Origin of the sequence: Georgenia muralis (assembly GCF_003814705.1) — a bacterium.
Taxonomy (GTDB): Bacteria; Actinomycetota; Actinomycetes; order Actinomycetales; family Actinomycetaceae; genus Georgenia; species Georgenia muralis.
In genome coordinates this window covers 2,165,767-2,222,578 of sequence record NZ_RKRA01000001.1, presented here as the reverse complement: position 1 = coordinate 2,222,578, position 56,812 = coordinate 2,165,767, and the positions used below count along the sequence as shown (strand labels likewise).

49 protein-coding genes, 4 tRNA genes and 1 pseudogene (2 of these 54 running past the window's edge) are annotated in these 56,812 nt (G+C 72.0%); 10 read left to right on the top strand and 44 right to left on the bottom strand.

The annotated features are described in order from the left end of the window. The 14 genes from tuf to EDD32_RS09825 all read right to left on the bottom strand — a co-directional run. Nucleotides 1-887: the 5' portion of an elongation factor Tu gene (gene tuf, locus EDD32_RS09890; protein WP_123917077.1), read on the bottom strand. 307 nt of this gene lie to the left of the window's left edge; 887 of the gene's 1,194 nt are visible here — the first part of the coding sequence; its start codon is at nt 885-887; the stop codon falls past the left edge of the window. A 122-nt stretch (nt 888-1,009) separates the two neighbouring features. Continuing rightward, nucleotides 1,010-3,112: an elongation factor G gene (gene fusA, locus EDD32_RS09885; protein ID WP_123917075.1), complete on the bottom strand. Its 2,103-nt coding sequence runs from the start codon at nt 3,110-3,112 to the stop codon at nt 1,010-1,012. 78 nt (nt 3,113-3,190) lie between these two features. Next, entirely contained in the window at nt 3,191-3,661 is a 471-nt protein-coding gene (rpsG, locus tag EDD32_RS09880) for a 30S ribosomal protein S7 (protein WP_123917073.1), read from the bottom strand. Beyond that, on the bottom strand, nt 3,661-4,035 hold the full coding sequence (gene rpsL, locus EDD32_RS09875) for a 30S ribosomal protein S12 (RefSeq protein ID WP_043498211.1): 375 nt from the start codon (nt 4,033-4,035) through the stop codon (nt 3,661-3,663). The genes rpsG and rpsL overlap by 1 nt, the downstream gene beginning before the upstream one ends. Nucleotides 4,036-4,440: 405 nt before the next feature. Continuing rightward, complete coding sequence (locus tag EDD32_RS09870; RefSeq protein WP_123917071.1) at nt 4,441-8,331, bottom strand: DNA-directed RNA polymerase subunit beta'; 3,891 nt, start codon at nt 8,329-8,331, stop codon at nt 4,441-4,443. 128 nt (nt 8,332-8,459) lie between these two features. Beyond that, nucleotides 8,460-11,969, bottom strand: coding sequence for a DNA-directed RNA polymerase subunit beta (gene rpoB, locus EDD32_RS09865; protein ID WP_123917069.1), 3,510 nt, complete (start codon nt 11,967-11,969; stop codon nt 8,460-8,462). Between the two features lie 230 nt (nt 11,970-12,199). Next, entirely contained in the window at nt 12,200-12,589 is a 390-nt protein-coding gene (gene rplL, locus EDD32_RS09860) for a 50S ribosomal protein L7/L12 (RefSeq protein WP_123917067.1), read from the bottom strand. A gap of 63 nt (nt 12,590-12,652) precedes the next feature. Then, nucleotides 12,653-13,174, bottom strand: a complete 522-nt coding sequence (gene rplJ / locus EDD32_RS09855) for a 50S ribosomal protein L10 (protein WP_123917065.1) — start codon at nt 13,172-13,174, stop codon at nt 12,653-12,655. 827 nt (nt 13,175-14,001) lie between these two features. Further along, on the bottom strand, nt 14,002-15,015 hold the full coding sequence (locus EDD32_RS09850; RefSeq protein WP_123917063.1) for a hypothetical protein: 1,014 nt from the start codon (nt 15,013-15,015) through the stop codon (nt 14,002-14,004). Nucleotides 15,016-15,380: 365 nt separating this feature from the next. Then, entirely contained in the window at nt 15,381-16,097 is a 717-nt protein-coding gene (rplA, locus tag EDD32_RS09845; RefSeq protein WP_123917061.1) for a 50S ribosomal protein L1, read from the bottom strand. Between the two features lie 90 nt (nt 16,098-16,187). Continuing rightward, complete coding sequence (gene rplK / locus EDD32_RS09840; RefSeq protein WP_123917059.1) at nt 16,188-16,619, bottom strand: 50S ribosomal protein L11; 432 nt, start codon at nt 16,617-16,619, stop codon at nt 16,188-16,190. A gap of 68 nt (nt 16,620-16,687) precedes the next feature. After that, the gene (nusG, locus tag EDD32_RS09835; RefSeq protein ID WP_123917057.1) at nt 16,688-17,554 is read right to left on the bottom strand and encodes a transcription termination/antitermination protein NusG; all 867 of its coding nucleotides are present in this window, start codon (nt 17,552-17,554) and stop codon (nt 16,688-16,690) included. Nucleotides 17,555-17,631: 77 nt separating this feature from the next. Then, nucleotides 17,632-17,898, bottom strand: coding sequence for a preprotein translocase subunit SecE (secE, locus tag EDD32_RS09830; protein WP_123917055.1), 267 nt, complete (start codon nt 17,896-17,898; stop codon nt 17,632-17,634). A 112-nt stretch (nt 17,899-18,010) separates the two neighbouring features. Beyond that, nucleotides 18,011-18,086: transfer RNA gene (locus EDD32_RS09825), tRNA-Trp, on the bottom strand. A gap of 222 nt (nt 18,087-18,308) precedes the next feature. On the opposite strand from EDD32_RS09825, the gene EDD32_RS09820 reads away from it, so the two are divergent. From EDD32_RS09820 to EDD32_RS09805, 4 genes are all read left to right on the top strand, one after another. Continuing rightward, nucleotides 18,309-19,526, top strand: coding sequence for a pyridoxal phosphate-dependent aminotransferase (locus tag EDD32_RS09820; protein ID WP_170175264.1), 1,218 nt, complete (start codon nt 18,309-18,311; stop codon nt 19,524-19,526). A gap of 66 nt (nt 19,527-19,592) precedes the next feature. Further along, nucleotides 19,593-20,252 carry a hypothetical protein gene (locus EDD32_RS09815; RefSeq protein WP_123917051.1) on the top strand — a complete coding sequence of 220 codons (660 nt, stop codon included), beginning with the start codon at nt 19,593-19,595 and terminating at the stop codon, nt 20,250-20,252. Between the two features lie 12 nt (nt 20,253-20,264). After that, a complete protein-coding gene (locus EDD32_RS09810) occupies nt 20,265-21,821 on the top strand; it encodes a sensor histidine kinase (protein ID WP_123917049.1) in 1,557 nt (518 codons plus the stop codon). Nucleotides 21,822-21,899: 78 nt separating this feature from the next. Further along, nucleotides 21,900-22,571 carry a response regulator transcription factor gene (locus EDD32_RS09805; RefSeq protein ID WP_123917047.1) on the top strand — a complete coding sequence of 224 codons (672 nt, stop codon included), beginning with the start codon at nt 21,900-21,902 and terminating at the stop codon, nt 22,569-22,571. On the opposite strand, the gene EDD32_RS09800 is transcribed toward EDD32_RS09805, so the two are convergent. Both EDD32_RS09800 and EDD32_RS09795 read right to left on the bottom strand, forming a co-directional pair. Beyond that, nucleotides 22,544-23,407: a ketopantoate reductase family protein gene (locus tag EDD32_RS09800; protein ID WP_123917045.1), complete on the bottom strand. Its 864-nt coding sequence runs from the start codon at nt 23,405-23,407 to the stop codon at nt 22,544-22,546. The two genes, EDD32_RS09805 and EDD32_RS09800, sit on opposite strands and share 28 nt — an antisense overlap. 35 nt (nt 23,408-23,442) lie before the next feature. Beyond that, on the bottom strand, nt 23,443-24,708 hold the full coding sequence (locus EDD32_RS09795) for a phosphotransferase family protein (protein ID WP_123917043.1): 1,266 nt from the start codon (nt 24,706-24,708) through the stop codon (nt 23,443-23,445). A gap of 139 nt (nt 24,709-24,847) precedes the next feature. On the opposite strand from EDD32_RS09795, the gene EDD32_RS09790 reads away from it, so the two are divergent. Genes EDD32_RS09790 through EDD32_RS09780 form a run of 3 tightly spaced genes read left to right on the top strand, consistent with a single transcriptional unit; the run spans nt 24,848 to nt 27,527 of the window. After that, the gene (locus tag EDD32_RS09790) at nt 24,848-25,864 is read left to right on the top strand and encodes an adenosine deaminase (RefSeq protein ID WP_211338789.1); all 1,017 of its coding nucleotides are present in this window, start codon (nt 24,848-24,850) and stop codon (nt 25,862-25,864) included. Beyond that, on the top strand, nt 25,861-26,775 hold the full coding sequence (locus EDD32_RS09785) for an alpha/beta fold hydrolase (protein ID WP_123917039.1): 915 nt from the start codon (nt 25,861-25,863) through the stop codon (nt 26,773-26,775). Before EDD32_RS09790 ends, EDD32_RS09785 begins: the two co-directional genes overlap by 4 nt. Continuing rightward, nucleotides 26,772-27,527: an esterase/lipase family protein gene (locus EDD32_RS09780; RefSeq protein ID WP_123917037.1), complete on the top strand. Its 756-nt coding sequence runs from the start codon at nt 26,772-26,774 to the stop codon at nt 27,525-27,527. Before EDD32_RS09785 ends, EDD32_RS09780 begins: the two co-directional genes overlap by 4 nt. On the opposite strand, the gene EDD32_RS09775 is transcribed toward EDD32_RS09780, so the two are convergent. The 8 genes from EDD32_RS09775 to EDD32_RS09740 form a co-directional block, all read right to left on the bottom strand. Next, nucleotides 27,524-28,702: a UDP-N-acetylmuramate dehydrogenase gene (locus EDD32_RS09775; RefSeq protein ID WP_123917035.1), complete on the bottom strand. Its 1,179-nt coding sequence runs from the start codon at nt 28,700-28,702 to the stop codon at nt 27,524-27,526. The genes EDD32_RS09780 and EDD32_RS09775 overlap by 4 nt on opposite strands. 9 nt (nt 28,703-28,711) lie before the next feature. Beyond that, on the bottom strand, nt 28,712-29,962 hold the full coding sequence (locus EDD32_RS09770) for an MFS transporter (RefSeq protein WP_342771401.1): 1,251 nt from the start codon (nt 29,960-29,962) through the stop codon (nt 28,712-28,714). Continuing rightward, nucleotides 29,959-30,393 carry a MaoC/PaaZ C-terminal domain-containing protein gene (locus EDD32_RS09765; RefSeq protein WP_123917033.1) on the bottom strand — a complete coding sequence of 145 codons (435 nt, stop codon included), beginning with the start codon at nt 30,391-30,393 and terminating at the stop codon, nt 29,959-29,961. The genes EDD32_RS09770 and EDD32_RS09765 overlap by 4 nt, the downstream gene beginning before the upstream one ends. Beyond that, a complete protein-coding gene (locus EDD32_RS09760) occupies nt 30,390-30,863 on the bottom strand; it encodes an FAS1-like dehydratase domain-containing protein (RefSeq protein WP_123917031.1) in 474 nt (157 codons plus the stop codon). The genes EDD32_RS09765 and EDD32_RS09760 overlap by 4 nt, the downstream gene beginning before the upstream one ends. Before the next feature lie 33 nt (nt 30,864-30,896). Then, nucleotides 30,897-31,064, bottom strand: coding sequence for a 50S ribosomal protein L33 (gene rpmG, locus EDD32_RS09755; RefSeq protein WP_123917029.1), 168 nt, complete (start codon nt 31,062-31,064; stop codon nt 30,897-30,899). 60 nt (nt 31,065-31,124) lie between these two features. Next, nucleotides 31,125-31,198 (bottom strand) — tRNA-Met (locus EDD32_RS09750). Nucleotides 31,199-31,239: 41 nt separating this feature from the next. Continuing rightward, a tRNA-Thr gene (locus EDD32_RS09745) sits at nt 31,240-31,312 on the bottom strand. A gap of 261 nt (nt 31,313-31,573) precedes the next feature. Beyond that, nucleotides 31,574-31,655 (bottom strand) — tRNA-Tyr (locus EDD32_RS09740). Nucleotides 31,656-31,772: 117 nt separating this feature from the next. Between EDD32_RS09740 and EDD32_RS09735 the strand changes: the two genes are divergently transcribed. Beyond that, a complete protein-coding gene (locus EDD32_RS09735; RefSeq protein WP_123917027.1) occupies nt 31,773-32,270 on the top strand; it encodes a YajQ family cyclic di-GMP-binding protein in 498 nt (165 codons plus the stop codon). Here the strand turns inward: EDD32_RS09735 and EDD32_RS19150 are convergent. From EDD32_RS19150 to EDD32_RS09720, 4 genes are all read right to left on the bottom strand, one after another. Further along, nucleotides 32,257-32,751: a hypothetical protein gene (locus EDD32_RS19150; protein ID WP_211338788.1), complete on the bottom strand. Its 495-nt coding sequence runs from the start codon at nt 32,749-32,751 to the stop codon at nt 32,257-32,259. The two genes, EDD32_RS09735 and EDD32_RS19150, sit on opposite strands and share 14 nt — an antisense overlap. Before the next feature lie 198 nt (nt 32,752-32,949). After that, nucleotides 32,950-33,084 (bottom strand): hypothetical protein, encoded by a 135-nt coding sequence (locus tag EDD32_RS19795; protein WP_281274869.1) that lies wholly within the window; start codon nt 33,082-33,084, stop codon nt 32,950-32,952. 121 nt (nt 33,085-33,205) lie between these two features. Then, entirely contained in the window at nt 33,206-34,060 is an 855-nt protein-coding gene (gene htpX / locus EDD32_RS09725; protein ID WP_123917025.1) for a zinc metalloprotease HtpX, read from the bottom strand. A gap of 98 nt (nt 34,061-34,158) precedes the next feature. After that, complete coding sequence (locus EDD32_RS09720; protein WP_123917023.1) at nt 34,159-35,556, bottom strand: FAD-dependent oxidoreductase; 1,398 nt, start codon at nt 35,554-35,556, stop codon at nt 34,159-34,161. A gap of 140 nt (nt 35,557-35,696) precedes the next feature. On the opposite strand from EDD32_RS09720, the gene rarD reads away from it, so the two are divergent. Next, nucleotides 35,697-36,656: an EamA family transporter RarD gene (gene rarD / locus EDD32_RS09715; RefSeq protein ID WP_246006072.1), complete on the top strand. Its 960-nt coding sequence runs from the start codon at nt 35,697-35,699 to the stop codon at nt 36,654-36,656. Nucleotides 36,657-36,663: 7 nt separating this feature from the next. Here rarD and EDD32_RS09710 read toward each other — a convergent pair whose 3' ends face one another. From EDD32_RS09710 to EDD32_RS09640, 16 genes are all read right to left on the bottom strand, one after another. After that, nucleotides 36,664-37,608 (bottom strand): polyprenyl synthetase family protein, encoded by a 945-nt coding sequence (locus EDD32_RS09710; RefSeq protein ID WP_123920436.1) that lies wholly within the window; start codon nt 37,606-37,608, stop codon nt 36,664-36,666. A 71-nt stretch (nt 37,609-37,679) separates the two neighbouring features. Further along, complete coding sequence (nuoN, locus tag EDD32_RS19490) at nt 37,680-39,245, bottom strand: NADH-quinone oxidoreductase subunit NuoN (protein ID WP_246006071.1); 1,566 nt, start codon at nt 39,243-39,245, stop codon at nt 37,680-37,682. After that, nucleotides 39,242-40,816, bottom strand: a complete 1,575-nt coding sequence (locus EDD32_RS19485) for an NADH-quinone oxidoreductase subunit M (protein WP_246006070.1) — start codon at nt 40,814-40,816, stop codon at nt 39,242-39,244. Before EDD32_RS19485 ends, nuoN begins: the two co-directional genes overlap by 4 nt. Before the next feature lie 34 nt (nt 40,817-40,850). Then, nucleotides 40,851-42,827: an NADH-quinone oxidoreductase subunit L gene (gene nuoL / locus EDD32_RS09700; protein ID WP_123920432.1), complete on the bottom strand. Its 1,977-nt coding sequence runs from the start codon at nt 42,825-42,827 to the stop codon at nt 40,851-40,853. A 22-nt stretch (nt 42,828-42,849) separates the two neighbouring features. Then, nucleotides 42,850-43,149 (bottom strand): NADH-quinone oxidoreductase subunit NuoK, encoded by a 300-nt coding sequence (nuoK, locus tag EDD32_RS09695; protein WP_123917021.1) that lies wholly within the window; start codon nt 43,147-43,149, stop codon nt 42,850-42,852. After that, on the bottom strand, nt 43,146-44,087 hold the full coding sequence (locus EDD32_RS09690; protein WP_123917019.1) for an NADH-quinone oxidoreductase subunit J: 942 nt from the start codon (nt 44,085-44,087) through the stop codon (nt 43,146-43,148). Before EDD32_RS09690 ends, nuoK begins: the two co-directional genes overlap by 4 nt. Further along, entirely contained in the window at nt 44,084-44,791 is a 708-nt protein-coding gene (nuoI, locus tag EDD32_RS09685; RefSeq protein WP_123917017.1) for an NADH-quinone oxidoreductase subunit NuoI, read from the bottom strand. Before nuoI ends, EDD32_RS09690 begins: the two co-directional genes overlap by 4 nt. Then, complete coding sequence (gene nuoH, locus EDD32_RS09680) at nt 44,784-46,142, bottom strand: NADH-quinone oxidoreductase subunit NuoH (protein ID WP_123917015.1); 1,359 nt, start codon at nt 46,140-46,142, stop codon at nt 44,784-44,786. Before nuoH ends, nuoI begins: the two co-directional genes overlap by 8 nt. Beyond that, nucleotides 46,139-48,766 carry an NADH-quinone oxidoreductase subunit G gene (locus EDD32_RS09675; protein ID WP_123917013.1) on the bottom strand — a complete coding sequence of 876 codons (2,628 nt, stop codon included), beginning with the start codon at nt 48,764-48,766 and terminating at the stop codon, nt 46,139-46,141. Before EDD32_RS09675 ends, nuoH begins: the two co-directional genes overlap by 4 nt. Beyond that, nucleotides 48,763-50,088: an NADH-quinone oxidoreductase subunit NuoF gene (nuoF, locus tag EDD32_RS09670; protein ID WP_123917011.1), complete on the bottom strand. Its 1,326-nt coding sequence runs from the start codon at nt 50,086-50,088 to the stop codon at nt 48,763-48,765. Before nuoF ends, EDD32_RS09675 begins: the two co-directional genes overlap by 4 nt. Then, entirely contained in the window at nt 50,085-50,936 is an 852-nt protein-coding gene (nuoE, locus tag EDD32_RS09665; RefSeq protein WP_123917009.1) for an NADH-quinone oxidoreductase subunit NuoE, read from the bottom strand. The genes nuoF and nuoE overlap by 4 nt, the downstream gene beginning before the upstream one ends. Next, on the bottom strand, nt 50,936-52,282 hold the full coding sequence (locus EDD32_RS09660) for an NADH-quinone oxidoreductase subunit D (RefSeq protein WP_123917007.1): 1,347 nt from the start codon (nt 52,280-52,282) through the stop codon (nt 50,936-50,938). Before EDD32_RS09660 ends, nuoE begins: the two co-directional genes overlap by 1 nt. Continuing rightward, on the bottom strand, nt 52,282-53,091 hold the full coding sequence (locus EDD32_RS09655) for an NADH-quinone oxidoreductase subunit C (protein ID WP_123917005.1): 810 nt from the start codon (nt 53,089-53,091) through the stop codon (nt 52,282-52,284). The genes EDD32_RS09660 and EDD32_RS09655 overlap by 1 nt, the downstream gene beginning before the upstream one ends. Beyond that, nucleotides 53,088-53,642: an NADH-quinone oxidoreductase subunit B gene (locus EDD32_RS09650; RefSeq protein ID WP_123917003.1), complete on the bottom strand. Its 555-nt coding sequence runs from the start codon at nt 53,640-53,642 to the stop codon at nt 53,088-53,090. The genes EDD32_RS09655 and EDD32_RS09650 overlap by 4 nt, the downstream gene beginning before the upstream one ends. A 10-nt stretch (nt 53,643-53,652) precedes the next feature. Continuing rightward, the gene (locus EDD32_RS09645) at nt 53,653-54,015 is read right to left on the bottom strand and encodes an NADH-quinone oxidoreductase subunit A (RefSeq protein WP_123917001.1); all 363 of its coding nucleotides are present in this window, start codon (nt 54,013-54,015) and stop codon (nt 53,653-53,655) included. 115 nt (nt 54,016-54,130) lie between these two features. After that, nucleotides 54,131-55,417 carry a geranylgeranyl reductase family protein gene (locus tag EDD32_RS09640; RefSeq protein ID WP_123916999.1) on the bottom strand — a complete coding sequence of 429 codons (1,287 nt, stop codon included), beginning with the start codon at nt 55,415-55,417 and terminating at the stop codon, nt 54,131-54,133. Between the two features lie 350 nt (nt 55,418-55,767). Between EDD32_RS09640 and EDD32_RS09630 the strand changes: the two are divergent. Then, nucleotides 55,768-56,812 (top strand): annotated as a pseudogene (locus tag EDD32_RS09630) (IS30 family transposase) (its annotated part continues 109 nt past the right edge of the window); the annotation flags it as partial.

The window sequence follows — 56,812 nt, the reverse complement described above, 5'->3', positions numbered from 1 at the left end:
ACGACCTGCCCGCGCTCGACCTCCTCGCGCTTGGTGCCACGCAGCAGCAGGCCCACGTTCTCGCCCGCGTCGGCGGTGTCGAGGAGCTTCCGGAACATCTCGATGCCGGTGACGATGGTCTTCATCTTCTCGGGGTGGATCCCGACGATCTCGACCTCCTCGTTCACCTTGAGCTGGCCGCGCTCGACACGACCGGTGACGACGGTGCCGCGACCGGTGATGGTGAAGACGTCCTCGATCGGCATGAGGAACGGCTTGTCGATGTCGCGCACCGGGTCCGGCACGTTCTCGTCGACGGCCTCCATGAGCTCCTCGACGGACTTGACCCACTCCGGGTCGCCCTCGAGCGCCTTGAGCGCGGAGACGCGGACCACGGGGACGTCGTCGCCGGGGAAGCCCTGGGCGGTCAGCAGCTCGCGGACCTCCATCTCGACGAGCTCGAGGATCTCCTCGTCCTCGACCATGTCGGACTTGTTGAGCGCGACGAGCAGGTACGGCACGCCGACCTGACGGGCGAGCAGGACGTGCTCGCGGGTCTGGGCCATCGGGCCGTCGGTGGCGGCGACCACGAGGATGGCGCCGTCCATCTGCGCCGCACCGGTGATCATGTTCTTGATGTAGTCGGCGTGACCCGGGGCGTCGACGTGCGCGTAGTGGCGCTTCTCGGTCTGGTACTCCACGTGGGAGACGTTGATCGTGATGCCGCGCTGGCGCTCCTCAGGAGCGTTGTCGACCTGGTCGAACGGGGTGAACTTGTTCAGGTCCGGGTACTTGTCGGCCAGCACCTTCGTGATGGCCGCGGTCAGCGTCGTCTTGCCGTGGTCGACGTGACCGATCGTGCCGATGTTGACGTGCGGCTTGGTCCGCTCGAACTTGGCCTTCGCCACTGGGTCCTCCTGAGGACTCGGGTAGTTGTCTCACAGCTCTGGCAGGCGCGTCCTGGCCCTGCCGGGGCGGTAGGGATCCTACGGGTCGGTTATGGATTACTTGCAGGGTCGACCTGTGGGACTCACTCGCCCCGGGTCTTCTTGATGATCTCCTCGGCGACGTTCCGAGGAACCTCCGAGTAGCTGTCGAACTGCATGGAGTACACCGCGCGGCCCTGGGTCTTCGACCGCAGGTCGCCGACGTAGCCGAACATCTCCGACAGCGGCACGAGGGCACGGACCACCTTCACGCCCGAGGCATCCTCCATCGACTGGATCATGCCACGGCGCGAGTTCAGGTCGCCAATGACGTCGCCCATGTACTCCTCGGGCGTACGCACCTCGACGTCCATCATCGGCTCGAGCAGCGCGGGGTCGGCCTTGCGGACGCCCTCCTTGAGCACCATCGAGCCGGCGATCTTGAAGGCCATCTCCGAGGAGTCGACCTCGTGGTAGGCGCCGTCGAGCAGGATCGCCCGGACGCCCACGAGCGGGTAGCCGGCCAGGACGCCGTTCTGCAGCGCGTCCTGGATGCCCGCGTCCACGCTGGGGATGTACTCGCGCGGGATGCGCCCGCCGGTGACCTTGTTGACGAACTCGTACAGGTCGCCCTCGCCGGTGTCCATCGGCTCGAAGGACATCTGGACCTTGGCGAACTGGCCGGAGCCGCCGGTCTGCTTCTTGTGCGTGTAGTCGATCTTGTCGACCTTGCGGCGGATGGTCTCGCGGTAGGCCACCTGCGGGGCGCCGACGTTGGCCTCGACCTTGAACTCGCGACGCATGCGGTCGACGAGGATGTCGAGGTGGAGCTCGCCCATGCCGCCGATGACGGTCTGGCCGGTCTCCTCGTCCAGGCGCACGGAGAAGGTGGGGTCCTCCTCGGCGAGCTTCTGGATGGCGGTGGAGAGCTTCTCCTGGTCGCCCTTGGTCTTCGGCTCGATCGCGACGTGGATGACCGGCTCGGGGAAGGTCATCGACTCGAGGACGATCTGGGCGTCCTGGGCGCACAGGGTGTCACCGGTGGTGACGTCCTTGAGGCCGATGAACGCGTAGATGTGGCCGGCGTGGGCCTCGTCGATCGGGTTCTCCTTGTTGGAGTGCATCTGGAACATCTTCCCGATGCGCTCCTTCTTCCCCTTGGTCGAGTTCATGACCTGGGCGCCCTGCGCCACCGTGCCGGAGTAGACCCGCACGTAGGTGAGCTTGCCGAAGAAGGGGTGGGACGCGACCTTGAAGGCCAGCGCAGAGAACGGCTCGGTCTCGTTGGGCCGGCGCTCGAGGATGACCTCCTCGTCCTTGACGTCGTGGCCCTGGACGGCCGGGACGTCGAGCGGGGAGGGGAGGTAGTCGATGACGGCGTCGAGCATGGGCTGGATGCCCTTGTTCTTGAACGCCGAGCCGCAGAAGACCGGGTAGGCCGCGGACGAGACGGTCAGGGCGCGCACGCCCCGCTTGATCTCCGCGACGGTGAACTCCTCGCCGCCGAGATACTTCTCGAGCAGCTCCTCGTCGGCCTCGGCGACCTGCTCGATGAGCTTGTTGCGGTACTCCTCGGCCTTGTCGCGCAGGTCGGCCGGGATCTCCTCGATCTCGTAGTCCTCGCCGATCTTGACCTCGCCGCGCCAGGTCAGCGCGCGCATCTCGACCAGGTCGATGACACCGGCGAACTCGGACTCGGCGCCGATCGGCAGCTGCATGACCAGCGGCGTGGCCTTGAGCCGGTCGACGATCGTCTTGACCGTGAAGTCGAAGTTCGCGCCGAGCTTGTCCATCTTGTTGACGAAGCAGATGCGCGGCACGTCGTACTTGTCGGCCTGGCGCCACACCGTCTCGGACTGGGGCTCGACGCCCTCCTTGCCGTCGAAGACGGCGACGGCGCCGTCGAGGACGCGCAGGGAGCGCTCGACCTCGACCGTGAAGTCCACGTGGCCGGGGGTGTCGATGATGTTGATCTGGTTGTTCTTCCAGAAGCAGGTCGTCGCGGCGGACGTGATCGTGATGCCGCGCTCCTGCTCCTGCTCCATCCAGTCCATCGTCGAGGCGCCGTCGTGGGTCTCGCCGATCTTGTAGTTGATGCCGGTGTAGAACAGGATCCGCTCGGTCGTCGTCGTCTTGCCGGCGTCGATGTGCGCCATGATGCCGATGTTGCGGACCTTGGTCAGGTCGGTCAGCACGTCAAGTGCCACGTGAGGCTCTCTTCTCGGGTCTCGGGGGCTGGACAGGGGGCGGCGACGGCCGCCGGGGTCACCGGCGGCCGGCCGGCGTCACCAGCGGTAGTGCGCGAAGGCCTTGTTGGACTCGGCCATCTTGTGGGTGTCCTCGCGGCGCTTGACAGCGGCGCCGAGGCCGTTGGAGGCGTCGAGGATCTCGTTCATGAGGCGCTCGGTCATCGTCTTCTCACGGCGCGAACGCGCGTAGTCGACGAGCCAGCGCATCGCGAGGGTGGTCTGCCTGCTGGGGCGGACCTCGACGGGCACCTGGTAGGTGGCGCCGCCGACGCGGCGGGAGCGGACCTCGAGGGCCGGGCGGACGTTGTCCAGCGCGCGCTTGAGGACGACCGCGGGGTCACCCTGGGTCTTGTCACGCACACCCTCGAGCGCGCCGTACACGATGCGCTCGGCCGTGGACTTCTTGCCGTCCATCAGCACGCGGTTGACGAGCTGGGTCACCGTCGGGGAGCCGTAGACCGGGTCGACGACGAGGGGACGCTTCGGGGCGGGGCCCTTACGAGGCATTACTTCTTCTCCTTCTTCGCGCCGTACCGGCTGCGAGCCTGCTGGCGGCCGCGCACACCCTGGGTGTCGAGCGCTCCGCGGACGATCTTGTAACGCACACCGGGCAGGTCCTTCACACGACCGCCGCGCACGAGCACGATCGAGTGCTCCTGCAGGTTGTGGCCGACGCCGGGGATGTACGCGGTGACCTCGATACCGCTCGACAGGCGCACGCGGGCGACCTTGCGAAGGGCCGAGTTCGGCTTCTTCGGGGTCGTGGTGTACACGCGGGTGCACACACCGCGACGCTGCGGGCTGCCCTTGAGGGCCGGCGTCTTGGAGGTCCCGACCTTGACGCTCCGGCCCTTGCGGACCAGCTGCTGAATCGTGGGCACTACTTCTCCGTCTCGAAGTTCTTTGGCTGTCGAATGTCACTGCTCGCCCGACCGTGGGGCCGACCGGCCCGGGCCGTGCGGCCCGTCCAGGCTCGCTCCCCCAGCCCCCGTTGTCGGGCGTGTCGACCAGAGGTGGACCCGGCCGTGCGTCACCCTGGGGAGACGTGGACCTGTCCGGCTGGCGAGGACGCCTGCGCACTCCTGCCTCCACCGGGGGTTGGGACCCCGGGACAGCCGCACGCACGAGAGCCCGATGTCGCGGGCACCGCCGACCAGCGTACTCTGCGGCGGTTGACAGCGTCAAAGGCAGGAAGGTGGCCCCGGGGTGGTCTGCGCCACGTCCGGGACGTGCGGTGACCCGCCCGGGCCGGCGGCGGGGTCTCCCCCGCCGCCGACGCGGTCAGGTCAGCGGAACTCCAGCCCGTAGGTGTCCGGACCGAAGTCCAGCTCCTCGAGCAGGATGGCCTCGCCCGAGCCGCCGGCCGGGGCGAAGTCGATGTCGCTGTAGCCCAGGCGGGAGAACGCCTGCGCCTTGGCCTCCTCGGTCGGCTCCACGACGACCTCGTGGTAGCGCGGCAGGCCCGTCCCGGCGGGGATGAGCTTACCGAGGATGACGTTCTCCTTGAGGCCGAGCAGCGGGTCGCGCCGGCCGGACATGGCCGCCTCGGTGAGCACCTTCGTCGTCTCCTGGAAGGAGGCGGCGGAGAGCCACGAGTCGGTCGCCAGCGACGCCTTGGTGATGCCCATGAGCTCGGGACGTCCGGAGGCGGGGGTGCCGCCCTCGGAGACCACGCGGCGGTTCTCGTCCTCGAACCGGGAGCGCTCCATGAGCTCGCCCGGCAGCAGGCGGGAGTCGCCCGAGTCGAGCACCGTGACCCGGCGCAGCATCTGCCGGACGATGACCTCGATGTGCTTGTCGTGGATGTCCACACCCTGCGAGCGGTAGGTCTCCTGGACCTGCTCGACGAGGTGCTTCTGCGTGGCACGCGGGCCGAGGATGCGCAGGACCTTCTTCGGGTCCACCGCACCGAACACGAGCTGCTTGCCGACGGCGACGTGCTCGCCGTCCTCGACCAGCAGGCGCGAGCGCTTGCTCACCGGGTACACGACGTCCTCCTGACCGTCGTCGCGCACGATGACGAGCTTGCGGGTGCGCTCGGAGTCGTCGACCTTGATCCGGCCGGCGGCCTCGGCGATCGGGGCCTCACCCTTGGGGGTGCGGGCCTCGAACAGCTCCTGGACACGGGGCAGACCCTGGGTGATGTCCTCCGCGGAGGCGGCACCACCGGTGTGGAAGGTCCGCATCGTCAGCTGCGTGCCGGGCTCGCCGATGGACTGGGCCGAGATGATGCCGACGGCCTCGCCGATGTCGACGAGCTTGCCGGTGGCCAGCGAGCGGCCGTAGCACAGCGCGCACGTGCCCACGCGGGACTCGCAGGTCAGCACGGAGCGGACCTTGACCTCGGTCGCCCCGCCCGCGACGAGCCTGGAGATGACCACGTCGCCGATGTCGGCGCCGGCCTCCGCGAGGACGGTGCCGTCGGCCCCCTTGACGTCCTGGGCCAGGGTGCGGGCGTAGACGCTGGTCTCGACCGTGTCGGCCCGCACGAGCGCGCCGTCCGGGCCGGGCTCGGCGATGGTCATCGTCAGGCCCATGCGGGTGCCGCAGTCGTCCTCGCGGACGATGACGTCCTGGGAGACGTCCACCAGACGACGGGTGAGGTACCCCGAGTCGGCGGTCCGCAGCGCGGTGTCCGCCAGGCCCTTGCGGGCGCCGTGGCTGGCGATGAAGTACTCCAGGACCGACAGGCCCTCGCGGTAGTTGGACTTGATGGGGCGCGGGATGATCTCGCCCTTCGGGTCCGCCACGAGGCCACGCATGCCGGCGATCTGGCGCACCTGCATCCAGTTGCCTCGCGCACCGGAGGAGACCATCCGGTAGACGGTGTTGCGGGCCGGGAAGTTCTCCTGCATCACCGCGGCGACCTCGTTCGTCGCCTGGGTCCAGATGTCGATGAGCTCCTGACGGCGCTCGTCGTCGGTGATCAGGCCCAGGTCGTACTGGTCCTGGATCTTCGCGGCCTCGCCCTCGTACTTCTCCAGCAGCTCGGCCTTGGCCTCGGGGACCACGACGTCGGAGATGGCGATCGTCATGCCCGACCAGGTGGCCCAGCGGTAGCCGGCCTCCTTCAGGGCGTCCAGGCTGGCCCCGACCTCGACCTTGGGGTACCGCTCGGCGAGGTCGTTGACGATGGTCCCGAGGACCTTCTTGTCCGCGACGTGGTTGATGTAGGGGTAGTCCACCGGCAGCGCCTCGTTGAAGAGGGCGCGGCCCAGCGTGGTCTCCAGGACGACGGGCTCGCCCGCCTCCCAGCCCTCCGGCGCGGTCCAGCCGGCCGGCGGCACAAGGCCCTCGACGCGGATGTTGACCACGGCGTTGATGTCCAGCTCGCCGCGGTCGAACGCCATCTGCGCCTCGGCCACGGAGGAGAACGACCGGCCGTGCCCGAGGGCCTCGGCGCGGTCCGCCGTGAGGTGGTGCAGGCCCACGATCATGTCCTGGGAGGGCATGGTCACCGGGCGGCCGTCGGACGGCTTGAGGATGTTGTTCGAGGACAGCATGAGGATGCGGGCCTCGGCCTGGGCCTCCGCGCTCAGCGGCAGGTGCACGGCCATCTGGTCGCCGTCGAAGTCGGCGTTGAACGCGCCGCACACGAGCGGGTGGAGCTGGATGGCCTTGCCCTCGACGAGCTGAGGCTCGAAGGCCTGGATGCCCAGGCGGTGGAGCGTGGGCGCACGGTTGAGCAGCACGGGGTGCTCACGGATGACCTCCTCGAGCACGTCCCACACCTGGGGGCGGGAACGCTCGACCATCCGCTTGGCGGCCTTGATGTTCTGGGCGTGGTTGAGGTCGACGAGCCGCTTCATGACGAACGGCTTGAACAGCTCCAGCGCCATCTGCTTGGGCAGGCCGCACTGGTGCAGCTTGAGCGTGGGGCCCACCACGATGACCGAACGGCCCGAGTAGTCCACGCGCTTGCCCAGCAGGTTCTGGCGGAACCGGCCCTGCTTGCCCTTGAGCATGTCCGAGATCGACTTCAGCGCGCGGTTGCCGGGGCCGGTGACGGGGCGTCCACGGCGGCCGTTGTCGAACAGCGCGTCCACGGACTCCTGAAGCATGCGCTTCTCGTTGTTGACGATGATCTCCGGCGCGCCCAGGTCCAGCAGCCGCTTGAGGCGGTTGTTGCGGTTGATGACGCGGCGGTAGAGGTCGTTGAGGTCGGAGGTGGCGAACCGGCCGCCGTCGAGCTGGACCATCGGGCGCAGGTCCGGCGGGATGACCGGGACGCAGTCCAGGACCATGCCCAGCGGGGAGTTGCCGGTGGTGAGGAAGGCGTTGACGACCTTGAGGCGCTTGAGCGCCCGGGTCTTGCGCTGCCCGGTGCCGGTGGCGATGATCTCGCGCAGCGTGTCGCCCTCGGCGACCAGGTCGAAGGACTCCAGCCGCTTCTGGATCGCCTCGGCGCCCATCGAGCCCTTGAAGTAGATGCCGTAGCGGGCCTGCAGCTCGCGGTAGAGCAGCTCGTCGCCCTCGAGGTCACCGACCTTGAGGTTCTTGAAGCGGTCCCACACGCGGTCCAGACGCTCGACGTCGGTCTCCGCACGCTTGCGGATCTGCGCCATCTCGCGCTCGGCGGACTTGCGCACCTTGTCGCGCGCGTCGGCCTTGGCCCCGGCGGCCTCGAGCTCGGCGAGGTCGGCCTCGAGCCGCTGGGCGCGGGCCTCGATGTCGGTGTCGCGCTTGTGCTCGACCTGCTGGCGCTCGAGGTCCATCTCGTTCTGGAGCGAGCTGAGGTCCTCGTGGCGGCCGGCGTCGTCGACCTCGGTGATCATGTACGCCGCGAAGTAGATGACCTTCTCGAGGTCCTTGGGCGCGAGGTTGAGCAGGTACCCCAGGCGCGACGGGACGCCCTTGAAGTACCAGATGTGGGTGACGGGGGCGGCGAGCTCGATGTGGCCCATCCGCTCGCGCCGGACCTTGGACCGGGTGACCTCCACACCGCACCGCTCACAGATGATGCCCTTGTAGCGCACGCGCTTGTACTTGCCGCAGGCGCACTCCCAGTCACGGGTGGGGCCGAAGATCTGCTCGCCGAAGAGACCGTCCTTCTCCGGCTTGAGGGTGCGGTAGTTGATCGTCTCGGGCTTCTTGACCTCACCGTGCGACCATTCGCGCACGTCCGCTGCGGTAGCGAGGGAGATGTGCAGCTGGTCGAAGACATTGACGTCGAGCAAGGGTTCCTACTTCCTGAAGGTAGAACACCGTGTACTGCTGGGGAGAGGTCTCCCGGGCCCTGTGGCGCCGGGGCGGCCGCCGACCGTGTTCTGGTGGTCGGCGGCCGGGCCCGGCGGGCCCGTGAGGCTCAGAGTTCGTCGACGCTGCTGGCGTCAGGACGGCGGGACAGGTCGATGCCGAGCTCCTCCGCCGCGCGGTAGACCTCGTCGTCGGCGTCCCGGAGCTCGATGGCGTTGCCGTCGGCGTCGAGGGCCTCGACGTTCAGGCACAGCGACCGCATCTCCTTGATGAGTACCTTGAAGGACTCGGGGATGCCCGGCTCGGGGATGTTCTCGCCCTTGACGATGGCCTCGTAGACCTTCACGCGGCCGGTGACGTCGTCGGACTTGATGGTCAGCAGCTCCTGGAGGGCGTAGGCGGCGCCGTAGGCCTCCAGGGCCCAGACCTCCATCTCGCCGAAGCGCTGGCCACCGAACTGCGCCTTACCACCCAGCGGCTGCTGCGTGATCATCGAGTACGGACCGGTCGAGCGCGCGTGGATCTTGTCGTCCACGAGGTGGTGGAGCTTGAGGATGTACATGTAGCCGACCGAGATCGCCTCCGGGAACGGCTCGCCGGAGCGGCCGTCGAAGAGCTGCGCCTTGCCGTCGGTGCCGACCATCCGCTCGCCGGACGCACCCGGGAGGGTGTGGGCCAGCATGCCCTGGAGCTCCTCGGGCTGGAGGCCGTCGAACACCGGCGTCGCCACGGGGGTGCGCGGGTCGGCGGTCAGCGCCTCGGGCGGCAGGTTCTTCGTCCACTCCTCCGCGGCCCGGGCCGCCTCGGTGACGTCCCAGCCCTGCGCCGCGATCCAGCCGAGGTGCAGCTCGAGGACCTGGCCGACGTTCATGCGGCCGGGCACGCCGAGCGGGTTGAGGATGATGTCGACCGGGGTCCCGTCGGGCAGGAACGGCATGTCCTCGATCGGCAGGATCTTGGAGATGACGCCCTTGTTGCCGTGACGTCCGGCGAGCTTGTCACCGTCGGTGATCTTGCGGCGCTGGGCGATGTAGACGCGCACCATCTGGTTCACGCCCGGGGGCAGCTCGTCGTCGTTGTCCGCGGAGAACTCGCGCACGCCGATGACGATGCCGGACTCGCCGTGGGGCACCTTGAGCGAGGTGTCGCGCACCTCGCGGGCCTTCTCGCCGAAGATCGCCCGGAGCAGACGCTCCTCGCTCGTCAGCTCGGTCTCGCCCTTGGGCGTGACCTTGCCGACGAGGATGTCGCCGGAGCTGACCTCGGCGCCGATGCGGATGATGCCGCGCTCGTCGAGGTCGGCCAGGACGTCCTCGGAGACGTTGGGGATGTCCCGGGTGATCTCCTCCGGGCCCAGCTTGGTCTCGCGGGCGTCGACCTCGTGCTCCTCGATGTGGATCGAGGTGAGCACGTCGTCGGCCACGATGCGCTGGGACAGGATGATGGCGTCCTCGAAGTTGTAGCCCTCCCAGGACATGAACGCCACGAGGAGGTTCTTGCCCAGGGCGAGCTCGCCCTCGTCGGTGGCGGGACCGTCGGCCAGCACGGAGCCGACCTCGACCCGGGCGCCCTCCTCCACCAGCGAGCGCTGGTTGTAGGAGTTGCCCTGGTTCGAGCGACGGAACTTGGCCACGCGGTAGACCTGCGTGGTCCCGTCGTCGCCCGCGACGTGGATCGCGTCCGCGGAGACCTCGGTGACGACGCCGGGCTTGGTGGCCACGACGACGTCCCCGGCGTCCACCGCGGCACGCCGCTCCATGCCGGTGCCCACGAGCGGGGCCTCGCTGCGCAGCAGCGGGACCGCCTGACGCTGCATGTTGGCGCCCATGAGCGCACGGTTGGCGTCGTCGTGCTCGAGGAAGGGGATCATCGCCGTCGCGACCGAGACCATCTGGCGCGCGGAGACGTCCATGTAGTCGACCTCGTCGGCGGCCACGAGGGCCGGCTCTCCGCCGGAGAGGCGGCACAGCACGCGGTCCTCGACGAAGGTGCCGTCGTCGGTCAGCGGGGCCGAGGCCTGCGCGATGACGTGCCGGTCCTCGTCGTCGGCGGTGAGGTAGACGACCTCGTCGGTGACGCGGCCCCCGGTGACCTTGCGGTACGGGGTCTCGACGAAGCCGAAGGGGTTGATGCGGGCGAACGTCGCCAGCGAGCCGATGAGGCCGATGTTCGGGCCCTCGGGGGTCTCGATGGGGCACATGCGGCCGTAGTGCGACGGGTGGACGTCACGGACCTCCATGCCGGCGCGGTCACGGGAGAGACCACCCGGGCCGAGGGCCGACAGACGCCGCTTGTGCGTCAGGCCCGCGAGCGGGTTGTTCTGGTCCATGAACTGCGAGAGCTGGGAGGTGCCGAAGAACTCCTTGATCGAGGCCACCACGGGGCGGATGTTGATCAGGGTCTGCGGCGTGATCGCCTCGACGTCCTGGGTGGTCATCCGCTCGCGGACGACACGCTCCATCCGGGACAGACCCGTGCGGACCTGGTTCTGGATGAGCTCGCCGACGGCGCGGATGCGGCGGTTGCCGAAGTGGTCGATGTCGTCGGTCTCGACGCGCAGCTGCACGGGCTCGCCGTTGCGGGTGCCGGGGAGCTCCTCCACGCCCTTGTGCAGGGCGAGGATGTACTTGATCGCGGCGGTGACGTCGTCGATGCGCAGCACCGACTCGCCCAGGTCGGCCGTGAGGCCGAGCTTCTTGTTGATCTTGTAGCGGCCGACCTTGGCCAGGTCGTAGCGCTTGGGGTTGAAGTAGTAGTTCTCCAGCAGGGTCCGGCCGGCCTCGACCGTGGGCGGCTCGCCCGGGCGGATCTTGCGGTAGATGTCCAGCAGCGCCTCGTCCTGGGTGTGGACGTTGTCCTTCTCCAGGGTCTCGAGCAGGACCGGGTAGTCGGCGAACTCCTCGCGGATCTCGGACTCGGTCATGCCGAGGGCGCGCAGGAAGACCGTCACGGACTGCTTGCGCTTGCGGTCGATGCGCACGCCCACGGCGTCGCGCTTGTCGATCTCGAACTCGAGCCAGGCCCCGCGGGAGGGGATCACCTTCGTGGTGAAGATGTCCTTGTCGGAGGTCTTGTCCGCGAGCTTCTCGAAGTACACGCCCGGGGACCGGACGAGCTGCGAGACGACGACACGCTCGGTGCCGTTGATGATGAAGGTGCCGCGCTCGGTCATGAGCGGGAAGTCGCCCATGAACACCGTCTGCGACTTGATCTCGCCGGTGGTGTAGTTGACGAACTCCGCCGTCACGAACAGCGGTGCCGCGTAGGTGAAGTCCTTCTCCTTGCACTCCTCCGCGGTGTACTTCGGGGGCTCGAAGCGGTGGTCGCGGAACGAGAGCGACATCGACTGCCCGAAGTCCTCGATCGGGGAGATCTCTGCAAAGATCTCCTCCAGACCGGAGGTGGACGGTACGTTGGTGTCGCCGATCTCGGCGGCCGCCGCGACGCGACCGCGCCAGGCGTCGTTGCCGAGGAGCCAGTCGAAGCTCTCGGTCTGCAGACCCAGGAGGTTCGGGGCCTGGAGCGGCTCGTGGATCTTGGCGAAGGAGACACGGCGCGAGGCCGTGCGGTTGGCGATAGCGTCAGCAGTAGGTGCGGAAGAGGTGCGCGAGGCAGCCAAAGGGGGTCCTTCCCTGCGATTGGTTTGCACACACTGACCACCGGTACGGGTGGGGATGCCTGCGGGCAGGCAGAAGTCAGCGCAAAGCGACAGCATAGCCGCGGGCACGGGCAGTGTCCAGCGACGGTGATGCGACGAGGCCCGCACCGTCCTGCGGTGCGGGCCTCGTCGTCGAGCGTGCCGCCGGCCGTGGCCGGACGCCTGGGCGCCTCAGCCCCGGCCGGGGGCGGTCACTTGAGGGTGACGGTGGCGCCGGCGCTCTCGAGCTGCTCCTTGGCCTTGTCCGCAGCCTCCTGGGAGACGCCCTCGAGGACGGCCTTGGGGGCGCCGTCGACGAGGTCCTTGGCCTCCTTGAGGCCGAGCGAGGTCAGCGCGCGGACCTCCTTGATGACCTGGATCTTCTTGTCGCCGACGGACTCGAGGACGACGTCGAACTCCGACTTCTCCTCGACCTCCTCGGCGGCGCCGCCACCGGCCGGCGCGCCAGCGGCGGCGACGGCGACGGGAGCGGCCGCGGTGACCTCGAAGGTCTCCTCGAACTGCTTCACGAACTCGGAGAGCTCGATGAGGGTGAGCTCCTTGAAAGCCTCGATGAGCTCGTCGGTGGTGAGCTTCGCCATGAGCGGCGTTCCTTCCTTGACAGACTGCTACGCGAGCAGCGGGGGTGGTGGTTGCCGGGACCGTCAGGCCTCGGCGGCCTGCTTCTCGCGCAGGGCCTCGATGGTGCGGACGGCCTGGGTGGCCGGCGCGGTGAAGAGGTAGGCAGCACCGAAGAGCGCAGCCTTGAAAGCTCCGGCCGCCTTGCCCAGCAGCACGTCGCGGGACTCCAGGTCGGCGAGCTTGGTGACGTCCGCGGCGGAGAGCTTGCGACCCTCCAGGACACCACCCTTGATCACCAGCTGGGGGTTCGCCTTGGCGAAGTCGCGCATCGACTTGGCCGCCTCGACCGGCTCACCGGTCACGAAGGCGACTGCCGTCGGGCCGGACAGCTCGTCCTCGAGGGAGTCGAGGCCGGCCTCCTTCGCCGCGATGGCCGTCAGCGTGTTCTTCACCACGGCGTAGGTTGCATGCCCGCTGAGCGAGCGGCGCAGCTGCTTGAGCTGGGCGACGCTGAGCCCGCGGTACTCGGTCAGCAGTACGGCGCTCGACCCACGGAGCTGCTCCGTGAGCTCGGCGACCGCTGCCGCCTTGTCAGGCCTCGCCATGGCCCTCCTTCCGATAGTGAACCGCGGCCGGGAGGGTCCGGAGAACGAAAGAAGCCCCGTGCAGACGGCACGGGGCTCGGGCATCAGATGCTCTCGCTCTTGGCACGCCTGCGCTGGCTCCGCGTTCGCGGACTTGGCCCCGTCCTGGCGGACGGGCGACCGGCGGTCTTTGGCAAGGTCCACACTACCCCGTCCTGGCGCCGCGCTCCAACTCGGTGTCCTCCCGGCGGGGGTGAGCCGCGTCGCAGGCCGCGGCCACCAGCACGTCACCCGGCTCACCCGGCCACCCCGTCAACCCCTCACCCGGTCACCCGGTCACCCGTCACCCCGTCAACCCCTCACCCCCTCCCCCTAACCCCCTCACCCGGTCAATTCGTCACCCGAGCGAGCTCGAGGCGCCGCGCCCACTCAGCACCAACCGGGCCGAGCCAGCACGGCGTGCGAGGCGACCTCAACCCGTTCGGTACGACCTCACCCGCCTGCCACGAACTCACGGGCCGCCGGCCACGGTCGGCGGCCGGGCCCACCTCGCCCCACAACGAGCTCGAGGCGCCGCGCCCACTCAGCACCAACCGGGCCGAGCCAGCACGGCGTGCGAAGCGACCTCAACCCGTTCGGTACGACCTCACCCGCCTGCCACGAACTCACGGGCCGCCGGCCACGGTCGGCGGCGAGGCGACCTCAACCCGTTCCGTACGACCTCGGTCGACGTCGGCTATCGAGGGCGCCGTCGCCGGCCTGCCGTACGGGAGCGTCCCGTGCCGGCGACGCTGACCCGCGGGCTCTCGACGGCGCAGCAACCCTGCCGGTCATGGCGCACGCGTGCTTCAGTCGGCTCCGGGGACGTTTCGCAGTCCCGGCACCGGGCGGAGAGCGCGCCGCACGCCCGCGGGGAACGCCCCCACCATGCGCATGAAGGCGCGGTCGGGCAAGCGCAGGTCGGCGACGACGAACCGCTGGAACCGGTGCACGACGGCCCGGATGGCGTCCTCACGAACCTTCTCGGCGTAGAGGCTCTCCGGTCCCTGATACTTGCCGGCGCCGTCGTACTCCATGGCCACCGTCCAACGTTCGTCGGTACCGGTCTCTGCCAGCTGCCACCCGAGGTCGGTGAAGTACTCACCCTTCTCGGTCAGCACCGGCATCTGGCTGGTCGGACGCGGAAGACCGTTCGCCACCGCGAGCCAACGCATCTCCGACTCGCCGGCCGACTCGGCGAAGCCGTCCGCCCAGCCCATGACCGCCCGGGCACGGATGACCCCGCGGTCCCCGCCGCGGCGGTCGAGCCGCTCGAGCAGCTCCGCGCGGGCGGCCTCCAGACGCGCGGTCGACCCGGCGCGGTCGCGACGGTCCGGCCGCGCGAGTATTCGCAGCGCACTGTCTGCTACGACCAGCGCCCGACGCGGCGGCATCGTCCGGGCACAGTCCTCCACTGTGCGTCCGAGCGTGGTCACGGGCAGACCGTTCACGACGGTGACGTCGCTCGTCGGGAGCCGCCCCTGGTGGCGCCGCAGGCCTCCGCCGCCGCAGCTGGGCCGGGTGCGCTGGGTGATGTGGGTGTCGCCGTCCATCCCGGAGAGCCAGCAGCCGTGGATGAGGGCCGCAGTCTCGTGGCTGAACGCGTACTCGCACCGCAGCTCAGCCGCCGCAGCGACGCACGCGGCGAGCGCCATGTGCTCACGCTGCACCCACGGCGGGCTCCCGTCGGGCCGGACGACGTACGCGCCACGACGAACCTGCGTCAGCCTGCCCCGTCGGCGCGCCGCCCGCACCGCGTCGCGGCCGTAGTCACGGGTGAGTATCACCGGCGGCGGGGTGGGCGGACCGGGCGGGTGCTCCATGTCGGCACGTTCTCCCGTCACACGGGCCGGAGGCACCCGCCGAGCCGCGGGCTGGGGAGCGGCCCGCCGAGCGCCACCTTGTGGAGGCGCCCGCCGAGCCGCGAGCGGTGGGGCCACCCGGCGACCCGGTGGAGGCATCCGTTCCGTCTCACCAGCGGAAGGTGGGTCGAGATCGCAGAGCGGGGCGAGCGCATGGGGCCGGAGGGGCTCGCTCGACGCGCCGCCCCTGAGTGACCGCCTGACGGCCTCTTGGACACACGACCACCACGACGGCCTCCCGGAGACACGACGGCCCACCGACGACGGCGGCCCGGCACCATCAGGTGCCGGGCCGCCATGTCAGTGCCGTGTGGTGTGGGCCTGCGTCAGGACGCGTCGTCGGACGTGAGGTTGCGCGTCTTGGTGGCGTCGAGCGGGATGCCCGGGCCCATCGTGGTGGTCAGCGTCGCCTTGGTGATGTAGCGACCCTTGGAGCTGGCCGGCTTGAGGCGCAGGATCTCCTCCTGCGCGGCGGCGTAGTTCTCCACGAGCAGCTTCTCGTCGAAGCTGGCCTTGCCGATGATGAAGTGCAGGTTCGCGTGCTTGTCGACGCGGAACTCGATGCGGCCACCCTTGATGTCGGACACGGCCTTGGTCACATCCATCGTCACGGTGCCGGTCTTCGGGTTCGGCATGAGACCACGGGGACCGAGCACCCGGCCGAGACGGCCGACCTTGCCCATGAGGTCGGGGGTCGCCACAGCCGCGTCGAAGTCGGTGTACCCGGCCGCGACCTTCTCGATGAGCTCGTCGCCACCGACCTCGTCGGCCCCGGCGTCCAGCGCCTGCTGCGCGCGGTCACCGACGGCGAAGACCAGGACCCGAGCGGTCTTGCCGGTGCCGTGCGGCAGGTTGACGGTGCCACGCACCATCTGGTCCGCCTTGCGGGGGTCGACGCCGAGGCGGAAGACGACCTCGACGGTGGAGTCGAACTTGGTGGTGGCGCTCTCCTTGGCCAGGCGCACGGCCTGGAGCGGCGTGTAGAGCTCGCCGTCGTGGATCTTCTCTGCTGCCTTGCGGTAGCTCTTGCTGCGCGTTGTCATCTGCTTCTCTCCTTGCAGTCGTGGTCTGCGGGTCCGCGCGGACCCTGCCACTGCACGCCCGGGAGGGCGCGGTCACGGGTGGGGGGTGGATCAGCCCTCGACGGTGATGCCCATGGAGCGGGCGGTGCCGGCGATGATCTTCTCGGCGGCGTCGATGTCGTTGGCGTTGAGGTCCTCGGCCTTGGTGCGCGCGATCTCGCGGACCTGCTCACGGGTGATCTTGGCGACCTTGACCGTGTGCGGGGTGCCGGAGCCCTTGGCGACGCCGGCGGCCTTCTTGATCATCTCGGCCGCGGGCGGCGTCTTCGTGACGAACGTGAACGACCGGTCCTCGTAGACCGTGATCTCGACCGGGATCACGTTGCCACGCTGGGCCTCGGTGGCCGCGTTGTAGGCCTTGCAGAACTCCATGATGTTGACGCCGTGCTGACCGAGCGCGGGGCCGATCGGGGGCGCGGGGGTCGCAGCGCCGGCCTGGATCTGGAGCTTGATCAGGCCTGCGACCTTCTTCTTGGGAGGCATGTCGGGTCCTTACGGTTCTTCCTGGCTGTCCCACCGGCACGGGCGGCCGGCGGGGATGCTGCCGGCTCTCAGATCTTCGCGACCTGGGAGAACGACAGCTCGACCGGGGTCTCCCGGCCGAAGATCGTGACGAGCACCTTGAGCTTCTGGCTCTCGGGGGTGATCTCGGAGATGGTGGCGGGCAGCGTCTCGAACGGGCCGTCGGTGACGGTCACGGACTCGCCCACCTCGAACTCGACCTCGATCGGCGACGCCGCGGCACCCTGCGCCGCGGAGCGGCTGGGCGCACCCGCGCCGGGGGCCGCCTTGATGGTGGCGCCGAGCATCGAGAAGACCTCGTCCTCGGTCAGCGGCACCGGCTGGTGGGTGTTGCCCACGAACCCGGTGACGCCGGGGGTGTGGCGCACCGCGCCCCACGACTCGTCCGTGAGGTCCATGCGCACGAGGGTGTAGCCGGGCACGCGGACCCGGCTGACGACCTTGCGCTGGGCGTTCTTGATCTCGACGACCTCTTCCATGGGCACCTCGACCTGGAAGATGTAGTCCTCCATGTTCAGGCTCTGGATGCGGTTCTCGAGGTTGGTCTTCACGCGCTTCTCGTAGCCGGCGTAGGTGTGGACGACGTACCACTCCCCCGGCAGCGTGCGCAGCTCGTCGCGGAACGCCTGAACCGGGTCGACGACGGCGTCCTCGGCCGGCTCGTCGGTCACGACGGGCTCGTCGGTGACGGCGTCCACGGCGTCGGCGTCGGTCACTGCGGCGTCGGCGTCGGGCTCGTCCGCGGGGGCGTCGACGTCGAGCTCGGCCTCCTCGACCGGAGCGTCCGCGCCGACCTCGTCCAGCTCGTCAGCAACGTCCCCGCCCTCGAGCGCCTCGGAGGTCGGCTCGGGCTCGAGCGACGCCTCGGTGGTGGGCTCGAGATTGTCCTCAGGCACGTGTGACCTGCTTTCTGCTCAGTGGTGGACGGGCTGGTCGGTGGGCCAGCCCCCGGCGGGTGCGGGCGTCATGGGAGTCAGCCGAACATCCACAGCACGACCTGCCCGAACAGCAGGTCGAGCAGCCCGACGAAGGCCATGATCGCCAGGACGAAGACCAGCACGACGACGAAGTAGGTGAACAGCTCGTTGCGGGTGGGCCGGACGACCTTCTTCAGCTCGGCGATCACCTGCCGCACGAACAGGGCGATCCGACCGAAGAAGCCGCGCTCCTTCTTTCCCGGCGCCGGCGCGCTGCCGGCGCGCTCGGGCCGCCCCGAGGTGGCGCTCGCAGACTCGCTCACAGATTCATCCTCCGTGGTTCTCCGGCCGGGTTCGACGCCGCCCGGCTCGGGCGGGCCGCGGCTCGCCTCGAGGCGGAGCCTTCAGGATGTCGGCCCCGGAGGGGGCCGACCCTGGCAGGGCAGGAGGGACTCGAACCCACAACCGCCGGTTTTGGAGACCGGTGCGCTACCAATTGCGCCACTGCCCTATCAGTGGGTCCGCCCACGCCGCCCGGAGACACCTCGAGGGGCGCGCTCCAGCCTGGCGGACGTCAACCACCGCGTCGAGTGTACGGGGTCCTGGGCCGAAAGGTCGAACCGGGCGTCGGTCACCCCGCCCCGGTGCCTGCGACGACCATCCCTCGACCGTCCTGGACCATCCCTCGACCGTCCTGGACCCGCGCACGGCCAGGCGTGCCACGATACGTCCCGTGAGCGCACCGACCTCTCCCGTGTCCAAGCCGCGCGTGTCCGCCCGCCTCGCGGCGATCACCGAGTCCGCCACGCTGGCGGTCGACGCCAGGGCCAAGGCCCTCAAGGCCGCCGGCCGCCCGGTCATCGGCTTCGGTGCCGGCGAGCCCGACTTCCCCACGCCCGACTACATCGTCGAGGCGGCGGTGGCCGCGGCCAAGGACCCGGCGAACCACCGCTACACCCCCGCCAAGGGCCTTCCGGCCCTGCGGGAGGCGATCGCCGCCAAGACGCTGCGCGACTCGGGGTACGAGGTGTCCCCGGACGCCGTCCTGGTGACCAACGGCGGGAAGCAGGCGGTCTACCAGGCGTTCGCCGCCGTCGTCGACCCCGGTGACGAGGTCCTGCTGCCCGCGCCCTACTGGACCACCTACCCCGAGGCGATCTCGCTCGCGGGCGGCCGCGCCGTGGAGGTGTTCGCGGGTGCCGACCAGGAGTACAAGGTCACGGTCGACCAGCTCGAGGCCGCGCGCACGGACGCGACGAAGGCGCTGCTCTTCTGCTCGCCGTCGAACCCGACCGGGTCGGTCTACACCCCCGAGGAGACCCAGGCCATCGGACGCTGGGCCCTGGAGCACGGCATCTGGGTGATCACGGACGAGATCTACGAGCACCTCGTCTACGACGACGCCGTCTTCACCCCGGTCCAGCGGGTCGTGCCCGAGCTCGTCGAGACCTCCATCGTGCTCAACGGCGTCGCCAAGACCTACGCGATGACGGGCTGGCGGGTGGGCTGGATGATCGGTCCGGCCGACGTCATCAAGGCCGCCACCAACCTGCAGTCGCACCTGACCTCCAACGTCGCGAACGTCTCGCAGCGCGCCGCCATCGCGGCCGTGAGCGGCGACCTCTCGGCCGTCGCCGCGATGCGCACGGCGTTCGACCGTCGGCGCCGCACGATGGTGGAGATGCTCCGCGAGATCGACGGTGTCGTCCTGCCCACCCCGAAGGGGGCGTTCTACGCCTACCCGTCCGTCGAGGGCGTGCTGGGGCGGTCCATCCGGGGCCGTACGCCCACGACGTCGGCCGAGCTCGCCACGCTCATCCTCGAGGAGGTCGAGGTGGCGGTGGTGCCGGGCGAGGCCTTCGGACCGAGCGGCTTCCTCCGGCTCAGCTACGCGCTCGGTGACGACGACCTCGTCGAGGGCGTGCGCCGGATCCAGGAGCTGCTGGCCTGACGGGCCGGCCGCGAACCCTCAGCGTCGTCTCATGGCCGTCTCATCAGCGTCGATGAGCATGACGCGATGACGACCTGGCGCGTCCCGGCCGTCGGGGTCCTGGTGGCCCTGTCGGCCGGCGTCGGTGCGCTCGTCGCGGCGGAGGCGCTGACGCGCCCCCCGGTCGAGATCCCCATCGCCGCACCGGTCGTCCCCGCCGGCGGTGCGGGCTCCGCGCCGTCCGCCGCGCCGGAGCCTGCCGCCGCGCCGGCCCCCTCGTCGTCCGCCGTCGACGCCACGGCTGAGGCCCCGGCCGCGCTCGCCGCCGAACCCACGGCCGTTCCGTCCCCGCAGACGTCGCCGGCAAGAGCGATCTCGCCCACGGACCTGCCGCCCGCGTCACCGGAGGTGGTTCGCCCCGCCCCGCCCCGCGACGTCACTGCCCTAGGTGATGACGACGGCGACCGCGAGGGCGAGCAGGACGACCCGGACCGCGACGACCGGGACGACGATGACGGCGACGACCGGGACGAGGACGACCGGGACGAGGAAGATCGGGACGAGGACGACCGGGACGAGGACGACCCGGACCGCGACGACCAGGACGACGACGACCGCGAGGGCAAGCAGGACGACCCGGACCGCGACGACCGGGACGAGGACGACCGGGACGAGGACGACCGGGACGACCGGGACGACCGGGACGACCGGGACGAGGACGACCGGGACGACGATGACGGCGACTGATCGGCTGCCGGGGTGAGGGCGCCGCGCCGCGCGCTCACCGTCCGCGCACGGATCCTCGCCACGGTCCTGTCCATCACCGCGCTGGCGCTCCTCGTCGCGGGAGGGACGGCGTACCTCCTCCAGCGCGACCAGGTCGACGACGCGATCGACGAGAGCCTGGCGCGCTCGGTGGCCGAGTTCCGCACGTTCGCCGACGCCGACCCGGTGGACCCCGACACCGGCCGCCCCTACCCCGACGTCAAGGAGTTCCTCCGCGCCGCGATCGGCCAGGAGGTGCCGGCCACGAACGAGGGCTGGCTGGGGTTCGTGGGCGACCGGCTCGAGCTCGTCTCGGTGGTCTCGGCGGGCGGCGTCGACCTCGACGACGACGCCGTGCTCATCGAGCGTCTCTCCTCGATGGCAGGCGAGGACAAGGGCGTGACCACGACGCTGACGACGCCCACGTCCCAGTACCGGCTGTCCATCGTCCCGGTCTCCGACGAGAACGGCGCGACCACCGGCGCCCTGGCCGTCGTCTGGGACCACAGCGCCCAGACGAGCGCGGTGGTGGACACCTTCCGTCGCTACGTCCTCGTCAGCGTCGCCGCCCTGGTGCTCCTCGCCGTGGTGGGCTGGCGCCTCGCCGGCCGGCTCCTCAGCCCGCTGCGCCGCCTGCGCGAGACCGCCGAGCAGATCTCGGACACGGACCTCTCGGGCCGCATCGACGTCCAGGGCGACGACGACCTCTCGGACCTCGCCCGCACCGTCAACGCCATGCTGGCCCGCCTGGAGGAGGCGTTCCTGTCCCAGCGCCGCCTCCTGGACGACGCCGGCCACGAGCTGCGCACGCCCATCACGGTCATCCGCGGCCATCTCGAGCTGATGGACCCCACCGACCCCGAGGACGCGGCTGCCACCCGTGAGCTGGCCCTGGCCGAGCTGGACCGCATGCACCGCCTCACCGACGACCTGGTGGTCCTGGCCAAGGCCGACCAGCCGGACTTCGTCCAGCCCGTGCGCACGAGCATCGGGCGCCTCACCGACGACACCCTCGACCGCGCCCGGACCCTCGGGACGCGCCGGTGGCGCGTGGACGCCCGCCTGGAGGCCGACGTCGAGGTCGACGCGCAGCGCCTCACGCAGGCCTGGCTGCAGCTGGCCGCGAACGCGGTGAAGTTCTCCGAGGAGGGCTCGACGGTGGCCCTGGGCTCCGCCCTGCACGAGGGACGCCTGCTGCTGTGGGTGCGCGACGAGGGAGTCGGGGTCGCACCGCAGGAGCGGGAGCGGATCTTCCAGCGGTTCGCCCGCGCGCGGACCCCTGGACCGGCACGCGAGGGATCGGGCCTCGGGCTGGCGATCGTCTCGGCGATCACCCAGGCGCACGGGGGCCACGTCCGTCTCGACTCCGAGCCGGGCGCGGGCTCGGTCTTCGTGCTCGACCTCCCCGCCCGAGGCGCCGTCACCGGCCCACCGACCGAGGAGCTCGCGGTCCCGGGGAGTCCCCGCACCGGCGTCGTCGGCACCGAGCGGGGCGCCGTCCGCGCGGCCCGCGGCGCCGCACCCTCGGGCCGGCGCACCGGACGGTCCTGACGGCGCACGGACCCGCCCGCCGCGGCTCGGCGCCCGGCCCCGTCCGGCCCTGACAGACTGGGGCGCGGGAGGAGGACCATGGCTCAGATCCTGATCGTGGAGGACGAGCCCGGGATCGCGTCGTTCGTCACGAAGGGGCTGCGCGCAGCGGGCCACCAGCCGACCGCCGTGACCACGGGCGCCGACGCGCTGACGCACGCCCGCACGGGCGGCTACGACCTCATGGTCCTCGACATCGGGCTTCCGGACGTCGACGGGTTCGAGGTGCTGCGACAGCTGCGCGGGGAGGGCTCGGCGCTCCCGGTCATCATCCTCACGGCCCGCACCTCGGTGGACGACACCGTGGCCGCCCTCGAGGGAGGGGCAGACGACTACATGGCCAAGCCGTTCCGGTTCGAGGAGCTCCTCGCGCGGGTGCGCCTGCGGCTGCGCCAGGACGTCGTCCCGGGCGAGACGACGACGCTCGCCGCCGGTCCGCTGAGCCTGGACCTGCGCACCCGCCGGGCCAGCGTCGAGGGGCGGGAGATCGACCTGTCCGCCCGCGAGTTCGCCCTGCTCGAGACGTTCCTCACCCACCCCGGGCAGGTCCTCTCCCGCGAGCAGCTCCTGTCGCGGGTGTGGGGCTACGACTTCGACCCCGGCTCGAACGTCGTGGACGTCTACGTGCGCTACCTGCGGCGCAAGATCGGTGCCGAGCACGTGGTCACCGTGCGCGGCATGGGCTACCGGCTGGTCGACCCGCGCGCCTGAAGCTCGGCGACGAGGCGCTCGAGCACCGGCGTCGGGACCGCCAGCGCGCGTCCCAGGCGCACCAGCGCACCCCCGACGGCGTCGAGCTCGGTGGGCCCGCCCCGGGCGGCGTCGTGCTGCAGCGAGGACTCCAGCGACGGTGGCAGCCGCCGGAGGAAGGACCCGAGGTCGGTCGCCGTCGTCGGCCACCCCTGGGCGTCGGCCAGCGCGGCGACCTCGCCCAGCAGCGCGTCGGTCACCGCAGGGTCGCGGTCCAGGGCGGGGCCGAGCGGGGCACCCGCCCACGTGGTGAGCAGCGCCGTGGGTGCGAGGAAGGCGAGCTTGCGCCACAGCACCTCGGCCTCGGGTCCACCGGCGCGCACGCTCACCCCCGCCCGGGCCAGTGCGAGGGCCGTCGCGGAGTGCTCCGCGCCGTCGGGCACCGTGACGACGAGGTACCGCCCGCGCTGGACCACCACCGAGCCGACCCGGTCCGCCTCGACCTGGACCGACCCGGAGGCCACCGCTCCGGGCAGGTCGCGCAGCACCGCCGCGTGCTCGACGCCGTTCAGCAGGGCGAGCACCTCGGGCGCTTGCGCGTCCCGGATCCCGGGCAGCACGTCGGCGAGCCCGTAGGCCTTGACCGCCAGCACCACGGCCGCTCCGGGGGGCACCGCGGTCGTGGCCGGGACGGCGGCGGTGAAGTCCCCGAAGAGCTCCGAGCGCACCGTGACCCCCTCGGCCGCGATCCGTGCCGCCCTGGCCGGCCGGCCCACGGCGACGACGTCCTCACCCGCCCGGTGCAGCAGCGCGGCGAGCAGCCCGCCCACGGCCCCGGGCCCGACGACGGCGATCATGGCGTCCTCCTTCTCGGTGCGGTCCCCGCTGGGCCTCAGTGCGGTCCCCGCTGGGCCTGGATCTCCCGTGCCCGGGCCAGCCACGCCTCGGCGCGCGCCAGGCGGCCCTCGGCGTCGGCCCGCCAGTGCGCGCCGTCGGTGCGGCGCGCCCCGGCGACGAGCGACAGGACCACGCCGGCGCCGCGGGTGTGCAGGGCGACCGGGTCGACGAGCTCCTCGCAGCGGCGGGTCCACGCCGCGAGCACGGGTGGGACCCGGGGGTAGGTCGCCGGCGCGAGGTGCGGCAGCACGCTGACGTGACCGAGGAGGCACGCGAGGTCGTCGACCCGGTGGCCGGGGCCGACGGCGTCGACGTCGAGCAGGCCGCTGACCGTAGGCCCGGCCGGGTCCATGAGGACGTTGGCCTCGTAGAAGTCGCCGTGGCTGGGCACGACCGGCCCGGGGTCGCTCACGGCGAGGAGCTGGTCGATCCCGTCCGCGAGCGCCTGGGTGCGGGCGGCGTGCTCGGGGAGCACGGTCGCCGCCGCGTGGGCGTAGTGCTGGGCCCGCTCGGACCACGCGGGTCTCCGGGGCAGGTCCACGAGCGGGGAGGGAAGAGCCTCCAGCGTGCGCACGAGCGCGTCGAGGACGGGCACGGCGCGGTCGCCGAGCCCGTCCGCCAGCAGGTTCGCCAGCGGCGTCCCGCGCTCGGCGCCGAGGAGGACCAGACCGTCGTCGTCGGCGCGCAGCACCGGCGGGGCCGGCACCCCGGCGGCGGCGAGCATCCGGTGGCGGTCGACGAACAGACCCGCGGCCGAGGGCCGGACGATCTTGAGGTAGGCGGTGCGCCACTCCTCCTCCCGTGCCTGGACCCGCAGGACCGCCCGCCGGGTGGGCCGGTAGGCGAGAAGCTCGACCGTGACGGGGGTCCCGAGGCGGCGGCTCAGCGCCGCGGGGTCGCAGGCGACGGGCAGCGCGGGCAGCTCGGGGTCCGCGGGGTGGCGCCACAGGTGGACGGGGGGTTCGTCGGGCCCCTGCTCCAGCCGCACCAGTCCCGGTCCCGCCGGCCGGCTGAGACGGGCGGTCGTGGCGCACAGGTACTCCTCGCCGCGCACGGGTGTGCCCTCGGCGGACCGTTCGACGGTCGCGGTGTAGCCCACGGTCACGCCGGCGCCCGGACGGTGGTGGACGGTGTGCACCTGCCAGGAGACGAGCCGCCCACCCTCGGCCCCGAGGGCGTCCGCGAGCATGGCCCCGGCGTCGGGGCCGGTCAGCAGGGCGACGTCGGCCGGCTCGTGCTGAGCGGAGGCGGGGACGCTCATGGCCCTAGTTGACCACAGGGCGCGCCTGCCGGCGGCCGGACACGGCCGCCGCAGGGGCCGGCACGACCACCGACGGTGGGCGGGCGCCCGCCCCTCACCGCGGCGTCGGCCGAGCGGCGCTGATGGCAGACTCGGCCGGGTGCGTGACCTGACCCGGCTGCCCAAGGCCCACCTCCACCTCCACTTCACCGGGTCCATGCGTGTGTCCACCCTGCGCGCGCTCGCCGCCGAGCAGGGCGTGCGGCTCCCCCAGCACCTCCTCGACGCCGACCCGCTGCGCGTCCCGGCGTCCGAGCGCGGCTGGTTCCGCTTCCAACGTTCCTACGACGCCGCACGCGCGGTCGTGCGCTCCGAGCACGCCATGCGCAGGATCGTGCGCGAGGCGGTCGAGGACGACGCCGCCGAGGGCTCGCGCCGGCTCGAGATCCAGGTCGACCCCACCTCCTACGCCCCCTGGGTCGGCGGCCTGACGCCGGCCCTGGAGATCGTCGTCGACGAGGCCCGCGCGGCGAGCGCGGCGACGGGCGTGGAGGTCGGCGTCGTCGTCGCCGCGTCCCGGACCCGGCACCCGCTCGACGCGCGCACCCTCGCCCGGCTCGCGGCCCGGTTCGCCGGGGACGCGCCGGGCGACGTGGTCGGCTTCGGCCTGAGCAACGACGAGCGGCGGGGGGACACCGCCGACTGGGCCGCGGCGTTCCGCATCGCCCGTCGTGCGGGCCTGGCCGGTCTGCCCCACGGCGGGGAGCTGCTGGGGCCGGAGCACGTGCGTGACGTCGTCGCCCACCTCAAGCCCGTCCGGCTGGGGCACGGGGTGCGCAGCGCCGAGGACCCCGACCTCCTCGCGAGGCTCGTCGACGCGGGGATCGCCCTGGAGGTCTGCCCGTCCTCCAACGTCTCCCTCGGCGTCTACCCGGGGCCGGGTGCGGTCCCCCTGCGGGTGCTCCTCGACGCCGGGGCACAGGTCGCGCTCGGCGCGGACGACCCGTTGCTCTTCCACTCCCGGCTCGTCGACCAGTACCGGATCGCCCGGGAGGAGCACGGGCTCGACGACGCCGCGCTGGCGGACCTCGCGCGCGGCTCCATCCGGGCCTCCCTCGGCACCGAACGGTCCCGGGCGGCCATGCTCGCCGACGTCGACGCCTGGCTCGTGCCATGACCGGCCCCGTCCTCAGCCCGCACACCGTCCGGGTCGAGCCTCCTGCCACGGCTTCCGAGGGCCCCGACGGCGCCGCCGAGGAACCCGCCGGCGCCACGGACAGCCCTGCCGCGGCTGCCGAGCCCCCAGCCGCGGACGAGGCCCGCAGGAGCGCACCCGGGCGGGTACGGGAGGTCGCCGTCCGACGCGTCGGCGAGGTGTTCGTGCGCGAGCTGCGCATGCCCGGCCCGCCCGGTCCCGTCTTCGTCCTCGTCCATGGCGCCGGCCTGTCCTCGCGCTACCTCCTGCCGCTGGCCCGGCGACTGGCCGCGCACGGGCAGGTGCTGCTCCTGGACCTGCCCGCCTCGCGCGGTCTGCCCGCCCCGCCGGCGGTGCTGTCGGTACCCGAGCAGGCCGAGCTGGTGCACCAGGTGGTGGCGGCGTCCGGGGTGCGTGAGGCTGTCCTCGTGGGGCACTCCATGGGCGCGCAGGTCGTGGTGGCGGCCATGGCGCGGCGCCCCGAGACCTACGACCGGGCGGTCCTGGTGGGCCCGCCCGTCAACGCCCGGGAGCGCCGGCTCGGCCGTCAGGTGCTGCGCTACGTCCAGTCCGCCGTCCACGAGCCGAGCCGCGTGGTCCGCCTCGCCGCGCGGGCGTACCTCGCCACGACCACCCGGTGGCTCGTCGACGTCGTCCCGGTCATGCTGGCCTACCGCATCGAGGACGCGATCGCCCGTCTCTCCCCCCACGGCCGCGTGGTCATCGTGCGGGGGGAGCACGACACCCTCGTGCCTGCCGACTGGTGCGAGACCCTGGCCCGGCGCTCGGGCGCCCCGACGGAGGTGGTGACCGTCCCGGGGGCCGCGCACACCGTGCTCGTGGACCACCCGGACGTCGTCGCCGCCGCAGCCCGGGCGGTGGCCGCACCGTGAGCTGGCGGCGCGCCCTCCTCGCCCGGCCGCGGGCATGGGCCGCGGACTACGTCTGGGCCACCTCGCGCCTCGTGCGTGCGGGCGCCGGTGACCTCGCCGCCAAGGTGCGGCCCGGCCGCGGGCTGGTGGAGATCGCACCGGGCGCGGCCGCCGGGCGCGTCGCGGAGGGGCCGGGCACGCCGGTGGTCCTCCTGCCCGGGATCTTCGAGACCTGGCGCTTCCTCGCCCCGCTCGCGGACCGGCTGCGCCGCACCGGCCACGAGGTGCACGTGGTCGAGGCGCTGGGGCTCAACCGCCGGGACGTACCGGCAGGCGCGGAGGCCGTGCGCCGCTACCTCGAGGGCCGGGACCTGCACGACGTCGTCCTCGTGGCCCACTCCAAGGGCGGCCTCGTCGGCAAGGCCGCGATGCTCTCCCCCGCCGGGCACCGGGTCGCGGGGATGGTCGCCGTCGCCACACCGTGGCGCGGGTCGGTCTGGGCGTGGATGTTCCCGCCGTTCACCTCGGTGGGCCGCCTCTCGCCCACGGCCAGGTCCTTGCGGACGCTGCGCCGCGACCGGTCGGTCGACGCCCGCATCGTCTCCCTCGCCCCGGCCTGGGACCCCCACATCCCGGGCAGGTCGCGCCTGGCCGGTGCGCGCAACGTGGACCTGGCCGCCCAGGGCCACTTCCGTCCGCTGGGGGACCCGGCCGTGGTGGACCAGATCCTCGGCGCCGTCGCCGAGATCAGCGGCGAGACCTCGCCCGGCTAGAGCTCGACCCCCACCAGCACCGGCTCGGGGACGAGCTCGATGCCGAAGCGGTCCCGGACGCCGTCGCGCACGGTCCGGGCCAGCGCCAACAGGTCGGCCGCGGTGGCGGACCCCCGGTTCGTCAGAGCGAGGGGGTGCTTGGTGGACAGGGTCGCCGGCCCCTGCCCGAAGCCCTTCTCGAAGCCGGCGCGGGCGATGAGCCACGCGGCCGAGGTCTTGACCAGCCCCTCGACCACCGGGGCGGTCCCGCCGATCTGGCCGATGGCGGCGTGGTCGGTGACCGGGAACCGGGGGGCGTCGGCGGGCAGACGCTCCTCGGCGATGGCGAGGGGCAGCACCGGGTTGGTGAAGAACGAGCCGGCCGACCAGGTGTCGTGGTCCTCGGGGTCGAGGACCATGCCCTTGCCCCGGCGCAGGGCCAGGACCGCCTCGCGGACCTCGGCGGCGGGGACCCGTGCCCCGACGTCGACCCCGAGGCTCCGGGCGAGCTCGGCGTAGCGCACGGGCGCCGAGAGGGTGGCCAGGCGCAGCTGGAAGGTGACGTCGAGGACGACGTAACGCCCCGTGGGGCCCCAGGGACGCCCGCCGGCGTCGTCGGTGAGGGAGCGCTTGAGCAGCGACGTGCGGTAGCCCAGGCCGAGCTCACCGACGGCGAGGAGCCGGGTGCGCCGCTCGAGCCGGTCGTACACCCGCACCGACGACAGCGTCTCGGCGACCTCCTGGCCGTAGGCGCCCACGTTCTGCACCGGCGTGGCCCCGGTGGACCCGGGGATGCCCGAGAGGGCCTCGACGCCCATCCACCCCTCGGCGACGGCGGTGGCCACCACCTCGTCCCACGGCTGGCCGGCGGGCACGACGACGTTGGCACCGGCGCAGGAGGAGTCGGCGACGCCGTCGACGCTGCGCCGCGCGTCGCGCACGACGAGGCCGTCGAAGCCGGCGTCGGCGGCGAGGATGTTCGAGCCGCCGCCGAGGACGAGCAGCGGCGTCCCCGCCTCGTCCGCGCCGCGGACGGCGTCGACGAGCTCGGCCTCGCTGTGCGTCTCGGCGTAGGCCGCGACCGGGCCGCCCACGCGCAGGGTGGTGAGGTCGGCGAGCGTGGGCCGGGGGCCGGCGGGCCGCTCGGCGAGGGCGGCGCCGGCGGGGTCCGTGCCGGGCGTGGTGGGTTCGGCCATGCCCCCAGGCTACGGCCGGGAGGGGCGGGGCTCCTCCTCGCGGGCCGCCGGGCCGATCGGCCGGGCCGCCGGCACCAGGGCGAGGCCCAGCACCAGCGGGACGGCGATGGCGAGCAGCGAGAGCCGGTAGCCGACCTGCTCGGCGAGCAGGCCCAGCAGCGGCGGGCCGGCGAGGAACGCCGTGTAGCCGATGGAGGAGACGACGGAGACCCGGGCGGCGGCGTGGACGGGTTCGTCGCTCGCCGCCGACATGCCCACGGGGAAGCCCAGCGCAGCCCCCAGGCCCCACAGGACGGCCCCGGCGAGCGCCGGCAGCATCGCGGGCGACAGCGTGAACAGCAGCAGCCCCACCAGGGCCAGCGCGGTGGACAGGCGCAGGACCGGCACCCGGCCGTAGCGGTCCAGGAGCTCGGTGCCCACCAGACGCATCGCCGTCATGGCCGTGACGAAGATGCCGAACCCGACCGCGCCGACCGCGTTCGTGGTGCCGAAGCCGTCCACGACGGCCAGGGCGAGCCAGTCGTTCGCCGCGCCCTCGGTGAGGGCGGCGGCGAGCACGACGAGCCCCACGAGCAGGGTGCGGCGCTCGGTCCAGGCGCGGAAGGTGGTGCGCCAGCCGTGGTGGCGCTCCCCCGCGGGCGGCGGGTCGGGCAGGAACGCGCGCACGCTGAGGAGGACCGCGACGTAGATCAGGCCCAGGACGACGAGCAGGTGCACCATCACCGAGATGCCCGCGAGGGCGGCCAGGGCGCCCATGCCGGCCCCGAGCACCGTGCCGAGGGAGAACCCGGCGTGGAACCGCGGCATGATCGCCCGGCCCAGGGCCTGCTCGACCGCTCCGCCCTCGAGGTTCATCGAGACGTCCCACGCGGCGATCCCGGCCTGGCCGGCGAACAGTGCGGGGGCGAGGAGCCCCACCTCACCGATGCCGACCGCGACGGCGACGAACGCGAAGGAGACGACGTTGAGGGTCGCGGCCAGGACGACGGTGCGGCGCGTCCCGATGCGCTGGACGACCGCCCCGGTCAGGGGCAGGGCGAGGACGGAGCCGACCGAGCCGACCAGCAGGAGGATCCCCAGCCGCGCCGGGGTCAGGTCGAGGGCGTCGCGCACGGCGGGCAGACGGGAGACCCAGTTGGCGAAGACGAGGCCGTTGAGGGTGAAGACGGCGAACGTGGCCCAGGCGGCCCGGTCGGCCCGGCGCCGGTCGGCGGGCACGCCGGGCACACCGGGGACGTGCGCCGCGGGCGAGCCGCTCACGCCAGCCGGACGACGGCCTGGGCCTTGGCCAGCACCGACGTCCCGCCGCTGGTCACGCGCAGGTCCACCCGGACGGAGCCGGCGGCGAGGTCGACGGCGCCGACCGTGCCGACCACCTCGACCTCGGCGGCGCCCGGGTCGGGGACCTCGACGGGCCGGGTGAAGCGCACCCCGAGGTCGACGACGGCGCCGGGGTCCTGGGCCCAGTCCTCCACGGCGGCGCCGGCCAGTCCCATGGTGGCCATCCCGTGGGCGATCACCCCGGGCAGCCCGACCTCGTGGGCGACCCGGTCGCTGTAGTGGATGGGGTTGAAGTCGCCGCTGGCGCCGGCGTAGCGCACCAGCCGGGCCCGGTCGACGGTGAAGGTCCGCGCGAAGATCTCGGTGCCGGGCTCGAGCTCGGTCAGGACGGGGCGCCGCACCTCGCTCATCGCCCTTCACCCCGCACGGCGAGGACGGACACGACCGTGGCGACGGGGGCGTCCTCGGCGTCCGCGATCTCGGCCCGGGTGGTGACGAGGGTGATGCCGGCGCGCTCGACGATGCGGTCGACGTGGACGGTGGTGCGCAGCCGGTCCCCGGCCACGATGGGCCGGTGGTGGGTCAGCCGCTCCTCGGCGTGGACGACGCGGGAGAAGTCGATCCCGGACTCGGGCGAGGCGACGTAGGCCTGCTCGGCGCGCTGGGCGATGACCACCGCGAACGTGGGGGGTGCCACCACGTCGGCGTAGCCCAGGGCCCAGGCGGCGTCGGGGTCGGTGTGGGCCGGGTGGGTGGCCCCCGTCGCCTCGGCCATCTCGGCGATCTTGACCCGGGAGACCTCGTAGGTCTCCCGCGGGGCATAGGAACGCCCCACGAGCGTCTGGTCGACGCCGGTGGGGCGGGTGCTGCTCTCGGTCATCCCGCCAGCCTAGGGCAGGGGGACGACCGCGGGTCAGCGGGTCTCGCGGTGCGCCGTCTTGGCGTTGCAGCGCGGGCAGAACTTCTGCAGCTCGAGACGGTCGGGGTTGTTCCGACGGTTCTTCTTGGTGATGTAGTTCCGCTCCTTGCACACCTCGCAGGCGAGAGTGATCTTCGGGCGGATGTCGGTGGACTTGGCCACGGCGTTTCCTCACGTTCCTGCCTCGTGCGAGCGGCCGGGTTTGGCTGCTTCGTCTGTCGGTAGCGGGGGCGGGGCTCGAACCCGCGACCTCACGATTATGAGTCGTGCGCTCTCACCAACTGAGCTACCCCGCCTCGTCTCCGGACCGTCGACCGTGCGACGGTCCGCAGACCTGAGCCCCGAAAGGGAATCGAACCCTTGACCTTCTCCTTACCATGGAGACGCTCTGCCGACTGAGCTATCGGGGCAGCGCGGACGAGCCTACATGGACTCGGCGCCGAACGTGAAATCCGCCGGCGGCCCCCGACCGGTGACTCCTCTCACACCGCCACGGGCCTCACGGGAACCGGGTGGACGCCGTCGGTGACCGGCGCCGACCACCACCGGGGACCGGCCCGGACCCACGAGGCCCGGACGCATGAGGCCCTGATGCACGAGCTTCTTACGCACGCGGCCCGGACCCTCCTGGGAGGATCCGGGCCGGCGCCGATGTCAGACATCGCGTGCGGTGGCGGGTGAGGGATTCGAACCCCCGAAGCATTCCGCAGCTGATTTACAGTCAGCCCCCTTTGGCCACTCGGGTAACCCGCCTCGTGGCTCGGTGCGCGGACAACGATAGCAAGATTTGCGGGGTGCTTGCGCCGCGCGGGTGCGCGATGATGGTCACAGCCGCGAGATCCCCACCGTCCCGACCCCAGGAGCGCACGCATGCCCGACTCGTCCTTCGACATCGTCAGCAAGGTGGACCGCCAGGAGGTGGACAACGCCGTCAACCAGGCCGCGAAGGAGATCGCGCAACGCTACGACTTCAAGAACGTCGGCGCCTCGGTGACCCTGGCCGGCGACGTGGTGACCATGACCGCCAACTCCGCCGAGCGGGTCAAGGCGGTCCTGGACGTCCTGCAGACCAAGCTCATCCGCCGCGGCGTCTCGCTCAAGGCCCTGGACCTCGGCGACGGCGAGCCGCGCGCCTCGGGCAAGGAGTACCGGCTGGCCGGGTCGCTCAAGGAGGGGTTGGACCAGGAGAACGCGAAGAAGATCACCAAGCTGATCCGCGACGCCGGCCCGAAGGGTGTCAAGGCCCAGATCACCGGCGACGAGGTGCGGGTGAGCTCGAAGAACCGCGACGACCTCCAGGCCGTCATCGCCCTGCTCAAGGGCGCGGACGACGTCGACGCGGCGCTGCAGTTCGTCAACTACCGCTGAGCGGCCGCGTGCGGGCTGCCGCCGGGCGGCGCCGCCGACCCGCCGGGAGACGGTCCGCCGGGCCCCGTCGAGGACCCGAGGAGACCTCGACAGCGGCGTCCAGCACCGACGCCCGCAGCGCCGCGACGCGCCGACCGAGGCCGGCGAGCGTCTCCCGGTCCGGCGCCCCGATCCGGCCCTGCCTGTCCGGCGGCACGTTGAGCAGGAGCGTGGCGTCGCCCCCGACCGCGGAGCGGTAGAGAGCGGAGAGCTCGTCGGCGGAGCGGACCTCACCGTCCTCGGCGGGGTGGTGGAACCAGCCCGGGCGGATCGAGGTGTTGACCTCGGCGGGGTACCACACGAGGTCGTCCTCCCCGGCCAGCGCGGCGCGTGAGCCGAGCTCGTCGTCGTCGCTGCGCACGAGCCGGGCGGAGCCAGGGTCGTCAGTGTGCTGGGACCGGCCGGCGGTGCGCTCGGCGTCCTGGAGGGCCCGTGGGACCACGCTCCACTCGTCGCGGCGCGTGTGCCCGGCCTCGTTGCCGCACCAGCGCACGTCGGGCCCGCACACGCTGATGACGGCGTCGGGCTGCAGGTCCCGGACGACGGCCTGGTACCGCGCCCAGTCGTAGACGTGCCACGCGCCCGCGGCGAGAGGTAGACGCCGAGGGCGAGCCCGTGCCGGCGGGCGGCGTCGGCGACCTCACCGACGAGGTCGCCACGGCCCGCCCGCCAGGGTGGCGCGGCGACGGAGTGCGTCGTCGTCGCCGTCGGGCGGGTCGAAGAGCGCCGGGTCCTCCCGGCCGGTCCCCCGCTCGGCGTCGGTCATCGTGTTCATCCCGACGTGGAGGAACCCGTAGAGCTCGCGAGCCTGCCAGGCGACCTGGCGGGCGCTCGGCGCACGGCCGTCAGGCGGTCGTCGACGTCGGTCGCTCGCGGTACGGGGGCACGCTACCGGCTCAGTACCCGGCCAGGCGCTCCAGCCGCGCGATCCGCTCGGCCATGGGCGGGTGGGTCGCGAACATCCGCGCGGCCCCGCCGCCCCGGAAGGGGTTCGCGATCATCATGTGGCTGACGTTCTCCAGCCGCTGCGTCGGCTGGAGCGGCCGGGCGCTCGTCCCCGCCTCGATCTTGCGCAGCGCGGAGGCCAGCGCCAGCGGGTCGCCGGTGAGCTGCGCGCCGTCCTCATCGGCGTCGTACTCACGCGTGCGGGAGATCGCCAGCTGGATGAGGCTGGCGGCGATCGGGGCGAGCAGCGCCGTCGCGAGCAGGGCGAGCGGGTTGGCGTTGCGGTCACGGCCGCCGAAGAAGAGCATGAACTGCGCGACCGAGGTGATGACCCCCGCGAACGCCGCGGCCACCGACGAGGTGAGGATGTCGCGGTTGTACACGTGCATGAGCTCGTGCCCGAGCACGCCGCGCAGCTCGCGCGGCTCGAGCATCTGGAGGATGCCCTCCGTGCAGCACACGGCGGCGTTGCGCGGGTTACGCCCGGTGGCGAAGGCGTTGGGCTGGGCGGTGGGTGCGATGTAGAGCCGGGGCATCGGCTGGCGGGCCGCCGTCGCGAGCTCACGGACGATGGCGTGGTAGCCGGGCGCCTCGGCCTCGCTGACCGGCCGGGCCCGCATCGCCCGGATGGCGAGCTTGTCGGAGTTCCAGTAGCCGTAGAAGGTCGTGGCCAGGCCGATGACCGCGAAGACCCAGATGAAGGCCGACCGGCCGGTCCCGTTGGCGACGAGGGCGCCGATGCCGAGCATGAGCGCCCACATCGCCCCGAACAGCAACGTCGTCTTCAGGCCGTTGTGGTGCCTCATCCACGATCCTCTCCTCGGCCGGGCCGGTGTGCCACCACCGACCACAACGATCGACGCCCGTCCGGGGTTCCGGCGCGCATCCGGCCGGACGGGTCGGCTCAGAGCAGGCGGCCGTCGTGCTCCTCGCCGCGGGAGATCGCCGTCATCGTCTCGCGCTCGACCACCTTGACGCGCTCACGCTCGACCCCCTCGTAGGCCTGGCCGAGCTGCTGCTCGAACGCGTCGAGGAGCTCCCAGCCCTCCCACGTGGTGTACCGCACACCTGCCGCGTCGAGCTCGGCGAGCATCGCCTCGTGGCCGACGGCGTCGCCGTGCGCCCGGAGCAGGCCGGCCCGGGCGTCCTCGACGAGGTGCGCGATCGTCTGCTGGGCGTCGGACTTCGTCGAGCCGATCAGCCCCACGGGGCCGCGCTTGATCCAGCCGGTGGCGTACACGCCGGTGAGGTAGTCGCCGTCGTCGCCGAGAACCCGGCCCTCGGTGTTGGGGATGACGCCCGACCGCTCGTCGAAGGGCAGGCCCGGGACGGGCGAGCCGAAGTACCCCACCGCCCGGTAGACGGCCTGGACGGGGGTGTCCACGAACTCCCCCGTGCCCCGCACGCTGCCGTCGCCGGTGAGCTCGGTGCGCTCGGTGCGGATGCCCTCGACGCGGTCGGAGCCGAGCACCTCGACGGGCCGGTGCATGAAGTGCAGGTGGATGCGGCGTGCGGCGGTGCGCTCGGCGGGGTCCTTGAGCGTCCAGTCCATGAGGGTCTTGACGACCTGCTTGGTCTGGTTCGAGGACCGGATGGCCTCCTCGGAGCCCTCGTCGAACTGGAAGTCCTCGTCGTAGACGACGACGTCGACGTCCGGGACCTTGCCCAGCTCGCGCAGCTCCAGCGGGGTGAACTTCACCTGCGCCGGGCCGCGCCGGCCGAAGACGTGCACGTCGGTGACGGGGCTCGCGGACAGCGCCTGGGCGACGTTCTCGGGGATCTCGGTGACCATGAGGTCGCGCGCGTGCTTGGCGAGGATCCGCGCCACGTCGAGCGCGACGTTGCCGACGCCGAGCACCGCCACCTCCCGGGCCTCGAGCGGCCACGTGCGCGGGACGTCGGGGTGACCGTCGTACCAGGAGACGAAGTCCGCGGCGCCGTAGCTGCCGGGCAGCTCGATCCCAGGGATGTTCAGGGGGGCGTCGCGGTCGGAGCCGGTGGAGAAGATCACCGCGTCGTAGTGCCGCTGCAGGTCCGCCAGGGAGACGTCCTTGCCGACGTCGACGTTCCCGACCAGCCGGATGTCCCCGCGCTGGAGGATCTTGTACAGCGCCACGATGATCTGCTTGATCCGCGGGTGGTCCGGGGCGACGCCGTAGCGCACCAGGCCGAACGGGGCGGGCAGCCGCTCGAAGAGGTCGATGGACACCTCGAGCCCTGACTTGGACAGGATGTCGGCGGCGTAGATGCCGGCCGGACCGGCGCCGACGAGCGCGACGGACAACGGGCGGGAGCTGGTCACGGGTGCCTCTCGTACGGGGTGCCGGGCCGTCGGCGCTGCGCACGGCCCTCGGAAGTCCAGCGACCAGTCTAGGACGGCGGGCGTCCGGCGTCGTTCGGCGCCCGTCACACCCCGGCCCGCCGATCTGCCAGAGTGCGTGGGTGAGCCACTCCCCCACCACCCCCGGGGCCGTACCGGGCCGACGGACGACCGACGCGACGCCCACCGGCGGCCTGCCCTACGGCCTGGGCGCCTACCTCATGTGGGGCGCCTTCCCCCTGTACTTCCGCCTCCTGGAGGAGGCGGGCGCGCTCGAGATCGTCGCGCACCGTGCGGCGTGGAGCCTCGTGTTCTGCGTCGGCCTGCTCGCCGTGACCGGTGCGCTGCGGACCCTGCGCCCCGTACTGCGCTCGGGCCGGACCTTGGCGGTGCTCTCCCTCGGCGCGGCGCTGGTGGCGGCGAACTGGCTCGTCTACGTGTACGGGGTCAACACCGGCCGCACGGTGGACGCCGCGCTGGGCTACTTCATCAACCCGCTCGTCACCGTCCTCCTCGCCGTCGTGGTCCTCGGGGAGCGCCTGCGCCCGATGCAGTGGGTGGCGACCGCGATCGGCGGAGCGGCCGTCGTCGTCATCGCGGTCGGCTACGGCAAGCTGCCGTGGATCTCCCTCACCCTGGCCGCGACCTTCGGCCTGTACTCGCTGGTGAAGAACCGCGTGGGCCGGACCGTGGGCGCCCTGGCCGGCCTGACCGTGGAGACCGCCGCCCTCTTCCCGCTGGCGGTGGGCTACCTCGTCGTCCTGGGCGCGACGGGCGCCGGGGTGGTCGGCGTCGCCGGCGCAGACACGCGCCTGACGGCGCTCCTCGTCGCGTCCGGGCCGCTCACGGCGGTGCCCCTGCTGCTGTTCGGCGCGGCCGCCCGCCGGCTCCCGCTGAGCGTCATCGGCATGCTCCAGTACCTCACTCCCGCCCTCCAGCTCGCGGTGGGCGTGGCGCTCTTCCACGAGCCGATGCCGCCGGAGCGGTGGGCCGGGTTCGCGCTGGTGTGGGCCGCGATCGTCGTGCTCAGCGTCGACGGCGCGCGCGCCGAGCGGACCCGCCGGCGCCTGGTGCGCGCCTGAGGGCGCGTCAGGCCAGGCGGTCCACGAGCAGGGAGGCGAAGGCGCCGAGGGCGTCCTTGACCGGCCCGGCTGGCAGCGGCGCGAGCTCGGCGACGGCGTCGTGGGCCCACGCGGTGGCCAGCGCCTTGGCCTCGGCGACGACCTCGTGGTCGCGCAGCCCGGCGACGACGGCACGCAGGTCCTCGTCGGAGCCCAGGTCGGTGCCCAGCCGGGTCAGGACGGCGGTGCCGGCCTCGTCGAGGGTGCCGGCGGCGGCGCGCTCGCGCAGCAGCAGCACCGGCATGGTGTCGACCCCCTCACGCAGGTCCGTGCCGGGGGTCTTGCCGGTCGTGGCGGCGTCGGCCGAGAGGTCGATGACGTCGTCGGCGAGCTGGAAGGCCACGCCGACCTTCTCGCCGTAGCGGGCCATGACCTCGGCGACCTCGGCGCCCGCGCCGGAGAACGTCGCGCCGTAGCGCGCGGACGTGGCGATGAGGGAGCCGGTCTTGTCCGCGAGGACCTGGATGTAGTGGGCGCGGGCGTCCTGGCCGTCGGCGGGCCCCAGGGTCTCGTGGAGCTGGCCCAGGCACAGGCGCTCGAAGGTCTCGGCGTGGACCAGCACGGCGTCCGGGCCGAGGGAGGCGACCATCTGGGACGCGCGGGCGAAGAGCAGGTCCCCGGTGAGGATCGCCACGGAGTTGCCCCACACCTCGTGGGCGGCGGGCGCCCCACGCCGCATGGGCGCGGAGTCCATGACGTCGTCGTGGTACAGGGTGGCGAGGTGGGTCAGCTCGACGGCGACGCCGGCGGTGAGGACGTCGTCGCCGGCGCCCTCCCCCAGCTGGGCGGCCAGCAGGGTGAGCAGCGGCCGCAGCCGCTTTCCGCCCGCCGCGGCCAGGTGCGCCGTCGGGGCGTCGACGAGCGCGTCGGCGCCGGCCACGGCGGCTCGCAGCCGCTCCTCCACCGCGGTCATGGCCGGCTGGAGCCGGGCCTCGAGCTCGGCGTCCCCCAGGGGGAGGATGGTCGTCACGAGGGGAACGGTACTCAAGGAAGGAACACCGCCGCCTGCGCGGCGAGGTCGAGCACCGGGCCGGGCAGGACACCGAGCAGCACGGTGCCGACGACGGCGACGCCCACCGCCACCGTGGTCAGGCCCTCCGAGGCCACCACCGCGGTGGTCTCGCCGTCGGGCTCGGTGAAGAACATGAGCACGACGAGGCGCACGTAGAAGAACGCCGTCGCGGCCGAGGCCAGCACGGCCAGGAGGACGAGGACCCAGGCCCCGCCGTCGACGCCGGCGGAGAACACCGCGAACTTCCCGATGAAGCCGCCGGTGAGCGGGATGCCCGCGAATGAGAGCAGGAACACCACCATCGCGACGGCTGCGGCAGGGCTGCGCCGCCCGAGCCCCGCCCACTGGGACAGGTGCGTCGCCTCGCCGGTGACGTTGCCCTCCGTGTCACGCTCGCGCACGAGGGTGACCAGCGCGAACGCGCCGACCGTCGCCAGGCCGTAGGCGAGGAGGTAGAAGAGGACCGAGGAGATGCCCTGCGACCGCAGCGAGATGACGCCGATGAGCACGAAGCCGGCGTGGGCGATCGAGGAGTACGCCAGCATCCGCTTGACGTCGGTCTGGATGATGCCGAGCACCGTGCCGACGAGCATGGTGAGGATGATCACCGCCCACATGAACGGGGCGAGGTCCCAGCCGAGGTCCGGCACGACGACGTAGACGAAGCGCAGGAGCGCCCCGAAGGCCGCCACCTTGGTCGCGGCCGCCATGAACCCCGTCACCGGGGTGGGGGCGCCGGTGTAGACGTCGGGGGTCCAGGCGTGGAAGGGCACGGCGCCGACCTTGAACAGCAGGCCCACGATGACCAGGACCGAGCCGCCGAGCAGGAGCCAGTCCAGGCCCACGGTCGCCGGGACCGCCTGCGCGAGGTCGGCCAGCCGCACTGACCCGGAGTAGCCGTAGAGCAGGGCGATGCCGAAGATGACGAACGCGGAGGCGAACGCCCCGAGGAGGAAGTACTTCAGGGAAGCCTCCTGGGACAGCAGGCGGCGGCGCCGCGCCATGCCCGCGAGGACGTACAGCGGCAGCGACAGCACCTCCAGCGCCACGAAGAGGGTCAGCAGGTCGCCGGCGGCCGGGAAGGCCAGCATCCCGGTCAGGGCGAACATGGTCAGAGGGAAGACCTCGGTCTGGACCCAGGCCGCGCGGGTGGAGTCCGCCTCCTCGGGCGAGCCGGGCCGCGAGGCAGCCATGGCCACGAACGCGCCCTCGCCCGACTCGGTCCGGTCGGCGATGACGAGGAGCCCGAGGAACCCGACGAGCGCGAGGATCGCCTGGGACGCCAGGGTCGGACCGTCCTCGATGAGCGCGCCGCCGACGATCTCGCGCGGACCCTCGGCCTCGACGACCGTCCAGCGCCACACGACGGCGACGAGCGCGGCGGCGGTGGCGAGCAGGCTCAGCACCAGCTGCACGGCCCGGCGGGCCGGCCGCGGTACGAAGGCCTCGAGGAGGACACCGAGGACGGCGGCCCCCAGGACGATGAGGATCGGGGTCAGGGCCGCCCACTCGACGGTGGGTGCGACGAACGTGTTCACTTGTTCTCCTCGTGCGTCCCGGCGGTGGACGCCGGCAGGTGGGCCGCGTCGGCGGACCCCACGGAGCTGGGCTGGTCGAGGGCGAGCTGCGCGGCCAGGGGGGTCACGGCGTCGATGACCGGGGCGGGGTAGAAGCCGAGTGCGAGCATCGCGGCCACGAGCGGGCCGACCACCCACTTCTCCCGGGCCCGCAGGTCGCGCACCGCCAGGAGGCTCTCCTGGGGCGGGCCGGTGAAGATCCGCTGGTACGGCAGCAGGATGTACAGCGCGGCGATGATGACACCGAGGACGGCGACGACGCCGGCGACGACCGAGACCCGGAAGGTGCCCAGGAGCACGAGGAACTCCGGGACGAACCCGCTCAGGCCGGGCAGGGCGATCGTGGCGAGGCCGGCGACGAGGAACGTGCCGGCCAGGACGGGGGTGACGCGCTGCATGCCGCCGTAAGCGGGGATCTGCTGGGTGCCACCGCGGCCGGTGAGGAACCCGGCCGCGAAGAACAGCGCCCCGGTGGAGACGCCGTGGGTGACCATGTAGACCATCGCGCCGGCCAGCGCCACCTCCTCGCGGACGAAGATGCCCAGGACGATGAAGCCGAAGTGGCTGACCGAGGTGAAGGCGATCATCCGCATGATGTCGCGCTGGCCCACGGCCAGCAGCCCGCCGTAGATGATCGAGACGAGTGCGAGGGCGATGATGACCGGCGCGGCCCACTCGGCGGCCGCGGGGAAGAGCGGGATCGTCAGGGTGATCATCCCGAAGGTGCCGACCTTGTCCAGGACGCCGACGAGCAGGACCGACGTGCCGGCCGGAGCCTGCTGCGCCGTGTCCGGCAGCCAGGTGTGCACCGGCCACATCGGCGCCTTGATCGCGAATGCGATGAAGAACGAGAGGAACAGCAGCCGCTCGCCCCACACGCTCGTGGTGAGGTTGCCGGCGAGGGAGTCCACGAGGAAGCCCTGCTCGCCCCCGGGCCCGGCGAGGTACACCGCGACGACGCCGACGAGCATGATGAGCCCGCCCGCGAGGGAGTACAGGAGGAACTTCAGGGCCGCGGTGCGCCGGCGGGGCCCGCCGTAGCTGCCCACGAGGAAGTAGACCGGGATGAGCATCGCCTCGAACAGCACGTAGAAGAGGAACACGTCCCGGGCGGCGAAGACCGCCACCATGAGCGCCTCGAGGAGGAGCACGAGCGCGACGTAGCCCATCTGGCGCCGCTCGACGACCGTGCCCGGCACGGCCACCTCCTGGTCGCGCCATGCGGCGAGGACGACCAGCGGCACGAGCGCCACCGCGAGCAGGACCATGACCAGGCCGAGCCCGTTGACGCCCAGCGCCCACGAGACGCCCAGCTGCGGGATCCACGGGGTGACCTCACCGAGCTGGACCTCCCCGGCGGCAGCGACGTCGAATTGCGTCGCCGCCACGACGGCGAGGGCGAGCTCGAGCAAGGACACGGCCAGGGCGAAGGGCCGTGCCACCCGGTGCAGCGGAGCCACGAGCCACAGCAGCAGGGCGGCCGCGGCCGGGAGTGCGATGAGGACCGTCAGCCACGGGAAGGCCTCGTTCATAGTCTGCAACTTCCTCTACCTCTTCCTTTGTGCCCTAGACGCGCGAGGCGAGGACGACGACCAGGGCGAGCACCACACCGGCGAGCATCGTCGCGGCGTAGGTGCGGACGTAACCGTTCTGGAGCCGGGCCAGGACGCGGCCGGTGCCCGAGGTCCCCCGGGCCACCCCCATGACGGCCCCGTCGACGACGGCGGAGTCGGCGTAGACGAGTGAGCGGGTGAGGTACTGGGACGGCCGCATGAAGACGCCCTCGTTGACGGCGTCCTGGTACAGGTCGTTGCGGGCCGCGACGACGAGCGGCGAGCCCGCCGGCGCCACCACCGGCACCTCGGCGGCGCCGTAGCGACGCCAGGCCAGGAACGCGCCGAGGAGGACGAGCACGATGGTGGCGCCCACGATGACGGGCACCGGGAGCACGGGCTCGTGGTGCTCGACGGTGCCGGTGACCGGCTCGAGCCAGGTGACGAAGCCGTCACCGGCGGCCATGATCCAGCCCAGCCCGACCGAGCCCACCGCGAGGATGATCATGGGGACCGTCATGAGGGCCGGGGACTCGTGCGGATCCTGCTCGGCACCCTCCTCGGCGGTGGTCCACCGCGCCTTGCCGTGGAAGGTCATGAAGAACATGCGGGACATGTAGAACGCGGTGATCCCGGCGCCGAGCAGCGCGACGGTGCCGAGCACCCAGGGCTGCCAGCCCTCGCCCACGTAGGCGGACTCGATGATCTTGTCCTTGCTCCAGAAGCCGGAGAACGGCGGGACGCCGAGGATCGCGAGCCACCCCATCATGAAGGTGATCCAGGTGATCTTCATGAACCTCGAGAGGTTGCCGAACCGGCGCAAGTCCACCTGGTCGTTCATGCCGTGCATGACCGAGCCGGCCCCGAGGAACATCCCGGCCTTGAAGAAGCCGTGGGTCACGAGGTGGAAGACGGCGAACGCGTAGCCGACGGGACCCAGGCCCGCGCCGAGCATCATGTAGCCGATCTGGGACATCGTCGAGGCCGCGAGGACCTTCTTCATGTCGTCCTTGGCGGAACCGACGATCGCACCGAACAGCAGCGTGATGGCGCCGACGATCGCCACGACGAGCAGCGCGGTCGGTGCCCCGTCGTAGATCGGGCCGGAGCGCACCACGAGGTAGACGCCGGCGGTGACCATGGTGGCGGCGTGGATGAGCGCCGAGACCGGCGTCGGGCCGGCCATGGCGTCGCCGAGCCAGGCCTGGAGCGGGAACTGGGCCGACTTGCCCGTCGCGGCGAGCAGGAGGAGGAGCCCGATCGCGGTGAGGAGCCCCTCCCCCGCGCCGGCGGCGGAGCTGAAGACCGTGGCGAAATCCACGGCGCCGAACGCGGCGAACATCGTCATCATCGCCAGGAGCAGGCCGACGTCGCCCACCCGGTTCATGACGAACGCCTTCTTCGCGGCGACGGCGTAGTCGGTGCGGTAGTTCCAGAACCCGATGAGCAGGTACGACGCCAGGCCCACGCCCTCCCAGCCGACGAAGAGCAGCACGTAGCTGTCGGCGAGGACGAGCAGGAGCATGGCCGCGACGAAGAGGTTGAGGTAGGCGAAGAACCGGCGCCGGTCGTGGTCGTGCTCCATGTAGGCCACGGAGTAGATGTGGATGAGCGTGCCGACGAACGTCACGAGCATGACGAAGGTCATCGACAGCGGGTCGACCCGCATCCCGGCGTCGACGCTGAGGTCCCCGGCCGGGATCCAGCTGAAGAGGTGGACGTCCATGACCCGCTCCTCGGCGGGGAGCCCGAGGAGCTGGAGGATGACGAGGAGCCCGACGACGAAGGACGCCGCCGAGGCGAGCACCCCGAGCCAGTGGCCCCAGCGGTCGGCGCGGCGTCCGGCGACGAGCAGCAGGCCCGCGCTGAGCAGCGGCACGGCGACGAGGAGCCAGGCCAGCGACGCGGCGCCGGAGGCGGCGGACGGCTCGGCGACGGCGCCCGGCAGGGCCAGCGGGAGGGCCGTGGGCACGGTGAGAGAACCCAGCATGGTGGTGTTCACGCCTTCCCGGTCAGTTCTTCAGCAGGTTGACGTCGTCGACCGACGCGGACCTGCGGGTTCGGAAGATGGACACGATGATCGCCAGGCCGACCACGACCTCCGCGGCGGCGACGACCATGACGAAGAAGGCGATCACCTGACCCGTGAGGTTGCCGTGGAGGCGGGCGAAGGTCACCAGGGCGAGGTTGGAGGAGTTGAGCATGATCTCCACGCCCAGCAGCGCCACGATGGCGTTGCGGCGCAGCAGCACCGCGGTGGCACCGATGGCGAAGAGGATGCCCGAGAGCACCAGGTAGTTGAGCAGGCTCATCGGTTACCGTCCTCGGCGTTCTCGGTCAGGGCCGGGGTCTGGCGCGCCGCGGGCAGGGCCGGCGGCGGCTCGCCCGGCATGCCGGGCAGCCCGGACTGGGGCACGTCGGCGGCCGTGGGCGTGGCTCCGCGGCGGCGGGCGACCGCCTCGACGACCTCGGGTGCGACCTCACCGATGGACACCTGCTGGCCGCGGATGCGCAGCACGCGCGGCACCGAGTCCTCGATGGGCTGCCCCGCCGCGGACAGGGCGGGCACGCTGGCGGCGTTGGACCGCGCGTACACGCCGGGGGCGGGCTGCTGGGCGATCGAGGCGCCCCACTCGGCGAACGCGCGCATCTTGGCGTCCGCGACGTCCTTCTGGGACAGCCGCGCGGTGAGCCGGTCGCGGTGGGTGAGGGTCACCGCGCCGAGCGCGGCGGTGATGAGCAGCGCCCCGGTCAGCTCCATCGTCAGCACGTGGTCGGAGAAGATGAGCCGGGCGACCCCCACGGGGTTGGAGTCGGCGTTGGCCGCCTCGATCCCGACCGGGTCGGGCATCGTCGTCGTGACGACGAGCCCGACGAGCACCAGCGCGAGCCCGAGGCCGGCCAGGGCCGCGACCCAGCGCTGGCCCTTGATCGTCTCGTGCAGGGAGTCCGAGGCGTCGACGCCGACGAGCATGAGCACGAAGAGGAACAGCATCATGATCGCGCCGGTGTAGACCACCACCTGGGCGACGCCGAGGAACGGGGCGCCCTGGGCGACGTAGAGGAACGCCAGGGAGATCATCACCACGACGGCGCACAGGGCTGCGTAGACGGCCTTGTGGGCGAACACCAGGCCGAGGGCCGCCAGCACCATGATCGGGGCGAGGACCCAGAAGAGCAGGGTCTCGCCGCCGCTGACCGTGCCGGTCTGGGCCAGGGTCGCCGGCAGGACGGCGGGCAGCGTGGTCACTTGGTGCTCCCCCCCACGGGCGAGGCGACGCGGGCCGTGCCGAGGGTGGGGTCGCCGGCGCGCCGCTCGCGCACCCAGGCGACCTGGTCCTCGGTCGGTCCGGTGATCTCGCCGCGGTAGTAGTCGTCGTCGTCGGTGCCCTCGGCCATGGGGTGCGGGGCGGCGAGCATCCCCTCGAGCATGGGCGCCAGGAGGTCCTGCTTCTCGTAGATGAGGCCCTCGCGGGTGGGCCCGGCGAGCTCGTACTCGTTGGTCATCGTCAGCGCCCGGGTGGGGCACGCCTCGATGCACAGCCCGCAGAAGATGCACCGCAGGTAGTTGATCTGGTAGACGCGGCCGTACCGCTCGCCCGGCGAGAACTGGGCGTCGGGGGTGTTGTTGCCGGCCTCGACGTAGATCGCGTCGGCGGGGCACGCCCAGGCGCACAGCTCGCACCCGATGCACTTCTCGAGGCCGTCGGCGTAGCGGTTGAGCTGGTGACGACCGTGGTAGCGCGGCTGGGTGGGGACCTTCTCGAAGGGGTACTGCTCCGTCACGATCGGCCGGAACATCGACGAGATCGTCACCCCGAAGCCCGCGACCGGGGCGAAGAACTGCCCGACCGGGCCCTTCTGCGCCGGTCCGAGCGCTGTGGGGTCGAACCTGGCGACCTCGCCGCGGCGCCGGTCGCGGCGACCGAGCGCGCCGCCGTTGTCCTCAGCCATCGTGGCCCTCCTTCTCCTGGGTCTGTGCGGCCATGGCGGCGGCCTCGCGCCGGGCGCGCCGCGGCGAGGGCGGGAGCACCTGGCCGGGCATCGGCGGGACGGGGTAGCCGCCGGCGAACGCGTCGAAGTCGCTGGTGCCGGGGACGATGTCGGCGCGCGTGGCCGGCGCCTCCTCCGCGGGCTCGTCGTCCTTGCCGGCCGGCCACACCAGCAGCACCACCATGAGCACGGCGAAGACCCCGGCGATCCACAGCAACATCGTCGTGAGGTCGGTGTCGGTGAACTGGCGCACGCCCTGGACCACGGCGACGAGGACGAGCCACACCAGCGCGACGGGGATGAGGACCTTCCAGCCCAGCTTCATGAACTGGTCGTAGCGCAGGCGCAGGAGCGTGCCGCGGATCCAGATCATCGTGAACATGACCACCCAGACCTTGGCCACGAACCACAGCATCGGCCACCAGCCGGTGTTGAGGACACCGTCACCCAAGGTCGACAGGGGCCACGGGGCGCGCCAGCCGCCGAGGAAGAGGGTGACCGCCACGCCGGAGACGTTGAACATGTTGATGTACTCGGCGAGGAAGAACCACGCGAACTTCATCGACGTGTACTCGACCATGTGGCCGGCGACGAGCTCGCCCTCGGCCTCGGGCAGGTCGAACGGGAGGCGGTTGACCTCCCCGACCATGGAGATGTAGTAGACGACGAACGCGGGCAGCAGGGCGACGACCCACCACAGCTGGGTCTGCGCATCGACGATCTGCGACGTCGACATCGAGCCGGAGACGAGGAAGACGCTCACGAGCGACAGGCCCATGCTCAGCTCGTAGGAGATGACCTGGGCCGAGGAGCGCACCGAGCCGAGCAGAGGGTAGGTCGAGTTCGAGGACCAGCCGCCCAGCACCAGGCCGTACACCCCGAAGGAGGTGATCGCCAGGATGTACAGGACCGCGACGGGGATGTCGGTGAGCTGGAGCGGGGTGGTGACGCCGAAGATCGACACCGCCGGACCGAACGGCAGCACGGCGTAGACCATGAACGAGGAGAACGCGGCGATGAAGGGCGCCAGGACGAAGACGATCTTGTCCGCGCCCTTGATCGTGAAGTCCTCCTTGAGGACCAGCTTGAGCGCGTCGCCGACGGCCTGGAGGAGGCCCATGGGGCCGTGGACGTTGGGGCCCGGACGGGTCTGCATCCGTCCCAGTCCGCGGCGCTCGACCCACAGGGCCATGAGCACCGACAGCAGGAGGAACACGAGGATGAAGACCGCCTTGAGCAGGACGATCCACCAGGTGTCCTGGCTGAAGTCCGCTGAGGGCAGCGCGGCGGTGGCCGGCAGCAGCGTGGTCATCGGTCCTCCTTGGCCGAGAGCGTGACGACCGCGCCGGCGCCCGCACCGAGCATGGCGTGGACGCTGGAGCCGGGCGAGTTCTGCGGCAGCCACACCACGTGCTCGGGCATGGTGGTGATCGAGACGGGCAGGGTGACGCTCCCCGCGGGACCCGTGACGGTCAGCGGGGCGCCCTCGGCCAGGCCGAGACCGGCGGCGGTCGCCGCCGAGACCCGGGCGACCGGGCGGTGGGCGGTGCCGGCGAGGTGCGGCTCGCCGTCCTGGAGGCGTCCGGAGTCGAGCTGGAGCTTCCAGGTGGCCAGGACGGCCTCGCCCGTGCCGGGCGCCGGCAGGGCGGCGGGGGCCACCTCGGGGGCGCCGGGTCGGGCACCTTCCCAGCCGGAGAGCTCGCCGAGCTCGGCGTGCAGGGCCGTGAGGTCGCCCACGCGCAGGTCCACGCCCATCTCGGCGGCGAGGCTCTGCAGGACCTGACGGTCCGACATCGACCGGGAGACCAGGACCTGGCCGAACGGACGGCGGCGACCCTCCCAGCTGACGAACGTGCCGGCCTTCTCCGCCGGCGGCGCGACGGGCAGGACGACGTCGGCGTGCTCGGTGACCTCCGAGCGGCGCACCTCGAGCTGGAGGACGAACCCGACGGCGGCGAGGGCCTCGCGGGCCAGGGCCGGGTCGGGCAGGTCGAGCGGCTCGACACCGCCGACGACGAGCGCCTTGAGCGCCCCCTCGCGGGCAGCGCGCAGGATGCCGGTGACGTCCCGGCCGGGCTGGCCGGGCAGCTGCTCGACACCCCAGACGGCGCCGGCGTCGATCCGGGCGCCGGCGTCGGCGACCTGGCGGCCGGCGGGCAGGAGCCCGGGCAGCAGGCCGGCCTCGACGGCGCCGACCTCGCCGGCGCGGCGCGGGACCCAGGCGAGCCGGGCGCCGGTGCGCTCGGCCAGGGCGACGACGGCGGTGAGGGTGCCGCGCACGGCGGCGGCGCGCTCACCCACGAGGATGACCGCGCCGGGGGCCGCCAGCCGGGCGGCGAGCTCGGCGAGCTCGGGCTCGGAGGACGCGGCGCGCACGGCGTCGACGACCTCCGGCTCGGTGCCCGGGGCCGCCGTGACGAGCTGGGCGCGCATCTTGGTGGCCCCGCGGGTGGCGAAGGGTGCGATCGTGGCGACCTTGACGGTGCCGGCGAGCATCCCCTTGCGCAGCCGCAGGAAGATCGTGCCGGACTCCTCCTCGGGCTCGAGGCCGACGAGCAGGACCTGCCCGGCGCGCTCGAGGTCGCCGAACGTCACGCCCAGGCCGCGTCCGGCCACGTGCTGGGCGAGGAACTGCGCCTCCTCCGCGGAGTGCACGCGCGAGCGGTGGTCGATGTCGTTGGTGCCCAGGGCGACCCGGGCGAACTTCGACCAGGCGTAGGAGTCCTCGAGGGTGAGGCGTCCACCCGGGAGCAGGCCCACCCCGCCGTCGGCGCGGGCCGCGGCCAGCGCGGTGGCGGCGATGTCCAGCGCCTCGGACCAGCTCGTGGGCACGAGCTCACCGGTCTCCTCCTCCCGCACCAGCGGGAGGGTGAGGCGGTCCGGGGCGCTCTGCCACGTGAAGGCGAAGCGGTCCTTGTCGGTGATCCACTCCTCGTTGACCTCGGGGTCGTTGCCGGCGAGCCGGCGCACGACCGTGCCGCGGCGGTGGTCGACGCGGATGTCGGAGCCGCCGGCGTCGTGCTCGGCGACGGACGCGGTCGAGACGAGGTCGAACGGGCGGGCCCGGAAGCGGTAGCTCGCCGAGGTCAGCGCCCCGACGGGGCAGATCTGGATCGTGTTGCCGGAGAAGTACGACGCGAACGGGCGGCCCGAGCTGTCCATCTCCGCCGCGCCGAGCGGGCCGGAGGAGAGCGAGCCGGCCACGCCCGCCTCACCGTCGGGACCGGTGAGGTCGACGGCGCGGACCACCGGGACCTCGTCGTCCGCGATGCCCAGCACCTTGGAGTCGAAGGTGCCGATCTGGGATCCGTTGAGGGCGTGGCGCTCGCGTCCGGGGGCGCCGCCGCCGCGGCCCTGGAGGGCGATGAAGGGGTCGCCGGCGATCTCGTCGGAGAACCTCGTGCAGCGCTGGCACAGGATGCAGCGGTCGCGGTCGAGGAGGATCTGGGTGGAGATCTTCAGCGGCTTGGGGAACGTCCGCTTGATGTCGACGAACCGGGTCGCGGAGCGGCCGTTGCTCATGGCCTGGTTCTGCAGGGGGCACTCCCCGCCCTTGTCGCAGACGGGGCAGTCCAGCGGGTGGTTGATCAGGAGGAACTCCATGATCCCGTGCTGGGCCTTGTCGGCGACGTCGGAGGTGTGCTGGGTGGCCACGACCATGCCCGGGGCGACCTCCATCGTGCAGGAGGTCTGCGGCTTGGGCATCGGCTTGACGTTGCCCTCGCGGTCCGGCATCGCCACGTCGACGAGGCACTGGCGGCACGCCCCGGCGGGCTTGAGCAGCGGGTGGTCGCAGAAGCGCGGGATCTGGATCCCGGCGCGCTCGGCGGCGCGGATGATCAGGGTGCCCTTGGGCACCTGGACCTCCACGCCGTCGATCGTGACCGTCAGCAGCTCCACGGCATCGGTCGTGGGGCGGTCGGTCGTGGCTGTCATCGGACACCTGCTTCGCTGAAGAGGGCGGAGGCCTCGTAGGGGAAGAGCTCCCAGGCGGGCGTGTGCGTCCCGGCCTCGAACTCGGCGCGGAAGTGCTTGATCCCGCTCTGGATGGGGGTCGCGGAGGCGTCGCCGAGCGCGCAGAAGGAGCGCCCGGCGATGTTCCCCGCCACGTCGAGAAGGAGGTCGACGTCGCTCGGCAGGCCCTTGCCGGCCTCGAGCCGATGCATGACCTGCTTCATCCAGTAGGTGCCCTCGCGGCAGGGCGTGCACTTCCCGCAGGACTCGTGCTGGTAGAAGTCGGTCCACCGCGCGATGACGCGCACCACGGAGGTGGTGTCGTCGAAGACCATCAGCGCCCGGGTCCCGAGCATGGAGCCCGCGGCCCCGACGGCCTCGTAGTCGAGGGGGACGTCGAGCTCGGCCTCGGTGAAGATCGGGGTCGAGGACCCGCCAGGGGTCCAGAACTTCAGCTTCCGGCCCTCGCGCATGCCGCCGGCCAGCTCGATGAGCTCGCGCATGGTGATGCCGAACGGGACCTCGAACTGGCCGGGGTTCCGCACGTGCCCGGAGACGGAGAAGATGCCGTGACCGGTGCTCTTGGGCGTGCCCATCGAGGTGAACCAGTCCTTGCCGTGGGCGAGGATGCCCGGCACGGAGGCGATGGACTCGACGTTGTTCACCACGGTCGGGCGGGCGTACAGGCCCGCGACGGCGGGGAACGGCGGCTTGAGGCGGGGCTGGCCGCGCCGACCCTCCAGCGAGTCGAGCAGGGCGGTCTCCTCGCCGCAGATGTACGCACCGGCGCCGGCGTGGACGACGATCTCCAGGTCGTAGTCGCCGTTCGGGCCCAGGCCCTTGCCGATGAGACCCGCCTCGCGGGCCTCGCGCACCGCGGCCATGAGCCGGCGGTAGACGTGGACGACCTCGCCGCGCAGGTAGATGAACGCGACGTTGCCGCCGATGGCGTAGGAGGTGATGGCCATGCCCTCGATGAGCGAGTGGGGGTTGGCCATCATGAGCGGGACGTCCTTGCAGGTGCCCGGCTCGGACTCGTCGGCGTTGACCACGAGGTAGCGCGGTCCGCCGTCGGGCTTGGGCAGGAACGACCACTTCAGCCCGGTGGGGAACCCGGCGCCGCCGCGCCCGCGCAGGCCCGAGTCCTTGACGACGCCGACGACGTCCTCGGGGGCCATCGTCAGGGCCGTGCGCCAGCCCTCGTAGCCACCGCGGTCGCGGTAGGTGTCGAGCTTCCAGGACCGCTCGGCGTCCCAGATGTCGGTGAGGACCGGGGTGAGCCGGCCCGGCTCGGTGAGGCTCATTCGACATTCCCCTTGTGCTCGTCGCGGACCGTCTCCGGCGAGACGTCGCGCTCGGTGACCGGCTGGCGGTCGGCGCTGGAGCCCTCCACGCCGACCGGCGGCGAGGTGAGGTCCTCCGCAGCCTGAGCCGACTCCGTGGGCACCTGCGAGTCCCCGCCGGCCCGGCCGCCGGCCTCGCCGTCGGCGACGACGCGCGGCGCGATCCATCCCTTGTCCCGGGCGATGCGCAGCCCGAGGAGGCTGGCCTCCCCCGCGCCCACGCCCTCGTCGGCACGGCCGTCCTCGAACCCGGCGAGGACGTGCTCGACCTCCTTGAACGTGGCGACCGTGTTCGCCCCGCGGGTGGGGTGCACGGGCCGGCCGGCCGCGATCTGGTCGACGAGGTCGACCGCGGACGTGGGCGTCTGGTTGTCGAAGAACTCCCAGTTGACCATGACCACGGGGGCGTAGTCGCAGGCCGCGTTGCACTCGACCTGCTCGAGGGTGATCCGCCCGTCCGCCGTCGTCTCGTCGTGGCCCACGCCGAGGTGCTCGGAGAGCCGCTCCCAGATGATGTCGCCGCCCATGACGGCGCACAGCGCGTTGGTGCACACGCCGACCGTGTACTCGCCGTTGGGGTGGCGCTTGTACTGGCTGTAGAACGTGGCCACGGCGGAGACCTCGGCGCGGGACAGGTCCAGCAGCTCCGCGCACAGCGCGATGCCGCGCGGGGAGACGTAGCCGTCCTCGGACTGCACGAGGTGCAGCAGGGGCAGCAGCGCCGACCGGGAGTCCGGGTAGCGCGAGATCAGCTCGGCGGCCTCGGAGCGCAGGCGCGCGTCGGCCTCGGGTGCGAACGACTCGCTCATCAGCGGTCCACCCCTCCCAGGACGGGGTCGATGGAGGCGAGGGTGACGACGACGTCGGCCAGCTGGCCGCCCTCGCACATCATCGCCGTGGACTGGAGGTTGGCGAAGGACGGGTCCCGGAAGTGCGCCCGCCACGGGCGGGTGCCGCCGTCGGAGACGAGGTGGACGCCCAGGATGCCCTTGGCGTGCTCGACCTGCTGGAACACCTGCCCGGCTGGGACGCGGAAGCCCTCGGTGACGAGCTTGAAGTGGTGGATGAGGGACTCCATGGAGGTCCCCATGATCTCCTTGATGTGCTCCGGGGAGTTGCCCTGGCCGTCGCTGCCGATGGACAGCTGGGCGGGCCAGGCGACCTTCTTGTCGGCCACCATGACCGGGCCGGGCGTGGCGTCGAGGCGGTCGAGAGCCTGGACGACGATCTTGATGGACTCGTAGCACTCCTCGAACCGGACCATCGTACGGTTGTACGGGTCGGAGTAGTCGCGGACCGGGACGTCGAAGTCGAAGGTCTCGTAGCCGCAGTACGGCTGGTCCTTGCGCAGGTCGAGCGGGAGGCCGGCAGCACGCAGGCAGGGCCCGGTCAGGCCCAGTGCCATCGACCCTGCCAGGGAGATGTAGCCGACCTTCTGCTGGCGGAGCTTGAACAGCGGGTTCTCCACCGTCAGGTCCTGCAGCTCCTTGACCGAGAGGCGGATGTTCGGCAGCAGCTCGCGGACGTAGTCGGTGGTCCCCGGGGGCAGGTCCTGGGCGACGCCGCCGGGACGGATGTAGGCGTGGTTCATCCGCAGGCCGGTGATGCGCTCGAAGATGCGCAGGATGTCCTCGCGGCCGCGGAAGGCCACCGTCATCATCGTCGTCGCGCCGAGCTCGTTGCCGCCGGTGCCGATGGCCACGAGGTGGGAGGCGATCCGGTTGAGCTCCATGAGGAGCACCCGGATGAGGGTGGCGCGGGCGGGCACCTGCTCGGTGACGCCGAGGAGCTTCTCCACCCCGAGGCAGTAGGCGACCTCCTGGTAGAACGGGGCGACATAGTCCATGCGGGTGCAGAACGTCACGCCCTGGGTCCAGGTACGGTACTCCATGTTCTTCTCGATACCGGTGTGCAGGTACCCGGTGCCGACGCGCAGCTCGCGCACCGTCTCGCCGTCGAGCTCGAGGATGAGGCGGAGCACCCCGTGCGTGGAGGGATGCACCGGGCCCATGTTGACGACGATGCGCTCCTCGCCCAGGCGCTCGGCCTCGGCGGCGATCTCGGCCCAGTCGCCGCCCTCGGCGACGAACTCCGGCGCGCCCGGCGCCTCGCCGGCGGGGCCGGCGGCGGTGGGGCGGGTGGTGGACGCGGACATCAGCTGTACGACCTCCGGGTGTCGGGCGGCGGGATGACGGCACCCTTGTACTCGACGGGGATGCCGCCGAGCGGGTAGTCCTTGCGCTGCGGGTGGCCCACCCAGTCGTCAGGCATGGCGGTGCGGGCGAGCGAGGGGTGCCCGTCGAAGACGATGCCCATGAGGTCCCACGTCTCGCGCTCGTGCCAGTCGTTGCCCGGGTAGACGTCGATGACGGACGGGACGTGCGGGTCGGCGTCGGGGGCCGCGACCTCGAGGCGGAGGTTGTGGCGGTGGGTGACCGACATGAGGTGGTAGACGGCGTGCAGCTCGCGCCCGACGTCGCCGGGGTAGTGCACGCCCGAGACGCCCAGGCACAGCTCGAAGCGCAGGTCCTGGTCGTCGCGGAGGTTGCGGCACACCGTGACGATGTACTCGCGGGCGATGAAGAGGGTCAGCTCGCCGCGGTCGACGACGACCCGCTCGATGACGGCGTCGGGGTCGAGGCCCTGCTCTGCGAGGAGCTCGACGAGGATGTCGACGGCCTCGTCGAACCAGCCGCCGTAGGGGCGCTCGGAGGCCGGCGGCAGGGCGACGGTGGTGACGAGCCCGCCGAAGCCCGAGGTGTCCCCCGACTCCCCCGCGCCGAACATGCCGTGCCGGGTGGCGACGACCTCGAGCTGGGTGCGCCCGCCGAGCGGGCCGGCGGGGATGTTCTGGGCCCCGCCCTCGAGGGCGGCGGCCGTCGAGGACTGCCCGATGCCGGCGGTGGCGCTGCCGGGCTTGGCGGCGTCGGCGGCCGACTGCTTGTCGTCGTTGCGCTCGCTCACGCCAGCAGTCCCTTCATCCGGTGGGTGGGGGTGGCGGCCAGGGCGGCCTCCTCGGCCTTGCGGGCCGCCTCCACGCGGTTGACGCCGAGCGGGGAGTTCCGGACCTGCTCGTGCAGCGCGAGGATGGCGTTGAGCAGCATCTCGGGCCGGGGCGGGCAGCCGGGGAGGTAGATGTCGACCGGGACGATGTGGTCCACGCCCTGGACGATCGCGTAGTTGTTGAACATCCCGCCCGAGGAGGCGCAGACGCCCATGGAGATGACCCACTTGGGCTCGGGCATCTGGTCGTAGACGTTGCGCACGATCGGGGCCATCTTCTGGCTGACGCGGCCGGAGACGATCATGAGGTCCGCGTGGCGCGGGGAGGCGCGGAAGACCTCCATGCCGAAGCGGGAGATGTCGAAGCGGGGCGTGCCGGTGGCCATCATCTCGATCGCGCAGCACGCCAGGCCCATCGTCACGGGCCACATGGAGCTCTTGCGTGCGAGGCCGACGATCTTCTCCACCGAGCCGAGCATGAAGCCCGCCGGTGCCTTCTCCTCGATACCCATCAGTCCTACCTCAGTCCCACTCGAGCCCGCCGCGGCGCCACTCGTACACGTACGGCACCGTGATCAGGAAGATGAAGCCGAGCATGGCCACCAGCCCGAAGGTGGCGAGCTCGTTGAACGCCACCGCCCACGGGTAGAGGAAGACCACCTCGATGTCGAAGATGATGAAGGTCATGGCGACCAGGTAGTACTTCACCGGGAAGCGGCCGGCGCTGGGCGCCCGCGGCGTGGGATCCACGCCGCACTCGTAGTTGGCCACCTTCGCCCGGTTGTACCGCTTGGGCCCGATGACCGCGCTCGCCCCGAGGCCCCCGAGGGCCATCGCTGCCGCCACCGCCATCATGATGAGCAGCGGGACGTACGGGTTGGTCATGATGCCTCCACGGTCGTGCGTGCCGTCGGCGCCTGCCGGTAACGGACATTCTCAGCGTAGGGGTTCGGACCTGGGTCCTTGGTCCTGTGGGTCCCCAGGGTGTCGGTGCGGTCGGTCATGAGGCGGGGGCGATCTTCGTCAGCGCCGTGATGAGCCGGTCCATCCAGTCCCCGTCGCGGCGGTCGAAGCCGTCGGAGAGGAGCTTCATGACGAACCGCATGAGTGTCGGCCGGGGCAGACCGTACCGCACGCAGATCCGCATGATCTCGGGGTGCTCGATGATCCGGGCGAAGACCTGGCCGAGGCTGTAGTAGCCGCCGAGCTCCTCGGCGAGGATCTTGGGGTAGGTGCGCAGCGTCTTCTCCAGCGCGTACCCCGAGCTGCGGGCCAGGGCCTGCGACATGACGTCGGCGGCGATGCGCCCGGCCTGCATCGCGTAGGCGATCCCCTCGCCGTTGAAGGGCGAGACCATGCCGCCGGAGTCCCCGACCAGGAGGAGCCCCTGGGTGTAGTGCGGCTTGCGGTTGAACGCCATCGGCAGGGCCGCGCTGCGCAGCTCGCCGATCTGGTTCTCCGGCGTCAGCTCCCACTCAGCCGGCGCGTTCTCCATCCACGTGCGGAACATCGTCTTGTAGTCCAGCCCGGTGGGCCGCGCCGTCGAGGAGAGGGAGCCCAGGCCGACGTTCACGGTGCCGTCGCCGAGGGCGAAGACCCATCCGTACCCGGGCATGAGGTTCGACTCTCCCGGCTTGCCGTCCCACAGCTCCAGGTGCGACTCCATCATCGGGTCGTCATGGCGGGGCGAGCGGAAGTAGGTGCGCACGGCCACGCCCATGGGGCGGTTCATGTTCTTCTCGACGCCCATCGAGGTGGCCAGGCGTGCCGAGACGCCGCCGGCGTCGACGACCAGCGGCGCACGCAGGGTGAGCTCGTCGCCGCTGCGCCGTCCGGCGGCGTCGACCGGGCGGGCGGTGACGCCGAGGATCCGGCCGGAGCGCTCGTGGCGGACCGGGCCTGTGACGGACATCCCCTCGCGGAGCGTCGCCCCCGAGGCGACCGCGTGCCGGGCGAGGGTCTCGTCGAGGTTCATGCGGGAGCGGGCGAGGCCGTAGGCCGGCATCTCGGCGAGCTCGGGCCAGGGCAGCTCCAGGCGGTACCCGGCCCCGTAGGTCCGCAGGCCCCAGTTGCGGATCCAGCCCTCGTCCTCGGGCGTGGGCACGCCCATGCGGATGAGCTCGGCGACCGCCCGGGGCGTCAGGCCGTCGCCGCAGACCTTGTCGCGCGGGAACGTGCCCTTCTCCAGCAGGAGCACCTCGAGCCCGGTCTGGGCGAGGTAGTGCGCGGTGGCCGAGCCACCGGGGCCGGCGCCTACGACGATGACGTCGGCGTCCGCCTCGGACATGCCAGATCCCACCGTCATCGCTCCAGGAAAAGCTTCGGGGGCCAGAGCGGCCCGTACTGGTTGAGTCTACAAATCACGTCGGCACCCGTCTTGTTAGGTCGTCCTTAGTTCCGCGCCGTCGCCTCTCGGCCGTGGCATCTGCCTGGCCGCCCCGGCCACGGCACCACCCGCCCCGTGGCCCCGGCCGTGACGCCCGCCGCGGTCACCGCGGTCACCGCGGTCACCGCGGTCACCACGCTCACCACGCTCACCACGCTCACCACGCTCACCACGCTCACCGAAGATGTCATCAGGCAATGCCTGGGTGGGTTCTCGTGGTGGATGCAACACCTTGAGAATCGAGGTGTCGTATGGGTTGTCGTCCTCCGGTCCGTCGTGAGGTGCAGCGGGAGTTCTGGCGTTTGGTGGCCGGGGGTGTCTCGACGGCGGCGGCCGGGGAGGCGGTCGGGGCGAGCCTGACGTTGGCGCACCGGTGGTTCCGTGATGCTGGCGGAATGGCACCGATGTCGCTGGCAGACCCCACGGGCCGCTACCTCTCCTTCGAGGAGCGGGAGGTCATCTCCCTCGAGCACGCCGGCGGTGTCTCGGCCCGAGGGATCGGTCTGCTCCTGGGCCGTTCCCCCTCGACGATCACCCGCGAGCTGGCTCGTAACGTCGGCGCCCGGCAGACCGGCTACCGCGCCTCTCGCGCCCACGCCAAGGCCGCGGAGCGGGCCCGGCGGCCCAAGCCGTCGAAGGTCGAGACGAACGAGGCGCTGCGCGCCTACGTCCAGGCCAAGCTGGCCGAGGACTTCTCCCCGGAGCAGATCAGTCACCGCCTGCGCGTGGACTTCCCTGAGGATGAGTCCATGCGCATCGGCCACGAGGCGGTCTACCGCTCGCTCTATCTCCAGACCCACGGCGCGCTGACCCGTGAGCTGACCAAACACCTGCGCACCGGCCGGTACCTGCGTCAACCACGCAAGCGCCTCGACGGGCGCACCAACCGGTCCTTCATCACCGAGGACATCCACATCAGCGCCCGACCGCCCGAGGCGGCGGACCGGGCCGTGCCCGGGCACTGGGAGGGCGACCTGATCGTCGGCCACGACAACGGCTCCGCGATCGGCACGCTCGTCGAGCGCACGACCGGGTTCACCATGCTGCTGCACCTACCCGTGAACCACGCGGCACCGACCGTTGCCAGCGCCCTGGCGGCCAAGATCCAGACCCTGCCCAAGGCGCTGCGGGCTCCCTGACCTGGGACCAGGGCATCGAGATGTCCAAGCACGAGCTCGTCACCGCCGAGACGGGGCTGCAGATCTACTTCTGCGACCCCCACTCGCCGTGGCAGCGAGGGACGAACGAGAACACCAACGGCCTGCTGCGCCAGTACTTCCCCAAGGGCGGCGACCT

What these genes read in the sequence shown, in the direction of transcription:
- nuoK (WP_123917021.1), bottom strand. Translation starts at nt 43,149, where the DNA reads ATGAGCCTGCTCAACTACCTGGTGCTCTCGGGCATCCTCTTCGCCATC.
- EDD32_RS09765 (WP_123917033.1), bottom strand. Translation starts at nt 30,393, where the DNA reads ATGAGCGAGGTGCGGCGCCCCGTCCTGACCGAGCTCGAGCCCGGCACC.
- nuoH (WP_123917015.1), bottom strand. Translation starts at nt 46,142, where the DNA reads ATGACCACGCTGCTGCCGGCCACCGCCGCGCTGCCCTCAGCGGACTTC.
- EDD32_RS09640 (WP_123916999.1), bottom strand. Translation starts at nt 55,417, where the DNA reads ATGTCCGAGGCGGACGCCGACGTCATCGTCGTAGGCGCCGGCCCCGGT.
- nuoI (WP_123917017.1), bottom strand. Translation starts at nt 44,791, where the DNA reads ATGGCTGAGGACAACGGCGGCGCGCTCGGTCGCCGCGACCGGCGCCGC.
- EDD32_RS09735 (WP_123917027.1), top strand. Translation starts at nt 31,773, where the DNA reads ATGCCCGACTCGTCCTTCGACATCGTCAGCAAGGTGGACCGCCAGGAG.
- EDD32_RS09660 (WP_123917007.1), bottom strand. Translation starts at nt 52,282, where the DNA reads ATGTCCGCGTCCACCACCCGCCCCACCGCCGCCGGCCCCGCCGGCGAG.
- EDD32_RS09815 (WP_123917051.1), top strand. Translation starts at nt 19,593, where the DNA reads ATGACGACCTGGCGCGTCCCGGCCGTCGGGGTCCTGGTGGCCCTGTCG.
- EDD32_RS09710 (WP_123920436.1), bottom strand. Translation starts at nt 37,608, where the DNA reads ATGACCGCGGTGGAGGAGCGGCTGCGAGCCGCCGTGGCCGGCGCCGAC.
- EDD32_RS09650 (WP_123917003.1), bottom strand. Translation starts at nt 53,642, where the DNA reads ATGGGTATCGAGGAGAAGGCACCGGCGGGCTTCATGCTCGGCTCGGTG.
- nuoL (WP_123920432.1), bottom strand. Translation starts at nt 42,827, where the DNA reads ATGCTGGGTTCTCTCACCGTGCCCACGGCCCTCCCGCTGGCCCTGCCG.
- htpX (WP_123917025.1), bottom strand. Translation starts at nt 34,060, where the DNA reads ATGAGGCACCACAACGGCCTGAAGACGACGTTGCTGTTCGGGGCGATG.
- EDD32_RS09850 (WP_123917063.1), bottom strand. Translation starts at nt 15,015, where the DNA reads ATGGAGCACCCGCCCGGTCCGCCCACCCCGCCGCCGGTGATACTCACC.
- EDD32_RS19795 (WP_281274869.1), bottom strand. Translation starts at nt 33,084, where the DNA reads ATGAACACGATGACCGACGCCGAGCGGGGGACCGGCCGGGAGGACCCG.
- rplL (WP_123917067.1), bottom strand. Translation starts at nt 12,589, where the DNA reads ATGGCGAAGCTCACCACCGACGAGCTCATCGAGGCTTTCAAGGAGCTC.
- EDD32_RS09645 (WP_123917001.1), bottom strand. Translation starts at nt 54,015, where the DNA reads ATGACCAACCCGTACGTCCCGCTGCTCATCATGATGGCGGTGGCGGCA.
- nuoE (WP_123917009.1), bottom strand. Translation starts at nt 50,936, where the DNA reads ATGAGCGAGTCGTTCGCACCCGAGGCCGACGCGCGCCTGCGCTCCGAG.
- EDD32_RS09775 (WP_123917035.1), bottom strand. Translation starts at nt 28,702, where the DNA reads ATGGCCGAACCCACCACGCCCGGCACGGACCCCGCCGGCGCCGCCCTC.
- nuoF (WP_123917011.1), bottom strand. Translation starts at nt 50,088, where the DNA reads ATGAGCCTCACCGAGCCGGGCCGGCTCACCCCGGTCCTCACCGACATC.
- rplK (WP_123917059.1), bottom strand. Translation starts at nt 16,619, where the DNA reads ATGCCTCCCAAGAAGAAGGTCGCAGGCCTGATCAAGCTCCAGATCCAG.
- rpsG (WP_123917073.1), bottom strand. Translation starts at nt 3,661, where the DNA reads ATGCCTCGTAAGGGCCCCGCCCCGAAGCGTCCCCTCGTCGTCGACCCG.
- EDD32_RS09785 (WP_123917039.1), top strand. Translation starts at nt 25,861, where the DNA reads ATGACCGGCCCCGTCCTCAGCCCGCACACCGTCCGGGTCGAGCCTCCT.
- rplJ (WP_123917065.1), bottom strand. Translation starts at nt 13,174, where the DNA reads ATGGCGAGGCCTGACAAGGCGGCAGCGGTCGCCGAGCTCACGGAGCAG.
- EDD32_RS09760 (WP_123917031.1), bottom strand. Translation starts at nt 30,863, where the DNA reads ATGACCGAGAGCAGCACCCGCCCCACCGGCGTCGACCAGACGCTCGTG.
- EDD32_RS09800 (WP_123917045.1), bottom strand. Translation starts at nt 23,407, where the DNA reads ATGATCGCCGTCGTCGGGCCCGGGGCCGTGGGCGGGCTGCTCGCCGCG.
- rplA (WP_123917061.1), bottom strand. Translation starts at nt 16,097, where the DNA reads ATGACAACGCGCAGCAAGAGCTACCGCAAGGCAGCAGAGAAGATCCAC.
- EDD32_RS09675 (WP_123917013.1), bottom strand. Translation starts at nt 48,766, where the DNA reads ATGACAGCCACGACCGACCGCCCCACGACCGATGCCGTGGAGCTGCTG.
- EDD32_RS09795 (WP_123917043.1), bottom strand. Translation starts at nt 24,708, where the DNA reads ATGAGCGTCCCCGCCTCCGCTCAGCACGAGCCGGCCGACGTCGCCCTG.
- EDD32_RS09805 (WP_123917047.1), top strand. Translation starts at nt 21,900, where the DNA reads ATGGCTCAGATCCTGATCGTGGAGGACGAGCCCGGGATCGCGTCGTTC.
- EDD32_RS19485 (WP_246006070.1), bottom strand. Translation starts at nt 40,816, where the DNA reads ATGAACGAGGCCTTCCCGTGGCTGACGGTCCTCATCGCACTCCCGGCC.